This window comes from Gluconacetobacter liquefaciens, assembly GCF_003350405.1.
Taxonomy (GTDB): domain Bacteria; phylum Pseudomonadota; class Alphaproteobacteria; order Acetobacterales; family Acetobacteraceae; genus Gluconacetobacter; species Gluconacetobacter liquefaciens.
On sequence record NZ_QQAW01000003.1, the window covers coordinates 401,433 to 458,844 of the forward strand.

Below are 57,412 nucleotides of genomic sequence, written 5' to 3' on the forward strand. Positions count from 1 at the left end.
TCGGCGAACTGATTTCGCAGCCAGTTCCGCTGGCTCGATGGAGGAAATTCCAGCGAGAAGCTGTACATATTCTGCTGCGTCAGCCGGTAACGGCCGGCGATGATCAGGTCGTATAAGCCGTTGATGGAATGGGAGAGCTTTGCAATGTCATAACGGATGTCACCGTAAATATCATGTTCACCGCTGGAGACGTATCCGCGTGGGTCAATCACGGAAATGCGGTTATTGCGGGAATTATAGAGAATATTGCTGAAGCAGAAATCACCATGCATGATGGTGGAGGGTTCCGCGGCATCCGGTACGGAAATCATGCCTTCCAGTGAGGTCGCGATCTCTGCAAGGGATGGCATGGGCCGACCGTTCAGCGAGAGTGGCTTTGCAATATCAAAGCCACTCTCCCGTGCGTAGCGTTCAAGCCGTTCGACGGTTTTCTTGCCCATGAGTTGCCGCGCATAGTGCGCGCGCGGAATCTCGCCTTCGTGCGAGGCGCAGATCTCCAGGAACTCGGTACAGGAGCTGAGGAGCTTCTGCCATGTGATCCGGCCAATACCGGAGAATACGAAAAGTTCCGACAGGTTGGGAGCGTACTGGTACTCTGTGCTATAGAATGCGCGCGTGCCATCCTGGCCTTGATCGAGAAGGCGGGCGCTGTAGGGACGCGCATCGGCTGGAATGCGGGCAAACCAATTGGCTTCCGCCTGCATCTTGAAGGCGTCGGTCGAGAGTTTCTTGACTGTATTGCGGGTAATCTGCAGGGAGTTGAAGGAACGCGCAGTGGTCACCATCCGTCGCGAATGGAAATACGTCTGCAGGTGGCCGAAATCGTACCAGTGTTCGATATTGTCCATGCGCATGGGGTGGAGCCGGTTATAGGCATTGACGCCACGTAAAAAGTCGTAGCCAGATCGCACCATCGCACGGACCAGTTCGCTGCAACTCGAGAACGCGAAATAACCGCAGGCTACGGGACGGCTCAATTGCGTTTCCGAAGCGGCTTCTATAAGCTCAAGGCTCTCGATCTGCGTGCCTGAATGATTGATGGCCGCCCAGCAATAATCGTCTCCTTCTGCATGGGAGGCTACGACGTCCAGCCCGGAAGGCAGACGATCCAGCAACGTATCCCCGTGCAAAACGCGGATGCCAGCCGAATAGGCGCTGATACTGTTGACGGCGAAGACGATCGAGGCCCCCAGATCCAGGCCATCGGGCACGAAAATGGGCGTTACGCCCTTGTCCTTGAAGCTCTGAAGATCATGTGCCGGAACGTCGAAACTCTCCGGCAAGGTGATATAGATCGGCGATGCCTCGGTCAGATCCTGCTTGAGGCTGGCAATCTGCATGTCGTACAAGCGGCCCACGCCCAGTGGCAGAAAGGCCGGCGGCAAAGGCCCGAACTCTGCAACGAGTTCATGGCTGACGTAAGCGCCTGATGCAATGACGCTGATAAGGTTGGGGTGAATCATTTATCTGTTTCAATCAGGCGGTTAATCTCTTCGAGAGACAAATTGAGAAACTCTGAAGGCCGGATGGCTCGATCATCAATATAGAAGCCCTCCGTTCCGCACCATGCCTTGCCGACGTAGATTTCATCGTAAGGCACTTCATGCTTGCGCAACCATTCCAAGATGATCGGCAATGTATTGGCGTTGATCTTGCCGATCGCCCCATTATAGGTGCGCATGTTCCGCGCCGTCTGAATCAGAATTTCAAAACCTTGAGCCTTGTATTCCCTGAGTTTTTTGATCAGTGGCAGATTCGGTTCCTTGTCTGCGTATGACAGGTCCGGATTGTTTCTGGTCAGGGTATCATCAAGATCGACGACAAGGCGTTTCATAGGGGCTCCGCTAATTGACGATTTTGGGAAAGCAGACACATTGACATCCATCTTCATTGCTCGAAAGCGTGCGATGGACAGACGGCTTGATGAGTGAATTAAAGTAGAATGGTCCTGTTGAACAGAGTGGGGCGAGGGCGGATTTCCGGCTGAAAGTCTAGATGAGAGAGGATGCGATCTTCTCGTGCATCATTAAGGCGGAATATAGGATGAAAAATGGCTGACTGATGCCTGCCTGAGCGCCCCTCTGAAGATGTCATTTGCCCTGTCCATTGCTGATTTCGACAAAGCGGGTGCATCGGGGACGATGGTCATGGAAAATTCACGACGTTATGCGGTTCGGTCTCGGGAGAGATAGAACTGTTACGAAGGTCGATCAAGCCCGTCATGTCTGCTTGGAACATCTCTATCGAAAGTCGCGGCCCTTAGCTCTCCGTCGAATCTTCTACGAGCCATGCGGTGCCAGAAACAGGAAAAGAGCTGCATATCAATTATCAATGGGCAGATTGATCCGGGTTCGAAGATTCACTCGGCAGATGGTCATGCAGGTTGTGTCTTTTCGTTCTGACGAGCGATCTCTTCCAGTGTTGTATCGAGGACTGTGGCGACGGGAATGGATGTAACGCATATCGCATCCATACCGCAGGAAAGCCGGTCGTTCAGGCCGCATCCGGCACAGGGAACACGGCGTGAGAGGATGACTCCTCCACGATTTTGTCCCCATTCCTGCCAGTTCACACGCGGGATGGCGATGCTGACAACGCTGACGCCCCGCGTGGCAGCCAGGTGTTTGGGGCCCGTGTCGTTGGCAACCAGAAGCAGAGTATGCGACAGGAGTGTGTCGAATGCATTCATATCGATGGATGGCATCAGCCTGACGCCGGCTAGGCTTTTGCACTGTGCCTTTATGGAGTCCGTCAGGTCATCCTTGTCGATGAACAACAGAACCGGGATATGCGTGGCAGCATGGAAATCTGCGCAAAATGCCAGAAAGTTGGGCAGAGGCCATCGGTTGATGGGATGGCGCGCGCCAGAATGCACGACAATATAGCCCTTCTTTGCCACCCCATGGTCGCTAAGAATGGAATCGTCGCTGCTCGATTGACGACGGGGGACGACGGTCTGGCCCATGTGCAATGCCCCCTCAAGGGCAGAGACCAGCATGCTGACATGGGCTGCGTGATTGACGACTGCCTTGCGATTAACCTTGTCGCGTGACGTAACCTCGATACCAAAATCAATGAAAGGGAATTGACCAGGTTTGAAGCTCACCCTGTAGCGTGCGGCACACAGCCGCATCAGGGGCTGACTTTCGGCTCCGGGAGAAAGGTCGATCGCCAGATCGAACTCTCGTCCGCGCAGGGTTTGGCGTAAGGCATGTTCAGCCTCGGCGGTCAGGAAACGACGTTCCGTTCTACCGTTGTAGGATAGGGAAAGAGAAAGATATTCGTCGGCGACCCCTGAGGCGATCAGAATGGGTACGATGGCCGTTTGCGACAGAACGGTGATGCGCGCTTCGGGGAAGAGCGCCCTCAGACGTGCCATGGCGGGCAGGGAAGCCGAAACGTCTCCTAGCTGGTCCGTGCGCAGGATCAGAATGGAGCGGATGCTCCCAGAAAAAATTTGCTCCTGGGGCCGGTGTCGCTCAGTCGGCAAGGACAGAACGTGGTCGATCGTCCCCATCTTGTCATCAGACGCGGAAGGTACAAACGCATCGGAATGTCGGACCCCGTCGGGGAGGGATGCGGTAATCTCCTCTTGCGGCCTCACGGTCACCCAGCGGCGGATGTGTCCGGCATGACGCGTGCCTGCATAAATATTCATATGCAGTCTCTGTCGGCCAACCGGCAGTTGGGCGGTATCCACCCACGCGTTGACGCCCCAGATTTTCAGAGCGCCGATCTTGCGGACCAGCACAGGCGTGGCAACAGCGATGTCTGCTGTGGCACCATCGGGATTGATGCTGGCGCGCGTCAGGTCATGCCGCGATGAAATGAGAACACGAAAGGCGATCACGCCCGACAGGACGGGAAGTCCTGTCGGGGTTCTCAGGTTGCCGATCTGCACCAGCGCGATCCGCGTTCTGGAGACGGCAAACAGAAAGACGAAGGCGTAGTAAAGTCCGGAGAGCCGTTTGCCGATGCGGGGAAATTTCCGGCTGATGGCAGGTGCCGGGCGCGTCAGGAACCATTTGACGTTGCGTGGCAAGGGAAGAGTCATCAGATCGGAAAATGGCGAATCTGCCGCGTTGTCGCGCAGGGAAGGGAGGGGGGCATCCGGGTCGGTATCCAGCCCCTGATAGGAGGCTGCGGAACAGGTCCGCGTGTCGAGCGTGCTGCAGGACGGCTCGAGAGACCTGGTCGACTGTTTCACCATGCGTTCCCAGTAGATTTCCGATTTTGAGCCCGGCCGCAGAAAGAACCCATGCCCCGCAGGCTGCCCTTCTGGCCGTTAGCCCCGGCGTTGCGAAGCCGCATTTTCCCGTTCTTCTGGTCGCTCGCACTGAAGAGAGGATGCGGTTTTATATGAAACTGGATAGTTTCTCCGCCGGTTTGTGGCAAATGAATTCGTTTGCCGGAACAGGGGGGGGCTGCGCGCTGGTAGAGGGTGCGCGCTATCTTTGCAACGGGCAGTTTAAAAATTATTATACATATCCACGCCTTCCTGCACGCTGGCGCAGATGGTCATCTTGCCGTCTCGTAGAACCATGCTGTGATCGCATGTATCCTTGATGAAATCCATGCTGTGGGAAACGATCACAAGCGAGCGGTCCTGGCGCTTGTCAAAAAGTTCACGGCGGCACCTCTCCGAAAAGCGGGCGTCGCCGACCATGATGACCTCATCGATCAGATAGCATTCGAACTCGATCGCGATGGACAATGCGAAGGCGAGCCGGGCACGCATGCCGGATGAGTAGGTTTTTACCGGCTCGCGGAGATGGCTGCCGAGCTCGGAAAAATCGTCTACAAAGCGGCGCATTTCCCCATAATCGCGATCATAGATACGCGCGATGAAACGCAGATTATCGAGGCCGCTCAGGCTGCCCTGGAATGCCCCGGAAAACGCCAGGGGCCAGGAGACTGACATGTTCCGCTCGACCTGCCCTGATGTGGGCAGGTCCACACCACCAATGATGCGCAGGAGCGTCGATTTTCCGGCGCCGTTATGCCCCAGGATGCCCCACTTCTCGCCGCGCTGAACCGTGCAGTTCACCCCGTTGAGGACACGCCTTACGCCGGATGACGTATGGAACTCCTTGACGATGTCGACGCACTTTATCATGGCTTCGCGGCTCTAACCTGTGATCTCGAGATGTTTTCTGACGCCCGCCGTCAGGATGATGCCGATCAGGAGCAGCAGAACTGTCATCCATGTATTGTAGAAAAGGTCGTATCTGACGCTGGCTTCGATGCCGAACTGGCCGCCTCGGATCATTTCTATGTTGTTGGCCATGGGAGATAGGAGCAGAATCCATTGGTAACGCAGGGGAAGCCACGCAACCATGATGAACGCGCCGGAAAACGGGAGGGAGAGGTAAGAAATAATAGATACCACTTTCTCGACGAGATCCGAGATCTCGCTCAGCGATGCTGCGAGGAGGGCCGTGGCGAAGCAGAAAATGGACTGATAGAGGAGTCCCAGCACGATGAGGCCATAACTCTGCGGGGGCTTCATGTAGCCGAGGATAATGGCCACCCCGAGCACAAGCATGCCGGCCATGATTGTCCCTATGATTTCCAGGAACGTGCGTGCTGTGATGATGTCGAACGGCGTTACCTGCCGATGGAAAAGCAGGCTGCCGTTGGACTCATAGGCCTTGACCGCGCGCCCAAGGCAATGTCGCCACATCGTTAGGGGAACATATCCTGTCACCACGAGAGCCGTCATGGCCAAGCCATGTTCACGGGCTGGGCGAATGGCGGTCCAGACAATGGCGACGCCCGCGCAGAAAAGGATGGGCTCGCCAATCACCCACAGGAAACCCAGGTTATCCCGCCCATAGCGAGTATGAATTTCCCGCAGGATGAGTGCATGAATAACTTTGTACTGTAGGCGGAAATGGGAGAGGAGCCTATTGCTCGACCGCAATTGCCGCTTCATGTGATCCGATGCTCCCGAGCGCCCGCGACGAGAAGACGACCCATAATATAGACGCCGTAGAAGCAGAGGATCGAAATCGCCATCACCTCGATGGTCGGCGGATAGGCAGGGTAATCAGGCTTGTCGGGTTGCGTGACTTCCTCCAGGAACACCATCTGATGGTCCGCCCGGGCCTTGGCGCTCTGCAATGACGTGACTTCGGACGCCAGGACCTGCTGCAGAATCTGCCTCTGGATGGTCAGGGTGTCATACTCCGTCAGGCGCGGCACCAGGGACTGCGAGTCTCCCGTCAGGCGGGCGGAAGCGGTCTCCAGTTCCTTGCGCAGGATATCGATCTGGTGCTGATACACCGCGATGGAGGGGCTGTCGGGTGCCGTCTGGCGGGTCTGGTCCAGACGCATCTGCGTCGCGGTCAACAGGGATTGCAGCGCGTATTGTGAGGACACCAGCGGCGTGCTCTGCTTTTCCGGATCGATCATCGCACTGGTGTTGCGGAAGGCTGCAAGGCGGGTTTGCAGATCGCGTATCTCCCCCAGCGTTGCAGTGACTTCCTTCTGGGCGGCATCCACCAGATTCGCGCGCTGACGGCGGTTGATATCGTTGATCAGGTCTTCCGCAGCAGCGATGAGCGCTTTTGCGATCCGCTGCGAATCATCTGCGCTAAAGGTCCGGACCGTCAGGACAGACAGGGAGGTATCGGCGTCGATCTGTGCCTTAACGTGACGTTTATAGTACTTATAGAAGCTTTCGAGATCCCGCCGGGAATACCAGTTGGGGAAACGGGCTATGAAATCCGCCTCCTTGCGGGAGAATACCCGCGCAAGATCATTATTGCGAAGCAGGAGCGTCATGGCATCGCGCGAGACCAGATAATCCTGCACCGCGAAGGTATCGTCGCTGGTAACGGACTCGCCCGCGCCACTCTGCAGCATCATTGTAAGCGGCAGGCCGCTGGCGCTGTGTTCGCCTCGCACCATGAAGTGGGCTTCGGAAATATACTGCGGCGTCGCAAGGCATATCAGGTAAAGGAACAGCAGGATGTTGGGCACGATAACCGTGAAGAAAAGTCCCATCCCGATCTTGTTCCGCACAAAGGTCACGCAGGCTTCGTACGCTTTCGCCGAACGAACCCGCCGGGCTGCGGGTGCGGGTGTTGCGACCAATGAAGGATATTCCTGATACTCATCTGACATCGAAAAACTTTCCTGCCCCAACCTTATCGAAAATGTCCATGCCCCGTTTCGCAGCGGGAGTTCCGGCCGGTGCCTCAGTGCGCCATATATCCCGCAGTGATACCGGGTTGGATAATCGTGCTGATAAGGGCGAACAGTTTATAGAATTCATTAGCCTTGGCGTTGGAGAAGTACAGCATGTCCTTGTCTCTCATGACAAAATGCTGACCAAGAAAGTAATTGCCGGGGTTCATCATATCGATCTGGTAAACGATCGGCGTAGAGGATTTGCCCGGGGTTACGGGGAGACCCAAGCGCCGGACGATATCATTGTTTTCATAGCGCAGAAGGAAAATTCCATTGGGATCGGCCCGTTCATCCATCGGCCCCCCCACGCGGGCGATGGCTTCTGCCAGGGAGAGTTCAGGCACCGTGAAAGGGACTTCCGATACCTTGCCCGCCGCACCAAAAACCGTAAAGGTCCGCGGTTTGTAAATGACCTCCACACGATCGCCGGGATGAATGGCGATATTCTGTGAGGGGTCGCTCTCCGGTATGCTCATCGCCACGCGGACTACCCGGTTGCCGCGGGTCAACTGGATGATCGAATCCTCGGGAGGATGAAGGGTGCCCTGCGCCAAGGCGATGACATCCATGATACGCTCTCGCGCGGGGGTCAGCAACACCCGTCCCGAGCGTTTGACATCACCGTACACGATGGCCGAGTTGGTCACACCCTGTACGACATGCACGATCACTTGTGGTGCCTGGGATTTGCGGGCGAGAGCCTCGCGTACCATCGTTGCCACCTGATCCACCGTGCGTCCTGCCACATTCAGCGTTCCCACGTAGGGCACCGTGACAGTTCCCTTGGCACTGACGTTCAGAGGGGGCAGGTTGCTCAGCGTTGCGGTGGCGCTGTTACCGTGCGGATCCTGTCCGCTGGTGCTGCCAGAGAGAATGGAGCCCGTGCTCTGGCTACTGGTGGCCTCGCCAGCCAGGGCAGATGCCATCGACATGCCGCTGGCGTTGGTGCCGCCGCCGCCGAACAGGCTGTTGCCGAGTTCGTAGACAGAAACCTGGATCGTATCGCCCGGGCCGATCATGTCGTTGCCCGTGGCGCGATCGGTTACCTGTTCGAGAGACGAAAGCGGTGTTGGGGCATCACTGGCAAGAAGCGTCAGCAGGTCGGCACTGATCTTCACGATGCCAAAGCCCTGCGTATTCTGCTTGGGGTCTTTTTGTATCTGGAGAATGTGAGATTCCGTGGGACCGCTCCGTGGCAGGGAGCTGCATCCTGCCAGAAGAAAGAGGCTGGTCGCCAGAACGCCCGGTAACCGCGCCGTCGTCATACGGCATGTCGCGGTAAGATTGCCCAAACGGCAGAGTTCAGGAAACGTATTAACCACGCGACATACCACCCCAAGATAAAAATCCATGTCTGGTCAGATTGCCGAAGCTCTATGTCAAAGGTTGGACAGCTTGGCAAGAAAATGCCCCCAGCCCGCTGGGGTCTTGCAGAGTGATCACTCATGCGATGATATTATCATGCACAGTCCTGGGCGGATCAGCGGCTGCAAAAAGCAACATCTTCCCCTTCCTGCGATTTCAATCGCGGAAATCAACGGCGACCGGAACATGATCCGACGTCGTTGGCCAGTCGCGGACATCTTGTAACACCGTCATGCTGGCCAGATGTTCTGTCAGGTCGGGCGTGATCCAGACATGATCGAGGCGGCGCCCGCGATTGGACGCTTTCCAGTCGCGGTTGCGGTAGGACCACCAAGTGTACAGTTTTTGGTCGGATGGCACGAAATGCCGCATCGCATCGACGAAGCCGCAGGCCTGCCACGCCAGTAGCCGCGTTGTTTCTGGTGGTGTATGGCTGACGACGTTCAGCAACTGCTTGTGGCTCCAGACATCCTGTTCCAGCGGTGCGATATTCAGATCGCCAACCAGGATGGTTCGGCGGTTGGGACGGTCGGCGAACCAGGCTGTGGCTTCGTCCACGAATGCCAGTTTATGCGCGAATTTCGGGTTGGCCTCGGGGTCGGGAATGTCGCCGCCGGCGGGAATGTAGAAATTATGCAGGTCGACCGTTTCACCGCCGAGCGAAAACGACGCCGCGATATGGCGACAATCGCCGCGGCCGCACCAGTCCGGCGTGCCGTCAAGCGAAGTCAACGCCACCCGCGACAGGATCGCGACGCCGTTATAGGCTTTCATGCCACGATAGAACGTGTGGGTGTATCCCAGATCGCGGACTGCGTCGGCAGGGAACAGATCGTCTGCGACCTTGGTTTCCTGCAGGCAGATGATGTCCGGACGGAGTTCCTCGCCTAATCGGGCGAGCAGAGGCAGTCGAAGGCGGAGCGAATTGATATTCCACGTCATGATGCGCATATCAGTGGCATTGCCCATGATGCGCCGGCTGGCAAGGGCGATTCCTGCCATCACGAACAAAACGGGACCGAAACGCGACTGGGGAGAGAGGGAATCGCGTGGAGCCTGTGAGGGATGGGGAGTGATCCTCGGCTTTTCAGTGGATTGCCTGAAGTTCATCGAACATCAAGGCTGTGTTGGAATAATGGTTTGAATATCAGTGGGTTATTTTCATGTGCTGTTTTTTTTATGCAATCCAAGCCGGAGGCAGGAAAACCGCCCGCCCCACGATTCTGCCCGTGTCTGCTCCACAGACTTATCCACATAATCGGTGGATGAATGGGGAGGCAGCCTGATGGACGGCGACGCCACTGCCGTCTCCCGCCTCCGGGGCGTCGAGGCGATTCAGCAAGCCCTCCAGACCATGCCGCTTTCTCCCGGTGTCTATCGCATGATCGGCGAGAAGGGAGAGGTACTGTACGTCGGCAAGGCGCGGCTGCTGAAGCGGCGGGTGACGTCCTATACCCACTTGGGCAAGCTGCCCGAGCGGCTGCGGCGGATGGTGTCCGAGACGGTGACGATGGAGATCGTCACCACGCATACCGAGGCCGAGGCACTGCTGCTGGAAGCCAATTATATCAAGCGCATGAAGCCGCGCTTCAATATCCTGCTGCGCGACGACAAGAGCTATCCGTGGATCATGATGAGCGATGGCGATGCGTTTCCGCAGATCGCGAAACATCGTGGCAAGCTGGTCAAAGGGGCATCCTACTGGGGGCCGTTTGCTTCGGCCTGGGCGGTCAACCAGACGCTGAACCTGCTTCAGCGGGTGTTCCTGCTGCGGTCATGCTCGGACGCCGTGTTCAACGCGCGCACCCGGCCATGTCTGCTGTTTCAGATCAAGCGCTGCTCGGCACCTTGTGTCGGGCGCATCGAGCCGGCGGATTATGCCCATCTGGTGGAGCAGGCGCGGGCCTTTCTGTCCGGCCAGCGCAACGGCCTGCGCGATGAGCTGGTGCGGGAGATGGAGGAGGCGGCGGCCAGCCTGGCGTTCGAGCGCGCGGCCACCATTCGCGACCGGATCCGTGGCTTCGCGGCGATGCAGGATTCGTCGGTCATCAATCCCGCGTCGCTGGACGATGCGGATATCGTGGCGATCGCCCAGGTGGCGGGGCAGTCCTGCATTCAGGTCTTTTTCATCCGCGGCGGCCGCAACAACGGCAATCGCGCCTTCTTTCCGATCCATGCCCGTGACGAGGCGCCGGGCGATGTGCTGGGCGCGTTCCTGTCGCAATTCTATGACGACAAGCCGCCGCCGGCGCAGATCCTGCTGAATTGCGAGATCGCGGAGCATGACCTGATGGCCGATGCGCTGGGCATCAAGCGAGGCCGCAAGGTCGAGATCCTCGTGCCGCAGCGGGGTGAGAAGCGTGCGGTCGTCGAGCATGCGGAGACGAACGCGCGCGAGGCGATGGAACGCAAGATGGCCGAAAGCACGGCCCAGGCGAAGCTGCTGGACGGCGTAGCGGATCTGTTCGGGCTCGATACAGCGCCGCGCCGGATCGAGATCTACGACAACAGCCATATCATGGGTACCAATGCCTATGGCGTCATGGTGGTGGCCGGGCCGGAGGGATTCGACCGTCGGAGTTATCGCAAGTTCGCGATTCGCGGGCCGATCACGCCGGGGGACGATTTTGCGATGATGCGCGAGGTGCTGGAACGGCGCTTCAGCCGTGCCCTGCGCGAGCGCGAGGCGGAAGGCGGTGCGGCCGACTGGCCGGATATCGTCCTGATCGACGGCGGAGCGGGCCAGTATTCTGCCGTGCGGACGATCCTGGATGAACTCGGCGTGTCGGACGTCACGCTGGTGGCGATCGCCAAGGGGCCCGATCGGGATGCCGGGCGGGAATGGTTCCATGTGGCCGACCGTCCGGCCTTCCAACTGCCACTACGCGATCCGGTACTGTATTATTTACAGCGGCTGCGTGACGAATCTCACCGTTTCGCCATTTCCACCCATCGCGCCGGCCGGTCCAAGGCGCTGGTCAAGTCGGAACTCGACGAAATTCCGGGTGTCGGCGCGGCGCGTAAGCGCGCGCTGCTCAATCAGTTCGGTTCGGCCCGTGGGGTGAGGCAGGCGGGACTGGCGGAACTGGAGGCGACGCCGGGGATCAACCGTGAGACCGCACGGGTCGTCTATGGCCATTTCCACCCCGGCTGGAGCGGGGCGTAGCGCCCATGACCGACGTTGAGGCAGGTGTGAGCGATTTCTTCATCAGACCGGCGTGAAGTACCGTTCCTGTTCGACGTGTCTTGCTGTACGGTGCATCCGATGCTGACCGACCTGCCCAATATCCTGACCCTGTCGCGGATTGGGGCGATTCCCGTCCTGGTTGCCCTCGTGGCGATGGGGGGGGCGATGATGGATTGCGCGGCCTGCCTGCTATTCATCGCGGCGGCGATCACCGATTATCTTGATGGTCGGCTGGCGCGCGCGCGGCAGCAATATTCCGAACTGGGCCGGATGCTCGATCCGATCGCCGACAAGCTGCTGGTCGGCGCGTCGCTGATGATGTTGGCCGGAACCGACCATCTGCCCTTCGGCGCACTGTATCCGGCCATCATCATTCTGGCGCGGGAGATCCTGATCAGCGGCATGCGTGAATTCCTGGCCGCGACGCGGATCAGCCTGCCGGTGACGCGGCTGGCCAAATGGAAGACAGGCATCCAGATGACGGCGATCGGCTTCCTGCTGGCGGGCGACGGGACGGGCCGACTGTTGCATATGCCATGGCTCCCGGTCGGGCTGATCGGGTCGATCCTGCTCTGGATCGCGGCCGTTCTGACGGTCATGACCGGATGGGATTACCTCATGACCGCCCTGCGACATATCGGCCGCCACGATGGCGCGTCAAAAATCGCGTCCTGATTGTATCGTTGCATTTCATGCCACTTGTGGTTGTGGAAACGAATGGGCAGACTTCCAATCGCGGGCGGTGCAGGCGCGGGCGGAGGGGCAGGATGATACGCAGGGCGGCGGTGCTTTCACTGCTGGTATTGCAGGCGGGTTGTGCCGGGTTCGGCAAGGTGATGGCCGATGATGCAACCTTTCCCGGAGTCAATCCAAACCTGCCTGGGGGGGATGCCGAGAACCTGCGTCGCGCCCGGGGGGAAGGGGTCGCGGAGCGGCCGATCTTGCCCCAGGGCGGCAATATGTGGCCGGGTCCGCCCGCACCGCTGCCAACCCTGGGCGATGCGACGCGGGAACGCCATGGGGCTGACGATGACGGCCTGCCGGCCGATGCGGCCACAGGCCCGGAACTGCCCGAGGGCGGCACGCTGAGCGCGGGCGAACAGGCGGAGATCCGGGGTGGGGTGCAGAACTCCTCGGTTCGGACACCGGGCCCTTCGGCGGGGCAGGAGGATGTTGCACCTGCCAGATCCGGCCAGACGGCCTCGACCATCGTTATTCCCAATGGTGACGGCACCAGCACGATCATTACCCCGGATGGCACCGTGAAGACGGTGCGGGACACGCAGGGCGTTTCCAGATAGGAACAGCCGCGCGGCTGGGTCGGAAGGCGGGCCCGGCGATGACGGGGAGGCGGTGCGCATGGTGGAAATTCTGTATTTCGCCTGGCTTCGGGATCGGCTGGGCCGGTCGCGGGAGACGTTCGTGCTGCCGCGCGACGGGACACCTTCGGTTCGCGACATCATGGATGGGCTGCGCCGGCGTGGTGGTGCTTATGAAGAGGTATTCGCCGAAGGCGGCGGAGCGATCCGCTGTGCCGTCAATCAGGAATTCGCCACACTCGATGCGCCCGTGCGAGCGGACGACGAACTGGCTTTCTTTCCGCCTGTGACGGGGGGATAGACCGTGCTGGTCGATATCCGGGTGCAGGAAGAGACCTTCTCGCTGGACGCCGAGATCGCACGGCTGGCCGGAGCTGGATTCGATGTCGGCGGGATCGGTGCCTTCATCGGGCTGGTGCGAGGGGATGCGGGGCTGGCCGCGCTGGCCCTGGAGCATTATCCGGGCATGACCGAATCCATGATCGCGCGAATCGTGGCGCAGGCCGGCGCCCGATTCGGCCTGCTGGCCTGCACCGTCATCCACCGGATAGGGCGGTTGCCGGTCGGGGCGCCGATCGTGCTGGTGCTGTGCGCGGCGGCCCATCGCGGTGCAGCGCTTGAGGCGACGGGGTTTGTGATCGACTGGCTGAAGACACAGGCACCGTTCTGGAAACGCGAGGATTATCCGGACGGGCAGGCGAGGTGGGTCGCCGCGCGCGAAAGCGACGAAGCGGCGGCGGGCCGATGGGACACGGGTGGCCCGTCGGAGGCGTAACGACTTTCCTCTCGGCTGGCCGCAGGGCACCCCTGAGAGAAGGCGAAGAAAAAAAACTTTTTGCTTGACGCGGAAAGTCCTGACTTCGCGTCGAACGGGCCTCTTGCCGTCTCGGCATCTTCATATATCTAGTGCGTTCTTGGTTGCCCTGACGCGATATGTAGCGTCATAATGCCGCCCCGGACATAAGCCACAAACGCCGTGTCCCGGCGAATTTCACGGAGATGATGGATGAGCCTGGATGACGTATCCGGAACCGTGTCTGATCGTCCGGTCGATGAGCGTGGCCCGTTTCAGGACCACGAATCTGGCCAGACGCCCGACATGTTCGATGATGTCGTCCAGCTACCCGGCCACCATCCCGTGCGGGTCAATCGGTCGCGCGACGCGCTGCTGACGCCGTTCGGCAAGGCGACGCTGGATAACCGTTATCTGCTGGATGGCGAAAGCTATCAGGATCTGTTCGGGCGCGTCGCATCCTATTACGGTGCCGATCCGGGGCATGCCCAGCGGCTGTATGACTATATCTCACGCCACTGGTTCATGCCGGCGACGCCCGTGCTCTCCAATGGCGGGACGACGCGCGGCCTGCCGATCTCCTGTTTCCTGAACGAGGCCAACGACAGCCTGCGCGGCATCGTCGATCTGTGGAACGAGAATGTCTGGCTGGCCAGCAAGGGCGGCGGCATCGGCTCCTATTGGGGCAATCTGCGCTCGATCGGCGAGAATGTCGGCCGTAACGGCAAGACGTCAGGCGTGATCCCTTTCATCCGCGTGATGGACAGCCTGACGCTGGCGATCAGCCAGGGGTCGCTGCGCCGGGGATCGGCCGCCGTGTATCTGCCGGTCTGGCATCCCGAGATCGAGGAATTCATCGAGATCCGCCGCCCGACCGGCGGCGATCCGAACCGCAAGGCGCTGAACCTGCATCATGGCGTGCTGGTGTCGGACGCATTCATGCGTGCCGTGGCCGAGGATGCGGAATGGGCGCTGCTGTCGCCCAAGGATGGCGCGCATATTCGCCACGTCTCCGCGCGGTCGTTGTGGATTCGGATCCTGACGGCACGGATGGAGCAGGGTGAGCCCTACATCATCTATTCCGATCATGTGAACAACGCGCGGCCCGAGCATCACAAGCTGGCGGGGCTGGAGGTCAAGACCTCGAACCTGTGCGCCGAGATCACGCTGCCGACCGGTATCGACCATCACGGCCAGGAACGTACGGCTGTCTGCTGCCTGTCGTCCCTCAACCTGGAAACCTGGGAAGAGTGGAAGGACGATCCGCAGTTCATCGAGGACGTGATGCTGTTCCTCGACAACGTGCTGCAGGATTTCATCGACCGGGCGCCGGACGACATGGCGCGCGCCAAATATGCGGCCTCGCGCGAGCGATCGGTCGGGCTGGGGGTGATGGGCTTCCATTCCTTCCTGCAGGCGAACAACGTGCCGTTCGAAAGCGTGATCGCGAAGGTCTGGAACAAGCGGATTTTCAAGCATATTCGCGAGCAGGCCGACAAGGCGTCGCGCAAGCTGGCCGAACTGCGCGGAGCGTGCCCGGACGCGGCGGAATATGGCGTGATGGAGCGCTTCTCCAACAAGATGGCGATTGCGCCGACGGCTTCGATTTCCATCATCGCCGGCAATTCCAGCCCCGGAATCGAGCCGATTGCCGCCAACGTCTTCCTGCAGAAGACGCTTTCCGGCTCGTTTACGGTGCGCAACCGGCATCTGACCAAGCTGCTGATCGATAAAGGTCAGAACACCGACGAGGTGTGGTCGTCGATCACCCTGACCCAGGGCAGCGTCCAGCATCTGGACTTCCTGACCCAGCAGGAAAAGGATGTCTTCAAGACCGCCTTCGAACTCGACCAGCGCTGGGTGGTGGAGCATGCGGCCGATCGCGCCGGCTATATCTGCCAGGCGCAGTCGATCAATCTGTTCCTGCCCGCGAACGTGCATAAGCGCGACCTGCACCAGATCCATTACCTGGCATGGAAGCGGGGCGTGAAATCGCTGTACTATTGCCGTTCGCTGTCGATCCAGCGGGCGGATACCGTCAGCAACGTGCTGGACAAGAGCGACGTCCTGGTCCCGGAGCCGGCAGCGGCCGCGCCGGGCACACCGACGTCATCCACCAATTACGATGAATGCCTGGCCTGCCAGTAAGCCGGTAAGGCGGCGCGGCCGCCTACTCTTGCAGGCTGTTTGCCGCATTGCTGTCGCGGAGAAGACGACATGACCGACACCCTCAACGCGCCTCAGCCCGAGGGCGAAGCCCATTTCGACCTGCTGACGGCAAATCCGGTCTACAAGCCGTTCCGCTATCCGTGGGCCTACGATGCGTGGCTGACGCAGCAGCGCGTCCATTGGCTGCCGGAAGAAGTGCCGCTGGCCGATGATGTGAAAGATTGGCACCGCACCCTGACCGAAAGCGAGCGGCATCTGGTCACGCAGATTTTCCGCTTCTTCACGCAGTCGGATGTGGAGGTGAACAATTGCTACATGAAGCATTACAGCCGGGTGTTCAAACCGACTGAAGTGCTGATGATGCTGTCGGCCTTCTCGAATATCGAGACGATCCATATCGCCGCCTACAGTCATTTGCTCGATACGATCGGCATGCCCGAGTCCGAGTATTCCGCTTTCCTTAAGTATAAGGAAATGAAGGATAAATATGACTATATGCAGGGCTTTTCGGTCGACAGCAAATACGACATTGCCCGCACGCTCGCAGCCTTCGGCGCGTTTACCGAGGGGCTGCAGCTTTTTGCGTCCTTCGCCATTCTGCTGAATTTCCCACGCTTCAACAAGCTGAAGGGCATGGGTCAGATCGTGTCATGGTCGGTGCGGGACGAGACCCTGCATTGTCTGTCCATGGCGCGGCTGTTCCGTACCTTCATCCATGAAAATCCGGAAATCTGGACCGAGAAGCTGCGTGAGGACATCCGCCAGGTCTGCCGCGACATCGTCGATCATGAAGACGCATTCATCGATCTGTGCTTCGAGATGGGGCCGGTCGAGGGCCTCGATGCCGATCTGGTCAAGACCTATATCCGCTTCGTGGCCGACCGCCGGCTGAGCCTGCTGGGACTGGACGGGATGTACCATGTCCCCGCGAACCCGCTACCGTGGCTGGACGACATGCTCAACGCCGTGGAGCATACGAATTTCTTCGAAAACCGCGCGACGGAATACAGCCGGGCCTCGACCTCGGGCACCTGGGAAGAGGCGTTCGAGGAGAGCATCTTCCAGTCGGACGGCTGATTTATCCGGCGTCCAATGGTGCTCCGTCGCGCAGGATGGCGTCGGCCTCCGGCGTGAAATGTCCATCTGCCCGGTGCAGCGTCATGCCGGGCAGGAGGGCGGCGTCCCCCCGACCGCCGACGCGCCCCTGGACCAGCACGATTCTCGCCGGCCGACCAGCCTTGGGCCAGAACGGGATCAGGCGGATCGACCCAATACCGTGTGCCCGCATGGACGCGATCGCCGCGTCGAGTGAGGCGGCGGGCAGGGCGAGAGTCAGCGTGCCATGATGGCGCACCTGTCGCCCCAGACTGCGGACCCAGACATTCAGCATATCGTTCGCTCCGACGCGCCGCGCGATATCGCGGCGTGGATTGGGCGAGGCGCTGGCATCAGTCCGATGCCAGGGCGGATTGGCGAAGGCGTGGTCGAAACCGCCTCCCTGGAGCGGAAATTCGGCGATGGCAGGCAAATCGGGCAGTGTCGCGCACAGTGCGTGCAACCGGTCGAAGCCATTGTCGTTGAAATTGGTCTGGGCGAGGGCTGCGGTGCGGGTATCACGTTCCACGCCGACGCAAGCGATGTCAGCCACCCGCCAGGCCAGGCACATCAATCCCGCGCCAGCCCCGCATCCACCTTCCAGGATGCGCTGGCCGGGGCGGGCAGGGACGGAGGCCGCCATCAGGACGGGCTCCAATCCCGTGCGATAGCCCTTGCGAAATTGCCGGTAGCGGAGCCGGCCGTCGAGCAGCGTTCCGTGGCTCAGGACCTCGATAGACGCGTCGTCCGCAGCACATGCCAGATGCGGCGTCGGCTCATGTATGATGTCCTTCGGCTTGACCGTCATTCTCACGCCGCTCATATGTTCTACAGACCAATCCAACGGGGTCGGGGAGTTTAACCTTTTGGGCGTTGCAGTCACTCTGCCGGAATCCGAGAAAACGGCAACCGCGAAGCATTCCGGCTCCGGCGCTTCGGCGCAGGAAGGGGCCGAAGCTGCTTTGCAGGAGTTGTCGAGCTATCTCGCCGACGACATGGCCGCGTGCAATCGCGCCATCATCGAGCGGATGGATAGTCCAGTCGCTCTGATCCCCCAGTTGGCCGCCCATCTGGTGGCGGCCGGCGGCAAGCGGCTGCGGCCGCTGCTGACGCTGGCTTCGGCGCGCCTGTGCGACTACCCGGTCGGCCCGGACCATCAGCGCCATGTCGCATTGGCCGCGTGCGTGGAATTTATCCATACCGCGACCTTGCTGCATGACGACGTGGTGGATGAGAGCCAGTTGCGGCGCGGGTTGGCCAGCGCCAACGCCGTGTTCGGCAACAAGGCATCGGTGCTGGTGGGCGATTTCCTGTTCGCCCGTTCGTTTCAGTTGATGACGGATGACGGTTCGCTGAAGGTGATGGCGATCCTGTCCTCGGCGTCGGCGACGATCGCCGAGGGCGAGGTTCTGCAGATGTCGACGCAGAACGATCTGTCCACGTCGGTCGATCAGTACCTCACGGTCATCCACGGCAAGACGGCGGCCCTGTTTGCCGCTGCCTGTCGCGTCGGAGCGGTGGTGGCCAAGCGACCGGAAGCCGAGGAAGAGGCGCTGGAAGCGTTCGGCACCAATCTGGGCATGGCCTTCCAACTGGTTGACGATGCGCTGGACTACGCGGCGGACCAGGCCGTGCTGGGCAAGACCGTGGGCGACGATTTCCGCGAAGGCAAGATCACGCTTCCGGTCCTGGCGGCGTATGCTGCTGGAAGCGAGGAGGATCGCCGGTTCTGGCGGCGGGTCATCGAGGAGAGCGAACAGGCGCCCGAGGATCTTGACCATGCTCTGGCGCTGATCGCCCGGACCGACGCCATCGGTGTGACGCTGGATCGTGCCGCCGTCTATGCCCGCGCGGCATGTGAGGCACTGAATATCTTCCCCGATAGCCGTTTGCGCCGTTTGTTGCAGGATACAGCGTCCTACACCGTCAGCCGGGCCCGCTGAGCGCCCGATCGGGAAAGGCACCCCCGACGGGCCTTTTCCGTTTCTCGGCTGCGCATAGTGTATAGGGTCGCACTTGCTTGTGCTTGTCCGACTGTTTTTTAATCAATCAATCAAAGAAGGCCGCGTCGGTCAGAACGTGGTTGTCGCCGGAGCAAACAGGGTTGGTGCGCTATAGCCCAGCGCAGCCATGGCCGTCGTCATGCGTGCGGGTTCAGCCGGCATGGTGGTAAAGAAGGCCCGATCGCGACGGTGGAGGGCTTCGGGCTGGGGCGGAAGCGTCTGCAAGACCGTTGCCGCCTGGCGCGCCACGGCATCCGCCGGGTCCAGCCAGATCATCCCTGGTGGCGAGGCCGCGCGAAAGGCATCCATCAGGAATGTGTAATGGGTGCAACCGATGCCGACCACGTCGATCCGGTCGCCGCCGGGTTGTTCGAACAGGGCTGCCAGTTCCCTCTGGACGATGTCGGGCGGAGCCGCGTGGCCGCGAAAGGCGCGTTCGGCCAGATCGGCGAGCCCGCGTGCGCCGTGGGCCAGCAGGGTGCAATCCGGGGCGTAGCGCTGTTGCAGGGCGCGCAGATAGGGGCGGCGGACCGTCGCCCGCGTCGCCAGCAGGCCGACGGTACGGGTGCGGCTCAGTTCGGCGGCCCATTTGATCGGTGGGACGCAGCCGACGAACGGGATGTCGTATCGTTCCCGTAGCGCCCCCAGCGCCAATGTGCTGGCGGTGTTGCAGGCGATGACGACGAGATCGGGCGCGAGGCTGGCGATGGCCTCGCCCATCAGGGTGACCACGCGCGCGATCAGTGCGGCATCTTCCTGCTCGCCATACGGATAGATCGCCGTGTCGGCCAGGTAATCGACCGGCGTGCCGGGGAGGCGGCCGCGAAGCGCCCGAACGATCCCGAAACCGCCGATCCCCGAATCGAACGCGAGAATCCGCTGCGTCATGGCAAGGCGATCAGCCCTGGCCCTGGGCGCTCTTGAAGGCCAGCGCCTCCTCCAGGCTGGACACGCCGCCATGCTTGCCCGACCAGCCGCACGGATCTTCGAGGAAGCGCCGGACCTCGGACGCGTCCTTTTCCGAGAAATAGGGCTGGCCGGCGCAGGCTTCCAGTACATCCCACCAGGTGCACAGCGCATGCAGCGAGATGTTCATATCCGCCAGCGTGCGCAGCGAACCGGGAAATACGCCATAGAAGAACACGACGAACGTGTGGTCGACGATTGCCCCAGCGTCGCGCAGGGCGCGGGCGAATCGGATCTTGGAGGAGCCGTCGGTCGTCAGGTCCTCGACCAGCAGGGTGCGCATGCCGTCGGGTACGTCGCCTTCGATCTGCGCATTGCGGCCGAAACCCTTGGGCTTCTTACGGACGTAGGCCATCGGCGCCATCATGCGGTCGGCAATCCAGGCGGCGAAGGGGATGCCTGCGGTTTCGCCGCCCACGACGGCGTCGATGCTTTCGTAGCCGATATGCCGGCCGATCTTCTCCACGCCCAGTTCGACGATCTTGGCGCGGGCGCGAGGGAAAAAGATGATGCGGCGGCAGTCGATATAGACAGGCGACTTCCAGCCCGATGTCAGTGTGTAGGGTTCCTCGGGCCGGAAATTGACCGCTTTGATTTCCAGCAGCAGCTTGGCGGTCGTCAGCGCGGCATCGCGGTCCCAGGCGGAGGAGCCCGACGAGGCGCCTGTACCGTAGCCTGTTGAATCGTTCATCTGGTGTGTCTTTCCGGTCCGATAGCGTAGGGAAACGAGGTGGAAAAGCCTTAGCGGGATCGTCCGGGAAAATCTATCGCACGACGGACATCATTCCATCGGAATCCCATCTGCGCCGCGCTGCGCGAGGGGCTGGATCGCGTCTGGCCGGGGGGCGGTTTCTCTTGCCGGAGACGGAGATACTCGTTAGTATAACTGTAATTGCAAATCGTTCGCAATAAGGATTTAATACCGTGGCGCCAGAAACGGCCGGATTACACGAAACTGCGAACGGGCGGTGGTGACCGCGTACCGGGAGTTGCGGGATGTTGGGACGGGCGATGTTTCGGCTTTCCATGCCTGCACCACCCTGTATCGCATCCATCATCCCGAGGCGTCGCTGAACGAAGCCCGGCGTCTGGTTTCCGAATGGATCGACCACCATGTGGTGCGCGGGGCCGAAGGGCCGACGGCCGGCTGCGACTGTCCCTGACTGTTTGCCCACACTGATATGCGGGCAACGAAAAAGCCCGGCGGCCCATCGGCCGCCGGGCTTTTTCATATTGCGGGCGGGACATCGCGCGGGGAGGAAATTCTCCCGAATCCTGTCGGCCTTGAGCGAGTCTGCCGATCCGGCCGGATGGAGTCACCCGGACGGATCGGCGCCGGACCTTAGCCGCGCTTGGCGAACGGCACGAAGTCGCGTTCCGGCGAGCCAGTATAGAGCTGGCGCGGACGGCTGATGCGCTGACCCGGTTCCTCGATCATTTCCTTCCACTGGCTGATCCAGCCGGTGGTACGGGCGAGGGCAAACAGCACGGTGAACATGCTGGTGGGGATGCCCATGGCCTTCAGGATGATGCCCGAATAGAAATCGACGTTCGGATACAGGCTGCGCTTGACGAAATATTCGTCGCTGATCGCGATCTTTTCAAGTTCCACCGCCAGGTCCAGCAGCGGGTCGTCCTTGATCCCCAGTTCGCCCAGAACTTCGTGGCAGGTCGCCTGCATGATCTTCGCCCGCGGGTCGAAATTCTTGTAGACGCGATGGCCGAAGCCCATCAGACGCACGCCGCTGTTCTTGTCCTTCACCTGGGCGATGAACTCGGGGATGTTGTCCTTGCTGCCGATCTTGGCCAGCATTTTCAGCACGGCTTCGTTCGCGCCGCCATGGGCGGGTCCCCACAGTGCGGCGATGCCGGCGGCAACGCAGGCGAACGGGTTGGCGCCTGTCGAGCCTGCCATGCGGACCGTCGAGGTCGAGGCATTCTGTTCGTGGTCCGCATGCAGGATCAGGATGCGATCCATCGCCCGCGCCAGGATCGGGTTGACCTGGTATGGCTCCGACGGATGCGCGAACATCATCGAGAGGAAATTTTCCGCGTAGGTCTGGTCGTTGCGCGGGTAAACGAACGCTTCGCCTTGCGTATATTTGTAGGCCCAGGCGGCAATGGTCGGCAGCTTGGCGATCAGGCGCACGGCCGACAGGTTGCGGCTGGCCTCGTTCGAGATGTCGATGGCGTCGTGATAGAAGGCCGACAGCGCGCCGACCGTGCCACACAGAATCGCCATCGGATGGGCATCGCGGCGGAACCCATTGAAGAAATTACGGATCTGTTCATGCAGCAACGTGTGCGAATTCAGGGTCGCAACGAAATCGTCATGCTGAGCAGTGGTCGGCAGTTCGCCGTTCAGCAGCAGGTATGCGACCTCAGTGAAGGTGGCCTGCTCGGCCAACTGCGCGATCGGATAACCCCGATGCAGCAGGACGCCCTTCTCACCGTCGATGAACGTGATCTTGCTGGTGCACGACGCCGTCTCGCCATAGCCGGGGTCGAACGTGAAGACACCGAGATCGGCGGTGATCTTGCGGATGTCCAGCACGTCGGGACCCAGCGTTCCGGAATGGACCGGCAGACTGGCTGTTTTGCCCTCTAGCGAGACGGTGGCCACTTTTGCTGGCTCGGTCATCAAACTCTCCTCTTGGTCGTTCGCCGCCGTGCGAGCGGCCATTCTCATCCCCAACCTGCGGACACCTGTCCTCTGCGTGACAGTTTGCGACGTATCGGTCCGCCGCTGTGTCCTCATGCAGGCATGCGCCGAGATAAGGACGAAACGGCTACCGTGGCAACTCTGCCGGCAGGGGGGCGCTTACCCCCTCAATTGCATAGCGCAAGGGTCAGAACGGCCTGTTTGCGTGCCAGTGCATGCCAGGGGCCATGCACCGTGAAACAGGCAAGGGAAGCGACCGGAAAGCCCCGAATCAGGATCGTCTTGTCCGGGTCGTCGATGGCGTGTCCGGCCAGGTCCATCACCAGTTGGTACAAATCCGGATTGTGCCCTATCACAATGATATTGTTAATATTTTCTGGCGTTTCCTGAAGAATTTCCAGGATGCTTTCGCTGCCGCATTCATAGAGCCGGGCCTCCTGGCGCAGTTGCGGCGCGACGGTGGTCGAAAACGGGCCGAGTGCCGCATAGGTCTCGCCCGAACGCATCGCCGGACTGATCACGGCCATCTCCGGAACGAAGCCGATCTCGCGCAGTTGTGTTCCGCGCTGGTGGGCCTGACGGCGCCCGGCGGGGGTCAAGGGACGCCCGAGGTCGCTGGATGGGCTGGGATCGCCATAGGGGCCGGGGAAGGCTTCCGCGTGGCGCATCAGCACCAGCGTCCGCGCGGGGCCCTCTATCCCGGCGGGGTCTGACGCGGTGGCCATCAGACGGTGCCGGGCCCGGTGGATTTGCGCGCGATGGCTTCGTGATGGCGGATGACCTCCTTGATGATGAAGGCCAGGAACTTCTCGGCAAAGTCGGGGTCCAGCCGCGCGGCCTCAGCCAACTCGCGCAACCGCGCGACTTGCCGGGCCTCGCGGGCCGGATCGGCAGGGGGCATGTTGTGGCGCGCTTTCAACTCGCCCACGGCCTGGGTATGGCGGAAACGCTCGGCCAGCATGTAGATCAGCGCGGCATCGATATTGTCGATGCTCTGGCGGAGCCCCAGAAGCATCTCCTGGGCGCCCGGCGCCTGACTTGTCTGGTCGATGGCCACGGTATCGTTCACGTCAACATGCTCCTGTCTGTCGATCGTGCGGTTATACCGTGTTTCAGTCCTCGGCGGGCAGATCGATCCATGCCAGGTGGCCGCCTTTTCCGGCACCTGTGTCGGTAAAGACCGAGCGGCCCCCGGCGCGTCCGTCGCGCACCCACGGGCGGCCGTCGGTCGACCGGCGGTCGTGCCCGCAATAAACGGTGTAGCCGGGCGGAATATGGTCGACCCAGTTCAGCCTGCGTTCCGGGTAGCCGTCCTTGCGCGTACGGCCCGTGGTTTCACCGAACAGGGCGCGCGACAGCAGCGGGGTCACGTCTCCGAGGCCCGGGGGCGGAGGTTCGGAAAGCATCCGAGAGTGGAAGCCGCCATGCACAAAAATCCGCCGGCCCAGCACGATCCACGGCGGCGCCTGCGCGATGTCCTGCACCGCCCGGTGATGGACGTCGTCGTTATCCGGGACCTGGAACTGGCGGACGGTCTCGCTCAGCGCGGCGTCGAACCGCAATTTGTGGCCCGCCAGGGCGCGCGCCAGCTTGCGGTCGTGGTTGCCCAGGATGAACAGTCCGCGACCGTCATCCAGCAGGCGCTGCATCAGGCGGAAGGTGCCGACACTATCCGGTCCGTGGTCCACCAGGTCGCCGAGCTGGATGACGAATCGGTCGGTTGCCACTGCGTGTTCGAAAGCCCGCAGATCGCCGTGCACGTCGCCGACCACCCGAATCGGGCGCCCGGCGATCAGTGCTTCCAGCGCAGGCAGGTCGCGCCAGAATTCAGCTCCCTCGGCCGGTAAAAAATCCGGCGTGGGGAGATGTTGTGGCTTCCAGGCTGTGTCGTCGGTCGACGGGATGTGATTCTGCGGCATGGGGCTTCGGTCACGATGAGGGAGGTGATAGGCCTTTCGTCGGATATGGGGTGACGGTCGTCATCTTGCCATGTGTCAGCCGTCGACGCCCCGGAATGTGGGGGCAGCGCATGGCAGGTAGTCGTTCTTATCTGGATGCCGCCAGCCAGCCGGGGTAACGGCGTTCGATCCTGATGATGAGATTGTCCACACCACGACGCAGCAGCGCCACGTCCTCGGCCAGCAGGATCAGTCCGAGTGGGAGCATCCACAGGCCCAGGATCGGCAGAAAGGACAGCAATCCCCCCACAATCAGCAGGAGACTCGCCAGAACCCGTGCTGGACGGCGCGATGGAACCCGCAGCCAGTCGATCGCCCCGCGCAGCCGCGACGGCACGCGGGTCAGGGCCATGCGTACCAGCCGCTCATGATCGTTTTCCAGGTCGTTCACGGGGGACTTGCTCAAGGATAACACTCTTTTGTTGTGACGGGTCCGCCAGGAAAGAGAACAGATGGCGTGTCGGCCATCCTGGTATCCGATACGGTATCCTGTCTTCATGGCAGGATCGGGGCGACCGGACCCGCGCAGTACAAGACCAAGATAACGAAAAGACACGAGGAAAGGTTCCATGATCGATCATAGCCGAATCCGGAACGCCGCCTTCCGGGCAAAAGTGACCACCGCCGAGGAGGCCGCCAAATATATCCGTCCGGGCAGCATGGTCGGCATGAGCGGCTTTACCGGGTCGGGTTATCCGAAAGCCGTTCCGCAGGCCCTCGCCGCGATCATCGAAGGGGAAAAGGGGAAGGGGAACGATTTCCGCATCCGCCTCTTCACCGGCGCCTCCACCGGCCCGGAACTGGACGGCGCGCTGGCCAAGGTGAACGGCATCTCGTTCCGAATGCCCTACAACTCGGACCCGATCCTGCGCGGTCGCATCAACAGCGGCGAGACCGAATATCTCGACATGCATCTGAGTCATGTGGCCCCGATGACGTGGCAGGGCTTCTTCGGCGAAATGGATACGGCCGTCATCGAGGCCGTCGCGATTCGCGAAGACGGCACCATCGTTCCGTCGTCGTCGGTCGGCAACAACAAGACCTGGGTCGAATCCGCCCGCCAGGTAATCATCGAGGTCAATAGCTGGCAGCATTCGGCGTTGGAGGGCATGCACGACATCTGGTACGGCACCGCCCTGCCGCCGCACCGTGTCGCCATTCCGCTACTGCGCCCCGATGACCGGATCGGCCAGGCCACGCTGAAGGTCGACCCGTCGAAGGTCGTCGCGGTGGTCGAGACCAATGCGCCAGACCGCAACGCGCCTTTCTCGCCGCCCGATGCGTCGGCCAAGGCCATTGCCGGGCATCTGATGGAGTTCTTCCGTCATGAGGTGGCGAAGGGCCGCCTGCCGCAGTCGCTGCTGCCATTGCAGTCGGGCGTGGGCAACGTCGCCAATGCCGTGATGGGTGGCCTGGAAGAAGGCCCGTTCGAAGACCTGACCGCCTTCACCGAGGTGATTCAGGACGGCATGCTGGGCATGCTGGAATCGGGCAAGATGCGTGTCGCCTCGGCGACCGCCTTCTCCCTGAGCCCCGAAGCCGCGGAATCGCTGAACGACCGTATGGCTGAGTTCCGCTCCAAGATCATTCTGCGTCCGCAGGATGTCAGCAACCACCCCGAGCTGATCCGTCGCCTGGGCTGTATCGCGATGAACGGGCTGATCGAATCCGACATCTACGGCAACGTCAATTCGACCCAGGTCATGGGCTCGCGCATCCAGAACGGCATTGGCGGTTCGGGCGATTTCGCGCGCAATGCCTATATCTCGGTCTTCATGACGCCGTCGACCGCCAAGGGGGGCAAGATCTCGGCGATCGTACCGATGGCCTCGCATGTCGATCACATCACCCAGGATTCGCAGGTGCTGGTGACCGAACAGGGCCTGGCCGACCTGCGTGGCCTGTCGCCCAAGCAGCGGGCCGAGACGATCATCCGCAACTGCGCGCATCCGGACTATCGCCCGCTGCTGCAGGATTACTACAACCGGGCGCGGGAAGGCTCCTTCGGCCAGCAATCTCCGCATCTGCTCAAGGAATCGCTGTCCTGGCATCAGCGCTTCATCGAAACCGGCACCATGCTGCCGGGCTGACATCCGTCAGGCAGCGCTCCCAGGGCAACCCCTGGGAGCGCGGCGTTCGCAGGTGGAATGCAAATGACCAGATAGATGTTTGTTTTTAAAAGATATTATTCGTCAGCGATCATGTCGCCGCGAAGGTATGGCATGTAATGAATTATCTCCATTCCATGTCATATTTATCTGTTTCTAAAAGATTTATGGTACAAATCTGCGGGTCGCGGGCTATTCGGAAAACAAGGCGCGACGATGTGATGCCGTCACACCATTCTTTTCTGTATTGTTTTTAAAGCAGATATTCGCTTCATTCGCCTTGGTGGGCAGCTTCGGTCCTGGGTTGGCCGACCATGCTCGCCGCGTGGTCAAGATCGACCGACAGCACACGGCTGACGCCGCGCTCCTGCATCGTCACCCCATAGAGCCGGTCCATATGCGCCATGGTCAGTTGGTGATGCGTCACGACCAGGAAGCGCGTGCCGGCTTCGGCCACCATATCGGCCAGCAGGGCACAGAAGCGCCCGACATTGGCATCGTCCAGCGGTGCGTCGACTTCGTCCAGCACGCAGATCGGCGCGGGATTGCAGCGGAATACCGCGAAGATCAGCGACAGGGCGGTCAGGGCCTGTTCGCCACCCGAGAGCAGTGACAGCGTGGCCAGCTTCTTGCCCGGCGGCTGGGCATAGATTTCCAGCCCCGCCTGCAACGGGTCGTCACTCCCCACCATGCCCAGATGTGCCCGCCCGCCATTGAACATGCGGGCGAACAGCGACTGGAAATGCCTGTCGACCTCGGTGAACACCGCCAGCAGGCGCTCGCGCCCCTCGCGGTTCAGGGCGCCGATCGAGCCTCGTAGCCGGGCAATGGCCGTATCCAGTTCGTCCTTTTCGCGCTGGATGGTGGTGATCCGCGTCTCGGCTTCGTCGGCTTCCAGTTCGGCGCGCAGATTGACCGGTCCCATATCCTCGCGCTCGCGGGTCAGGCGGGCGATCTTTCGGCGCAGGCTGGTTTCTGCCGCTTCCGTCAGGTCGGGCGGAACGATGCCGGGTGGCTCCGGCGTCTCGGTCAGCAGTTGGGCCAGGATGGCTTCGGCCTGTTCGTGCCGGCCCTCGGCGCGCAGCACGGCCTCACGCCCGGCCGCCAGGGCGGCCTCGGCATCGCGCCGCGCGGTCTGGGCGTTCACCAATGCGTCTTCTGCCTCGGCCAACTGGCGGGAGGCCTCCGCGTGGTCGGCCTCGGCCTTGGCCATCGCCTCGCGCGCGCTTTCGCGGGTGCGGGTGACTTCTTCAGGCATGGAGGCAAGGCGTGCATGGTCCGACCGTGCGGCATCCAGGCGGGTTGTGGTGCCATGCAGTTCGGTGGTGGCGGCGGCCTGACGGGCGGTCCAGTCGGCCAGCGCGGCCGCAATGCCGGTCAGGCGGGCCTGGATGGTCTGGTCCTCGCCGGCCAGGGTGACGCGATGCTGGCGAGCCTCGTCCTCGGCCTGCCGGGCGGCGGCCACGGCCTCGCGTGCTTCGCGGACGTGGGCTGCGATCGCCTCCAGATCGGGCAGGGCCTGCTGCTCGGCAGTGATGCGGGCCAGCCGTTCCGCCGCTTCGTCCCGTTCCTGGCGCAGGGCGTCCAGGCGCGGCGCCTGCGCGTCCAGCACGCTGCGGGTCTCGATCAGTGTGGCCTGTCGGGCCGCGTGGGCGGTCTGGGCCTGTTCCAGTGCCCGTTCGGCCTCCTGCTGACGCTGTCGGCCTGCCTCATGGGCCGCAGCGGCCTCACAGGCCCGGATTTCGGCAGCGGCCAGGGCGGAATCGGTCTCGGCGCTGGGAGGCAGAGCCGCGAGGGTGGCTTCGGCCTCCTGCCGGGCGGCCTCGGCCTGCTCAGCCTCACGGGCGATGCGGTGCAGTTCGGGGAGGATCGTCGCCAGTCGCGCTTCGGCCTCGTTATTGCGAGCGGCCGTGGCCTCATCCTCCCGTCTGGCGACTTCCAGTGCGGTTTCGGCGCGTTTGCGGGCGTCGCGGCATGCTGTTTCAGCGGCCTGCGCGGTCTGTTCCTGCTGACGGGCGACTTCATGGCGCCGGGCCAGTTCAGCGGCATCCGGCAGGTCGGCTGCTGCCTGCCGGGCGGCATTCAACGCGGTTTCGGCCTCCGCAAGCGTCTGCGTCGCCTGATCGTGCTGGGGCTGGACCGTCTCCAGCCGGGCGCGCGCGGTGGCGTCCAGCCGGCTGATTTCGGCTTCATCGGTGCGGGCCTGACGCAGGGCAGCTTCGATTGCCGCGCGGGCGGTGCGGGCGTTGCCAACTGACTCGGTCGCCGCCGATCGGGCCTGCTCGGCAGCAGCCAGAGCGGCTTCGACGGTCGGGAGATCGGCCAGACGGGTCTGGCGCGCGGCCTCGGTTTCGCGCAGGAGGTTGCGCTGTCGCAGCAGCAGCGCCGCCCGGCTGGGCTGGCCGGCCGCCACGCGATAGCCATCCCAACGCCATAACGCACCGTCGCGTGCCACCAGGCTCTGGCCCGGCAGTAGGTCGTTCTGAAAGGCCGCGCCGTCGGCCCCGTCCTCCAGTAGGCCGATCGCGGCCAGGGCACGGGCCATGGCAGGCGGGGCCGTCACCAGCGTGGCCAGGGCAACCGTGCCCGCGCCCGGCAGCGGTGGCGCGCTCAGGGGCGACAGGGCATGCCACATGCGCGGCGCGTCCGGTGCGATAGAGGCATCCAGCCCATCGGTCAGGGCAGCGGCAAGGGCGGCTTCCAATCCGTCGGGCACCGTGATGTCATCGACGACCGGCCGGAAATGTGTCTCGCTCTGTCCGGTTTTCAGCGCCTGGGTCAGGCCTTCCGCCTGCGCGTCCAGCCGTGAAAGGTCGGCCTTCAGTTCGCTCAGGCGGTGCGTCGCGGCGTCGCGGTCGGTGGCGGCGCTCGCCAGGGCGGCTTCTGCGCCTTCCAATGTCCGGCCGGCCTCGGCGAGGCGTTGTTCCGCATCCTCGCGCGCCGTTCTGACGGCGGTCAGCCGTTCCGGTGCGATGGCGGCAGACTGGGCATGTGCCAGATCCTCGGCCAAGGCATGCAGCCGCGTGACGGCGCGCTGATGCGCCGTATCCGCCGATTGCATGGCAGCCTGGGTGGTGGTGCGCCGGTTCGTGCCCTCCTGAAGGCGGGCATAAGCGTCGATCCGGCCGGCGGAGGCTGCCTGACGGTCCAGTTCCGCCTGCTCCAGCGCGGCACGGGCGGCATCTAGGGTGGATTGCGCTGCGACGAGACCGGCGCGCAATGCATCCCGGTGTTCGGCGGCGACCCGCTGGCCATGGGCCTCGTCATGCCGGCGCTGCAAGCTCTGCTGTTCGGCCCGCAAGGCCGCGGCGCGCTCCGTGGTCTGGGACAGCGCCCGGCGGGCCGCGTCATGATGGCGGTGGGCTTCGTCCGCCCGGCCGCGCGCCAGGCTGGCCGCCAGCGTGGCATCGGATTGTTCCTGCGCCGCCTGCTCCAACGTGATGCGGGCTTCCGCAAGCCGCGTGGTCGCGGCTGCCAGTTCGGTGGCCTGAGCCTCCAGCACCGAGGCTTCGGGCAGAGTGCCGCGCAAGGTCTCCAGTTCGGCGGCCAGGGTGGCATGCTGCGCTTCGAGACGCGCGTGGCGGCCCTGTGCCTCGGTGAGCGCGGCCGCGACCTGCGTTGCCCGGGCCTGGGCGGCATTGGCTTCGGCGCTGGCCTGTTCCAGCGCCTGCTCGCGCGCCTGCACCATGGCGGTGGCATCGGTCTGGGCCTGTGCAGCCTGCGCCATCTCATCGGGCAGGGCGGAAAGACGCCCGGAGAGGCTGGTCTGCTCGGCTTGGAGGCGGGCGACGTTTTCGGCGGCGTCGGTCTCGCGCGCCTGGGCGGCCTGATGGTCGCTTTCGGCCTGGCCCAGCCGCTCGATCGCGGCTTGCGCGGCCTCGGTCGCGCGCTGTTCCTCGCGGGCCATGCCTTCGGCCAGGATCTTCTGGCGCTCCAGAAGCGTGCGGCTCTCATCCGCGCGCGCGCGCAGCGCGGGGACGTCGCGATTGGCCTCGAATTCCGCGATCACGCTGGTCTCGGCGGCTTCTTCGGCCTGGACCAGCGCCTGCCGTGTCTGCCGGGCCGTCTGGCCGGCCCGTTCCACCGCCAGACGCGCGCGGGCATGCAGCAGGGCCAGAAGAGTGGTCTCGGATTCACGGAGCGCGCCGGAAATCTCGCGATAGCGCTTCGCCTGCTGCGACTGATCACGCAGACTGCCCAGATGGCCTTCCAACTGGATGCGCAGATCCTCGGCGCGGGCGAGATTGCCTTCGGTGGCGCGCAGTTTCAGCTCCGCCTCATGCCGCCTGGCATGCAGGCCGGTGATGCCGGCGGCTTCCTCCAGGATGCTCCGCCGTTCCTCGGGCCGGGCATTGACCAGCGCTGAAACGCGGCCCTGGCTGACCATGGCCGACGAGCGCGCGCCCGAGGCCAGATCGGCGAACAGGGTCTGCACGTCGCGGGCGCGGATCGGCTTGCTGTTGACGCGGTAATCGCTGCCGGAGCCGCGCTCGGCGCGCCGTGTGATCTGCAATTCGTCCTGATCATGCAGCGGAGGGGCCGCAATCCCCTCCGTGCCTTCCAGTGTCAGCGTCACCTCGGCCAGGTTGCGCGCCGGGCGGGCAGCGGTGCCCGCGAAGATCAGGTCGTCCATTTCGCCGCCGCGCAGGGAGCGGGCGGAGCTTTCGCCCATCGCCCAACGCAGGGCCTCGACCACATTGGATTTGCCGCAGCCGTTCGGTCCGACGATCCCGGTCAGGCCGGGCAGGATATCGACCGAGACCGGATCGGCAAAGCTCTTGAAGCCGCCGATGCGCAGGCGGACAAAACGGGCAGCCATGGAAGCAGGGACCTGATCAGCTCAGCGAAGCGACCTTCTTGGCAAAGTCTTCGTAATTCATCTCCTGGCCGACCTGCTCCTTGTCGTTGAAGCGGAAGGTCGGAGTGCCCTCGATCTTGTATTCGGCCTGGGCGCGGTTTTCCTCGTCCATGATGGCTTGGCGCAGCGTGTCGTCAGCCAGCGTCTTCTGGAACACGTTGGCGGGCATGCCGGCCAGCGCGGCCATTTTCTGCAATTCTTCCTGCGGGTTCACGTCGCGCGCGAAGGCCCAGCGGTCCTGGCTGGCCAGCAGGGACAGCACGAAAGGCTCGTAGCGCTCCGGCGGCAGGGTGCGCGCGATCATCGCGGCTGCCAGCGCGATCTGGTCCAGCGGAAAATCGCGGAAGATGTAATAGACCTTGCCGGTGTCGATCAGATTGCTGCGGATCTGGGGGAAGACTTCGGCTGCGAATCGCGCGCAGTGGGTGCAGGTCAGCGAAAACCATTCCTCGACATGCACCTTGGCCGCCGGATTGCCGGCCGCGCGTACGGCCATGCGCGGGTCGGTGGCGGCCCGTGCGGCGCGGATGGACAGGGTCGGTCCAAGCAGGAGGGCAGGGGTCGCGGTCGCGATCAGGGCGCGGCGGGTAACGGGCATGGCTGAACGGTCTCCGGCAGGCTGAAAGGGGCGGACGGTAAAAGGGGGACAGAGCCCGCAAAGCGGGCAGGCGTCAAGATGCCTGCGAACGGGTGGATGGGGGCGTCGGCACCGGGCGGGCCGACCACCACGCGGAGAGCGCCGAGCCCGAGATATTGTGCCAGATCGAGAACAACGCCCCGGGCAGGGCCGCCAGCGGGCCGAAATAAACCCGCCCCAGCGTGGCGGCGAGGCCGGAATTCTGCATCCCGACCTCGATCGCCAGCGTTCGGCAGGCGCTTTCCTCCAGCCCCAGCAATCGTCCGCCCCAATAGCCGCCTAGCAGGCCGATCCCGTTATGCAGCACCACCCCGAGCAGGACCAGCGGCCCTGCCGCCGCTAGTGACGGCCGCACCGAGGCGACGATGGCCCCGATGATCGTCATGATGGCGATCATGGCCACCAGCGGCAGGACAGGCTCCACCCGGCGCACCAGGCGGGGGGCCAGCATGTTGACGGCCAGTCCCGCCGCAACCGGCAGCGCGACCAGCATGACGATGCTGCGCAGCAGGGCCAGCACATCGACCTGCACGTCGGCTGCCACGTAAAGCCGTGTCAGCAGCGGCGTGGCGACGATCCCGACCAGGGTGGAGAGCGTGCTGATACTGACCGACAGGGCCACGTCACCCCGTGCCAGATAGATCATGACATTCGATGCCGTGCCGCTGGACACGCTGCCGACCAGGATCATGCCGACCCGCAGGGCCGGCGGCATGCCCAGCAGCCGCCCGATCAGCCATGCCGCCAGCGGCATGATGGCGTAATGCAGCACGATCCCGGCCACGACCGGTGCGGGGCGGCGGGCGATGCGCCGAAAATCCCCCACCGTCAGCGTCACGCCCATGGTGAACATCACCAGGGCCAGCAGCGGCGTGATCGCCGGCGTCAGGACCATGAAGGCACCCGGTCGCCCGATGGCGGCGACCGAGACCAGAATGGCCCACAACGGGAAGAGGCGGGTCAGGATGGACAATTCAGTCAGGCGGCTGGAGGCGGTGCCGGCGGCGGCCTTACGCGTACCTTGCGGATATGCAGGGCATCCGCATCGAGCACGCGGAAGACCAGCCCGCTGTCATGGGTCAGCACTTCGCCGCGTGCCGGCACATGGCCCGCCAGCCGGAAGACCAGGCCGCCCACCGTCTCGATCTCGGCCTCCCGCTCGGCCTCGGTCAGCAATGTGCCCAGCCGGGCCTCGAATTCCCCGACCGGCAGGCGGGCATCGACGTCGAACGTGCCGTCCGGCCTTTCCTGGATCAGGACTGCCGTCGGTTCGTCATGCTCGTCGGAAATGTCGCCGACGATGGTCTCCACCAGATCCTCGATCGTCACCAGCCCGTCGACGCCGCCATATTCGTCGATGACCAGCGCCAGATGGAGGTGGCGCTGGCGCATCTGCAACAGCAGGTCCAGCACCGGCATCTGCGGGGCCACCATCAGGGGCTGGCGCAGCAGCGTTTCCACGTTGAAGGCTTCGCTGGTGCCGGCATAGGCGATCAGATCCTTCACATGGATCATGCCCACGATGTCGTCGAGTTGCTCGCGATAGACCGGCATGCGCGAATGGTTCTCGCGTCGCATCAGGGCCAGGGCCTCGTCCTGGCTCAGCGATACCGACATGGCGACGATGTCAGCGCGCGGAATCATCACGTCGTCGGCGGTGATGCCGCGCAGCCGCAGGACGTTCGCGATCAGCGCGCGTTCCTGGCGGTCGAGCTCCGAATTGGCATCGGTCCCGTCGCCTTCGGCCTCGTTGGCTTCCTGCACCAGGGCAGCGATGGAATGGCGCAGCCCATGCTCGCCGCGCCGGCGGCTGAACAGGGAAAGCAGGCCCCGGCCGCGTGGACGCGGCGCATGGGCATCGTCAACCCGGCTCGGCGCGCCCTCGGGCGACGCGGGCTCGGGCAGGGGGCGGTTCACTGCGCGTCCTCCATGCGGCCCGACGGCGAGCCAGGGCGGAACTTCCATGGATTGGGGACGGACAGACGGCCCAGGATGCGGGCCTCCTCCATTTCCATCCGCCGTGCCTCGCCTGCCTGGTGATGGTCATGGCCACGCAGATGCAGGATGCCATGAACGACCAGATGCATCAGATGATGCCGGATCGGCCGCCCGGCCGCCTGCGCCTCGCGCCGGACGGTTTCGAGTGCGATCATGATGTCGCCGCCCGGTATGCCGTCAGGGTAATCGAAGGTCAGGACGTTCGTGGGCTTGTTGCGGTCGCGGTGGCGCGCGTTCAGCCGGCGGATCGTGCGGTCGCAATCCAGCGCGATCGTGACCGGCGCCGGCTCGTCGCCCGCCCAGGCTGCGCGCGCGGTGCGGCGCACCAGGGCCGCGATTCCAGGAACGGCGCCATGCCAGCGCGCGTCCGCGACGATCACGTCGCAATCCGGGCTGTCCTGCACCATGGTGGAGTGAGGGCCGGCGGCCATTTCGGCCGCCGGCGGTCTTATAACGTCCCCGTCCGTTTCGGCGGGGTGTTTGCTACTTCGCGGTTCCATTGTTCTCCCGGCGCGCCCTGCTGCGGGACATGTCCCGTTCGGCCGCCGCTCGCTGATCATAGGCGTCCACGATGCGCGCGACCAGCGGGTGTCGCACCACGTCGTGGGACTCGAAACGCATGATACCGATTCCCGGCAATCCTTCCAGCGTGTCCACCGCGTCACGCAGACCAGATGTCACGCCATTGGGCAGGTCGACCTGGCTCAGGTCGCCGGTCACCACCATGCGGGTGCCGCTGCCCATGCGGGTCAGGAACATCTTCATCTGTGCGGCGGTGGTGTTTTGGGCCTCGTCGAGGATGACGAAGCTGTGCGCCAGCGTACGGCCGCGCATGAAGGCCAGCGGTGCGACCTCGATCTCGCCCGTGCCCATGCGTCGCACCACCTGGTCGCCGGGCATCATGTCGTGCAGCGCGTCGTAGAGCGGGCGCAGATAGGGGTCGATCTTCTCCTTGAGGTCGCCGGGCAGGAAGCCGAGCCGCTCGCCCGCCTCGACGGCCGGGCGCGAGAGCACGATCCGGTCGACCTGGCCGGCCTGGAGCATCGCCACGGCCTGGGCGACCGCCAGATAGGTCTTGCCGGTGCCGGCGGGCCCGATGCCGAAGACCATTTCGGTCTGCGCCAGCATCTCCATATAGCTTGCCTGGCCCGCCGAACGGGGGGCGATGGCCCCCCGCTTGGTGCGGATGGCCGGCAGTTCCGCCAGCGGCACGCGCGGCGTATCGGACAGAGATCTGGTTGTGCCTTGGGGTGCGGTGGCTTGGGTCATCCTGGTCCGTCCTTCGGCTGCCTGGCGGGGCATGGTGTGGTGGGCGGCGGCCATGCGGATCGCCGCGTCGATATCGGCGCTGTCCAGTTCGCCTCCGCCCCCTTGCAGGCGCTGATAGAGGCTGGCCAGGGCCGCCTGGGCGATTTCCACGCGGTCGGGGCTACCATTGAGGGCGATACGATTGCCCCGGCAGGACAGGCGGATACCGAATCCACGTTCGAGATGAAGCAGGTGACGGTCATGATCACCGACGAGTTGTGCCAGCAGGGCATTGTCGTCGAATTGCAGCGTGACCGTCCGCATCGCGGCGATGTCGGACGGGGCTTGATGATCGCGCGTCCGGGCGGGGCGCCGGCCGGGCAGAATCGCTGATACCGTCTGTTCTCTCAAGCGAAGGCTCTCTCCTGTATGAGGGTTCCACTCAGTGAGTTGGTGTATCGCTCCCGGATTTCGACCTGTGCGATCTGCCCGATCAGCGCGTCGGGCCCATCCACATGCACGGCTTGCAGATAGGGCGACCGGCCGGACAACTGTCCCGGCTTGCGTCCGTGGCCGGTAAACAGCACCGGAACCACGCGCCCCACCGTCCCGTCATTGAAGGCATCCTGCTGCGTGCGCAGCAGGGCCTGCAAGGCCTGAAGCCGTGCGTCCTTCACGTCCTCGGGCACCTGGAGCGGCGCGCCGGCGGCCGGGGTGCCCGGACGGGGGGAATATTTGAACGAGAACGCCTGCGCGAACCCGACATCGCGGATCAGCTGCATCGTCGCCTCGAAATCCGCATCGCTCTCACCGGGATGACCGACGATGAAATCAGACGACAGGGCGATGTCCGGCCGCGCATCTCGCAGGCGAAGGACGATGTCGCGATATTCAGCGGCGGTATGCCCCCGGTTCATCGCGGCCAGGATCCGGTCCGACCCCGACTGTACCGGCAGGTGCAGGAACGGCATCAGCGCCGGCAGGTCGCGATGGGCGGCGATCAGCGCGTCGTCCATGTCGCGGGGATGCGACGTGGTATAGCGGATGCGCGCTAACCCTGGAATCGCCGCCAGGGCTTCGGCCAGGCCCGCCAGCCCCCAGACCCGGCCATCCGGCCCTTCGCCGTGATAGCCGTTGACGTTCTGACCCAGCAGCGTGATCTCGCGCGCACCCGTTTCGACCAGGCGGCGGGCCTCGCGCAGCACGGACTCGACCGGGCGGCTGGATTCGGCTCCGCGCGTATAGGGCACGACGCAGAACGAGCAGAATTTGTCGCACCCTTCCTGGATGGTCAGGAAGGCCGTCAGGCCGCCCGGCGTCTGCGGGGCCTGGGCATCGGGCAGGAAATCGAATTTCTGCTCGGCGGGGAAATCGGTGTCGATGACGGCACCGGCCGCCCGTGCCGCCCGTGCAACCATCTCCGGCAGCCGGTGATAGGTCTGCGGGCCGAGCACGATATCGACGTAGGGCGCACGGGCGAGGATTTCAGCGCCTTCGGCCTGGGCCACGCACCCGGCAACGGCCAGGATGGTGCGCTGTCCTTCGGCGGCACGGGTCTCCTTGACCAGGCGCAGGCGGCCGAGTTCGGAGAAGACTTTTTCCGCTGCCCGATCACGGATATGGCAGGTGTTCAGGATCACCATGTCGGCGGCGTCGGGCGCTTCGACCGCCTGGTATCCCAGCGGACGCAGTACGTCGGTCATGCGCGCGCTGTCATACACATTCATCTGGCAACCCCACGTGATGACATGGAGGCCCTTTACCTCCCGGTCGGACTCCGTGGGGGGGCAGACAGAATGCTGGGTCACGATTGAAACTTCCTGGGCGCGCCGCCGGACCATCCCGCGCGGTCGCGGGAACACATCATATGCGCGGGGCGCCCGGTCAAGGGCACGAGCCGGAGCACTCGGGGCGTGACAGCGTCATCGTGCGGCAAACCTCCCTCATGCGGGGCGGGACGCGGCTGCGTCGTTACCTGTGCAATCAGGTAAAAATATGGGGCCTTTTGTCAAGGCAAGTTTCCGATTCCCGGACAAAACGCTTTGTGCGCGCTGCCGCGGGTGGCCTGACATTGTTTTTTATCGTCTCGTCAAACGATTGCCTTATAAATGGGTTAGACGTGCCGCTCGGGGCGATGCGGCGTGTGAACGATGGACCAGCCGGACCGTTGGATGGGATGCAGTACAGGAACGGGACAGGGATACATTGGCAGCGGTGCAGCGACGTCGGGTGATTGCACGGCGAAGAGCGGAGAAAGCGGATCGGCCGGAGCTTCAGGGCTGGACCGCATGGAACGGTGCCCCCGCGCGGCGGAGCGGCTTCGCCGTTGCCGGGGGTATGCTCGCGATTGCGTTGTGCTGGCCGATCGATACCGTTCTCGGTGCCGACCCGCAGACCTACACCACCACCATCACGCCAACGGGTGAAGCCGAACTGGATGCCGCGATCAGCGCGTCATCCAGTCTGGTGTCTCTTCAGAAGACCCATGCCGTCAGCCCGTTCGCCCTGGCCGGCCGGATCCGCAACGATTACGGCCGGCTGCGCACCGCGCTGGAAAGCTACGGCTACTATGCCCCGGCGATCAAAATCACCGTGCGGACGCGTGGCGACAAGAATGCGGCGCCCGTTACCCCGATGGACGGAACCGATCCGCAACTGCCGGAATGGCTGCAGGCGATCCCCAAGGGGCAGGCCGTGCAGGTGACGATCACCCCAACCAAGGGCGAGATATTCCGCCTCGGCCACGTGACGATGGTGCGCGCATCCGGCGACGGAACCGGACCGGTTGTCCTGAACCCGCTCGAGACCAAGGCCCTGGGTGTGAAGTCCGGCCAGCCGGCCATCGCTTCCGACGTGCTGGCGGCGGCGGCAAGCCTGCAAATGGAGATGAAGGAAGAGGGGCACGCGCTGGCGCAGGTAGCCCCGCCGAAAGCGTGGCTGCGGCCGGAGACCCACACGCTGGATGTGGAATATACGGTGCGCAGCGGCCCGGTGGTGACCATCGGCGCGATCAGCCTCTCCGGCATGAAACGTACGCATCCGGCCTATATCGCACAGCGGATGACCATGCATCCCAACGACCTGTACCAGCCATCGCGGATCGAAGCCGCCCGGCAGGACCTGGCCGGGCTGGGGGTGTTTTCCGATGTTCAGGTCAATGACGCGCCGCCGCTTTCAGCAGGCAACCAGATGCCGCTGTCGCTGGATTTCAAGGAAGGCAAGGTGCGGACCGTGGCCGTGCAGGGCGGCTATTCCACCGATCTGGGCGGACGCGGCGGCGTAAGCTGGACGCATCGCAACATCTTCGGCAATGCCGAGCGCCTGCGCCTGACGGCACTGGTGACGGGCCTGGGTGGATCGGCCCAGCAGGGGCTGGGCTACGATGTCTATGCCGACCTGATGAAGCCGGATTTCGGCTCCCGAGACCAGAATCTCAGCGTGCGGGTCGAGGGCATCCGCCAGCTTCTCTATTCCTACCGGCAGACGGCGCTGCTGGTGCGGGCGGGCGTGGTGCGCAGACTGGGCCAGCGCTGGACCGTCTCGTTCGAAGGGCAGGCGGAACAGGAACAGATCGAACAGATGGGGTTGGTGAACGATTACACGATCATTTCGCTACCCCTGGGGGCGACCTATGACAGCACCGGCCTGAGCAACCCGATCGACCCGGCCACGCATGGTGTGCGGCTGGCCGCCAGCGTGACGCCATCGGCATCGCTGATCAATGGAACATCGTTCTTCACCATCATGCAGGCGAACGCCTCGACCTACTTCGACCTGACGCATCTCGGCATTTCACGTCCCGGTCGCAGCATCATCGCGGTGCGGGGGATCGTTGGCAGCGTGCAGGGGGCTTCGACCTTCGATATTCCGCCCGACCAGCGGCTGTATGCCGGTGGCAGCGCCACCGTACGCGGGTTCCGTTACCAGGGTGTCGGGCCGCAATTCGCGGGCAGCAAATATGCCATCGGCGGCACCTCGATGGATGCGGGATCGGTGGAATTCCGCCAGCGCTTCTTCCGCAGTTTCGGCGGGGCGCTGTTTGCCGATGCTGGGCAGGTCGGCACGGGCAGCCGGCCGTTTCAGGGCACGCTGCGGGTCGGGGCGGGTGCCGGCGTGCGGTACTATACGCCCATCGGCCCGGTACGCGTGGATATCGCCGTGCCGCTCAACCGGCCGAAGCGCGGCGATACGTGGGAACTCTATCTCGGTCTGGGGGAAACCTTCTGATGGCGCAGGAGACTCCGCCCCCTTCCGGCGGGCGCGCACGACGCTGGCCGCGGATCGTCGCCTGGACTCTTGGCCTGCTGGTCGGCGTGCCGCTGGCGGTGGTTGTGCTGGGCGTGGTAGCCATCCTGATCGTGGCCAATACCGGCTGGGGACGCCATTCCATTGCGCGCCAGACGGCCGAACTGACGGGTGGCGCGGTGACGCTGGAAGGCATTTCGGGCCGTTTCCCCGACGCGCTGCGCATTGCCCGGATCAACCTCAACGATCGCAAGGGAACGTGGCTCTCGATCGAGGGGCTGGAACTGGACTGGCGGCCGACTCATCTGCTGGCCCGACAGGCGCGCGTCGATCGGCTGTCGATCGCGCGGCTGGCCATTCCGCGCCTCCAGGCGGAAAGCGGGACGAAGTCCACCAAGAGTAGCAATGGCAGCAGTTTCGACCTGGGGATCGACCTGCGCGCCGTCCATGTCGGACGGATCGAGGTCGGCGCCGCCATCGCGGGCAGCGATGCCGCATTCTCGCTCGACGGCAATGCGCGTCTGACTCATCTCGCACCGGTGCTGGATGGGCTCAGCGTGGCGACGCTCCCCACGGCCGCGATCGACCTGAACCTGAAGCGTCTGGATCGCGTCGGGGCTCTGGCCCTGCGGACGCAGATCGTGCCGGGGCGCCTCGGACTGCACCTGACGGCGGACGAAGGGCCAGGCGGCTTCGCCAGCGCGTCGGGCCTGGAAACGCTTGATCCATTGCATCTGGCCCTCGACCTTGATGGTCCGAGGAACGCGAACACCCTGGCGTTCACGCTGAAAGCTGGAATTATATCTTCCAATATCAATGGGATAATTGATTTTATAAATGTAAAATCGAAGCTCTCTATCATGGCGCGTGCGCCCCGTACGACCGTGCGTGACGGGATCGGCTGGCAGGCTCTCGCCTTGGACGCGCATCTCTCGGGCGATGTGCATCATCCGGTCGGCGAAGGCCATCTGACGCTCGACCAGCCGATGGCGGCAGGTGTGGCGGCCAACCGGATCGCGGTCGATTTCGAGGGACATGAGGCGACCGGCGGCCGGCCTTCCGACGCCCATCTGCATGCCGCGGTCAACGCGCTGTCGATCCCAGGCAGTCATCCCGCCCTGTTCGCCGCCGCGCCGCTGACGCTGGATCTGTCCCTGCATCCCGATGACGCAGGTTGGCCCCTGGATGTGCGACTGGATCACACGCTGCTGCATCTGGCGGGGCAGATGATGACGGCAACGCCATCGCATGGAACATTCGATCTCAACGTGCCGGCGCTGGCGCCCCTCGCGAGTGCGGGCGGGACCGATCTGGAGGGCCACCTTGGCCTGCATGGCGCGTTTGCGATGCCAGTGCGGCCCGGCGACGCGATGACGCTGGCGCTGGATGGCCCGCTGGCGATTACCGGGGGCCTTCGGCAGGCGGTGTCGCTGATCGGTGCCGATGGCAAACTCTCTCTGCGCGCGTCCATGCTGAGCGCGGTTGGCGACCATCCCGGTCTTTTGCGGATCGACCGGCTGGCGCTGGATGGGCAGGCCGTGCACCTGGCAGTTTCGGGCAGCCGGTCGGCCGCTCCGGCGGCAGACCCGGTCACGGGCGGAAAGACGGGCGCCGCGATCGATGCGACCGCGAAACTGGCGATCGATGATATGCAGCGTGCGTCACCGGCCATGCGCGGGCAGGCGGGACTGACGCTGGCGATCAACGGGCCGATGACCGATTTCTCGGCCACCGCCCATCTCGAAGGGCAACTGGGCACGAAGGACATGCCGGCCGGCCCGCTCATGCTGGACGCAGTCTTTCATCACCTGCCCACGCATCCGCAGGGCACCCTCATGGCCAAGGGGACGTTGGACGCCGCCCCGCTGTCGATCGCTGCGGATCTGGAACAGGACCCGCAGGGGCGGCGGACCATCGACCTGGCGCATCTGGACTGGAAAAGCCTGTCGGGTAGCGGGCATCTGGTACTGAACCCGCATCGGGTCACGCCGCTTGGCACGCTGGATGTGCAGATGGACCGGCTGGCCGATCTGTCGCGCCTTGTGGGCCAGCCGGTATCCGGCTCACTGAAGGCGTCGATCCGCACATCCGATCCTGCTTCCGACGACGGACCGAACGCGAAGCCGCCGGTCGTTACGGTCGCTGTCGACGGCGCGCTGGCCAGTGCGCAGGCGCGTCTGCGCAGCCTGTCTCTGGCCGGTACCGTGACCGACCCGCTGGGAACGACGCTGACCGACATGACATTGCGGCTGGATGGGGTATCGGCGCCCAATGTGGCGGGAGATGTCCGGGTGACGGCGCGCGGACCGCGCGATGCGATGGCGATCGGCACCAATGCGACGTTCCAGGCCCTGGCCGGTGCTCCGGCAGCGCTGGCCACCACCCTGGTCGTGGATACGCCGGCGCAGTCGGTCACCATCCGGTCGCTGGAAGCCAATGCAAGGGGAGAGGCGGTCCGGCTGACGGCGCCGGCGCGGATCGGGTTCGGCAAGGCGATCGGCGTCGATCACCTGCGCCTGACGCTGGCGCCCCCTGGCGTGGCGCCGGCCAGGATCGACGTGGCGGGTACCGTGAAGCCGGCACTGGGCCTGACGGCGACGGTTGATAATCTGACGCCCGCCATCGCCCGGCCTTTCATGCCGTCGCTTCGGGCGGACGGGACGATCAGTGCCCGGGCCAATTTGCGCGGTACAACGGCCAAGCCCGAGGGTACGGTCAGCGTAACGGCGCGGGGACTGGCCTATCATAGCGATTTCAGCGGCGCGCTGCCGCCGCTGAACCTGGATGCGACTGCGCAATTGTCGGGCACTCAGGCACGGGTCGATGCCTCGGCGCATGCCGGATCTCTGCTCGACCTTGCGGTGAAGGGAACGGTGCCCACCGGCTCGGCTGGCACCATGGGCGTGCAGGCCGATGGCCATGTCGATCTTTCAGCGGCCAATGCCTATCTCGGCGCGCAGGGGCGGCAGGTCGAGGGGATCGCGCGCCTGTCCATCGCACTTCGCGGTGCGCTGTCGGCGCCGAAGGCCTCCGGAACCGTGACCCTGACCGGCGGTCAGGTGCATGATTATGCTCAGGGGATCCAGCTTTCGAACATGAAGGGAACGATCATCGCGCAGGATGACCGGCTGACGATCGATAATCTGTCGGCCACGGCGGGGCCGGGCAGTATCGGTGTCAGCGGAACGCTGGGGGCCTTCCAGCCGGGCCTGCCCATCGATCTGCGGATCACGGCGAAGAACGCCCGCCCTCTGGCCAGCGATCTGGTCACGGCGCAGATCAACGCGGACATGACCGTCAAGGGCGCGCTGGCCTCCCGCATCGACGTGGCGGGGCAGGTCGTCATCCCGCATGCCGAGATCAATATCCCCAGTTCATTGCCGCCATCGATCGCGACCCTGGATGTGATTCGCCCCGGCGACAAGCCGCCGCCATCGGATGCCGAGAAGGTCGACAGGTTCATGGTCGGGCTTGATGTCACCGCATCCTCGCCGGGCCAGATGTTCGTGCGGGGGCATGGGCTGGATGCCGAAATGAGCGGCCGGCTCCATGTCGGCGGAACGGCCGATGCCCCCGACATCGCCGGCGGGTTTACGATGCGGCGCGGCAGTTTCAATCTGGGCGGGGTGTCGCTGGAATTCACGAAGGGCCGGGTGGCCTTCAACGGTTCGGGCGTAACCCAGGCGATCGACCCCACGCTGGATTTCGAGGCCGAACGTGCGACCGCCGCCGGCACGGCGAAGCTGATCGTCGGCGGCTATGCCAGCGCGCCCAAGATCAGTTTTTCCTCCACGCCACCGCTGTCGCAGGACCAGATCATGGCGATCCTGCTGTTCGGCACCGATGCGCAATCGCTTTCGACCACCCAGATGGCCGAGATGGCGGCGGCCGTCGCGACCCTGACGGGCGGATCGGCATTCGATCCGCTGGGCAAAGTGCGGAGCACGCTGGGGCTGGACCGGCTGCAACTGACCGGCGGATCGGGCGTCGGCAAGGGAAACGGCACCAGCGTGGAGGCGGGCAAATACGTGATGCGCGGCGTTTATGTCGGTGCGAAACAGGCCACCAGCGGATCGGGCACGCAGGCGCAGGTGCAGGTCGACCTGACACGCCGCCTGAAGTTGAATACGACCGTAGGCACCGGCGGCAACGTCACCGGCTTCACCACTCCGGAGAACGATCCCGGCAGCAGTATCGGCCTGTCCTATCAGTTCAATTATTGAGGGTGTGGGCCCGTCGGGACATCGGCATTGCGGGTTGCCCGTCGTGCCGGCCGAAGGCCCACGACTGGGCATCGCCGACCGAAAGCCCTATTCCGTGGCTCGTCGGCAAGAGTACTATGGCCGAAAGACAGGATTCGTCTGCCCCGGCAATTCTCACGATTGCTATGAATTGAGGACTTGATGAAAATCGCGGTTGCGGGTCTCGGCTATGTCGGTTTGTCGAACGCCATTCTCCTCGCGCAACACCATGACGTAACGGCGGTCGATATCAGTTCCGCGCGCGTCGAGAAGGTGAACGCGCGCATTTCGCCGCTCATCGACAAGGAAATCGAGGATTTCCTCACCAATGAACGGCTTTCGCTGAAGGCGACGTCCGATCCCGTCGCGGCGTATCGCGATGCCGATTTCGTCATCGTCGCCACCCCCACAAATTACGATATAGAGACCAGCCACTTCGACACGTCCTCCGTGGAGGCTGTGGTCTCGGACGTCATCGCGCTGAACAGATCCGCGACGATCGTTATCAAATCGACGATCCCGGTGGGCTTCATCGAAGGTCTTCGTGCGCGAATGGAGACCGATCAGGTGATCTTTTCGCCCGAATTCCTGCGGGAAGGCCGTGCGCTATACGATAATCTGCATCCCTCGCGAATCATCGTGGGCGAGCGCAGCGAACGCGCCCGCGTTTTCGCGGATCTGCTGATCGAAGGAGCCGTGGAAAAGGATATCCCCGTTCTCCTCACTGACCCCTCCGAGGCTGAGGCCATCAAGCTCTTCGCGAATACCTATCTCGCATTACGCGTGGCCTTCTTTAACGAGCTCGACAGCTATGCTCTCGCCCGTGCCCTGGACCCCCGCCAGATCATCGATGGTGTCTGCCTCGATCCGCGGATCGGGCAACATTACAATAATCCGTCCCTGGGCTATGGCGGCTACTGCCTCCCCAAGGATACGAAGCAGCTTCTCGCCAATTACGACCAGGTCCCGCAGAACCTGATCTCGGCAGTGGTCGATGCAAACCGTACCCGCAAGGACTTCCTCGCGGAGCGGGTCATCGCGATGAAGCCCACGATTGTCGGTATCTATCGGCTGGTGATGAAGGCCGGCTCGGACAATTTCCGGCAGAGTTCGATCCAGGGGATCATGAAACGCATCAAGGCCAAGGGGATCGAAGTCATCGTCTACGAGCCCAGTATGCAGGATGACCGCTTCTTTGGCTCGCGCGTTGTGCACGACCTCGCAGAGTTCAAGGCGCTTAGCGACGTGATCGTGGCGAATCGCCGCACCAGGGACCTCGCCGATGTTGAGGGCAAGGTTTTCACACGTGATGTCTTCGGTGCGGACTGAAACGTACGGGAAGGATTATCAAGGATAAGGGACCGCTTCTTCCGCCCGTGGGACGGCCCGGATTCGACGTCAGGCAACCTTGCTGTTTTAAGAACCGAGTTGTTGTGCCTGTTGTAACAGACTATGCGAGGTCGCCTATGACGACAGGGGGATGGAGATGATCGATCCGTTTTCATGGCTTGCCGGATGGATCCAGGAAAACTGGCTGATCCCGATCCTCTACCATTTCGGGTGGATGGAGTGGGAGGACACATCCTTCCTCTGGGCAATGTTTGCGATCTACGGCGTATTGCAGGTCGTGCTGAACCTTGCGATCTGCATGCCGCTGGAACGGTTCTGGCCCCTGCGGCAATGGGAGAACCGCGACAATGTGACCATGGACATCGTCTATACCCTGATCGCGCGCATCGGCCTGTTTCCGCTGGTGACGTTCTTCGGCTTCTACGAAATCCAGACCTGGTTGAACGGGGTCCTGACCGACCATGGCTATATTCCGCCGACGCTGGAAAGCGTATTTCCACGCCTGATGGACTGGCCGATCGTCACGTTCTTCCTGTATGCGGTGATCCTGGATTTCGCCGAATATGTTCGCCACCGGTTGTCGCATGTCTTCGGCTGGTGGTACGGGTTGCACGCCCTGCATCATGCACAGACGCAGATGACCTTCTGGTCGGATGACCGGAATCATCTGCTCGATGATGTCACGTCCTATGTCTGGGCGATTGCCGTCGGGCTGCTGATCGGCGTGCCGCCGCTGCAATTCCCGTTGCTGATCCTGTTCCTGTGCCTGGTCGAGAGCCTGTCGCATGCCAATACGCGGGTCGGGTTCGGCTGGCTGGGTGAGCGGATCCTGGTCTCTCCGCATTTCCACCGTGTGCATCACGGCCTGCGCTCTGCCGGCCGACGCTCATGCAATTATGGTGCGGTCTTTCCCTGGTGGGACATGATGCTGAGAACGGCGAATTTCTCGCACAATGTGGTGGAAACCGGCGACCCGAAGGCCGAACCGGCACTGGTCAGCGGTGGCTGGCTGGCACAGCAGAAAGCGGGGCTGCTTCTGTCATGGCGTCTGGCAACCCGTCGCTGGCGGCGAGCCGAAACACGCTCGCCGGCGACCACGGGGCCAGGCGGAGCATGAACATATAGTCTTTAAGGTCCGGCCCCGACGGGTGATATCATCGGGGCCGGGAAGGATCAGGCAGCCTTCATCGCCGCCGTCAGGGATTCCAGGACCGCAGTCGGTTCCTTGCCTTCCAACACGGCGACTTCGGCCACGAAGCGTTCCTGCGCCGCTTCGAAAAGCTTGCGTTCGCTGAAGCTGCCATCCAGGCTGTCGACATTGCGGCGCAGGTCGCGCAGCACTTCGGCGATCTGGACCAGATCACCGGAATTGATCTTTTCCTGATAGGCGACGGCGCGACGGGCCCACATACCGCGGCTGACATGCGGCTTGCCTTTGATGATCGCCATGGCCTTGTCCACGATCTCGCGCGAGACGATCTTGCGGAGGCCGGCCTTGCGCGCCTTGGTCAGCGGGATACGCAGCGTCATCTGGTTGCCGGGGAACGAAATCTGGATCATTTCCAGCTTGGTGCCCGCGATCTCGTCGATGCCGATGCGATCTACCCGTCCGACACCGTGGGCGGCGTAGACGATGGCATCGCCCTCGCGGAAGGGATCTTCGTCCTTGACCTTGGTCTTCGCCTGTGCGGCAGTTGTAGCAGCGGCAGTGCGAGCCATTGCGTCGGTCACACCGCCCTTGGGGGTCGTTCTGAACATGCTCATTTGACTAGTTATATCACATTTTTCCCATTCTGTCTCGATCCTCGGATCGTGCCGGCCCTGCGAAACGCTCAGAGCCTGGCCGGAAATGCGGGCTGCGGAGCGGCCGTGATGGCCGCGAACACCGACGCGCAGCAAACGCGCGTCGGATCGCCACCAGCGGCGGTTCCGGTCATGCTCTCAGGATAGCACGCCACGCACCGGCAGGATCGGGCCTTCGACGGGGATGTTGACCGGCTGCAGCAGGTCGATCTCGATCGTCCGGGCCATTGTCCGCATCGGCATGGCGTGGGGCGAATTGTCGAACGGGTCCTGCAGGTCGCTGCCGATCTTGTCCAGTGCGACGAATAGCAGCCCGACCAGCGATGAGCCCAGGGGCGTGATCCACCCCAGGGTCTGCACCATCGACAGCGGCAGGATGATGCAGAACATGTTGGCCACCAGCCGGGGAATCAGCGAAAACTGAATAGCCAGCGGTGTATTGCGGATGCGCTCCAGCCCACCCTGGGCATTGGCCAGATCGGACAGGATGCGGTCGATCTGGCCGTGCACGGCACCGTCAATCTTCTGCCGCGCCACTTCCTCGTTCACTGCCAGTCCGATCTCATAAAGGATGGCATTCGGCTGATTGTTCCGGCCGACGATGGCTTTCCGCATCTCGGGGGGCAGCAGCCGCGCGATATCGGCCGAATCGTCCAGCCGACCAAGGGCGCTACGCAATGCGTAAGGATAAGCCGCCATGGCGCTGGCCAGATCCGGCCGGCCACCCAGCAGCGACCCGGCCTGCCGGCCGAACGAGCGACAATTGTTTGTAATCGCGCCCCACAGCGTCCGTGCTTCCCACCACCGTCCGTAGGCGGCATTGTTACGCACGCCGAGAAACAGCACGACGGCCGAGCCGAGAAGGGACACCGGCAGGGTCGGCTGTTCCATCCAATCCTGATGGAAGACCTGGAACATGACGACGACGAAGACGTCCCAGGCCCCAAGGAACGCCAATGTCAGCAGGCTTTCGCGCATCAGGATGAATAATCCGATCCGCCGGTCGACGGTCATCGATGTTTTCCCCTCTGGACATGCTGCATCCGTGCCGCCGAATGCGGCCAACCAATCCCATACTGACCGTGCGCCCGCGAAAGACAACAGTCTGAACGGAATGATGGATTTTGTGACAGTCGGGACATTCTCTGTCGCAAACCCGTCGGGCGGCATTGACCCTTTTAGAGATGCCACCCTTTATGATGCGATAATTCCAACGCACGATTCTGGAGAGGCACGATCATGGACGTAAGGGCGGCGGTCGCGTTCGAGGCTGGCAAGCCACTCGAAATCGAGACGGTACAGCTTGAGGGCCCCAAGGCAGGCGAGGTGCTGGTCGAAATCAAGGCCACCGGCCTGTGCCATACCGACAAATACACCCTGTCGGGTGCCGATCCGGAAGGGCTGTTTCCGGCCATCCTGGGGCATGAGGGTGCCGGCGTGGTGGTCGAGGTCGGACCGGATGTCAGGCACCTGAAGCCCGGCGACCATGTGATCCCGCTCTACACGCCCGAATGCCGGGAATGTAAATCCTGCCTCTCGCGCAAGACCAATCTCTGTACCGCCATCCGCGCGACCCAGGGCAAGGGGCTGATGCCGGACGGCACCAGCCGCTTTTCCTACAAGGGGCGGCCGATCCATCATTACATGGGCTGTTCCACCTTCGCGAATTACACGGTGCTGCCCGAAATCGCTCTGGCGAAGATCCGCCCCGACGCCCCGTTCGACAAGGTCTGCTATATCGGCTGCGGCGTTACCACAGGCATCGGCGCGGTGCTGTTCACCGCCAAGGTCGAGACCGGATCGACCGTGGTGGTGTTCGGCCTGGGCGGAATTGGGCTGAACGTCATCCAGGGTGCCAGGATGGTCGGCGCCGATATGATCGTCGGCGTTGACATCAATCCGGGCCGCGAGGAAATGGCGCGCAAGTTCGGCATGACCCATTTCGTCAACCCGAATGATCTCGGCCCCGATGGCGACGTGGTGGGGCATCTGGTCGAACTGACCGGCGGCGGTGCCGATTATTCCTTCGAATGCGTGGGCAACCCGACCCTGATGCGCCAGGCCCTGGAGTGTTCGCATCGTGGCTGGGGTGTTTCCACCATCATCGGCGTGGCCAGCGCGGGGCAGGAGATCAGCACCCGTCCGTTCCAGCTTGTGACCGGCCGTCGCTGGATCGGTTCGGCCTTCGGTGGGGCGCGCGGGCGCACCGACGTGCCGAAGATCGTGGACTGGTACATGGACGGCAAGATCGACATCGACAGCCTGATCACCCACACCCTGCCGCTGGAGAAGATCAACGAGGGCTTCGACCTGATGACGCGCGGCGAGAGCATCCGCACCGTCGTCGAGTTCTGAGCGTGGCGATCACCACCCGCGCCACCCATGCCTGCTGCGGCGGCACGCTCGGCTTCTACAGCCATCCGTCCGAAAGCCTGGGACTGGATGCGCGTTTCGCGGTCTTCATGCCCGATGGCGCATCGTCGGCGGCCCCGGTGCCGGTTATCCACCTGCTGGCCGGGCTGACCTGCACCGAGGAAACCTTCCTGATCAAGGCCAACGCGATACGCTTCGCGGCGGAATACCGGGTCGCGCTGGTGGCGACGGATACGTCGCCCCGAGGGGCCGGCATCGCCGGAGAGGACGACAGCTACGATTTCGGCAGCGGTGCGGGGTTCTACCTGGACGCGACGCAGGCGCCCTGGGCCGCCCATTACCGGATGGGCACCTACGTGGCCGAGGAACTGCCGGCTCTGACCGAGGCCAACTTCCCGCTGGACGGCACGCGGCGTGGCATCATGGGGCATTCGATGGGGGGCCACGGCGCGCTGGTACATGCGCTGCGTGCGCCCGATCGCTGGAAATCGGTTTCGGCCTTCGCCCCGATCGTCCATCCGGCAGCGGTCCCATGGGGAGAAAAGGCCTTTAGCGGATATCTGGGGCCGGACCGCGCGACCTGGGCCGCCCATGATGCGACGCTCCTGCTGCAAGCGGGCCGCACCCATCCGACGACCATCCTGGTGGACCAGGGTGAGGCGGACCAGTTCCTCGATGCGCAATTGCAGCCCTGGCATCTGGAGCAGGCCGCCAAGGCCGCCGGTCAGGAACTGATCCTGCGCCGTCACCCCGGTTACGATCATTCCTACTGGTTCATCCAGTCCTTCATTCAGGACCATCTGACCCATCACGCGGCGATTCTGTGCCGATAAAGCGAAAGAATGACATGACAATGGCCCATCGTGTGGCAAGCCATGCGCGCCTTGCGTTCGGCGGTCTCGTTCTGGCGGCCAGCATGGCTGCCTGCGCGCCGACGCCGGTTCCACCGACGCCCGTGCCGGTGGCGGCCAGCGTGATCAGCCCGCCCGCGCACGGTGATTTCGGCCATTATACGCTGGCGCTTACCTGGCAGCCCGGCTTCTGCGCCAGCGGGCCAGGCTGCCAGCCCGACCAGCCGAAAGCGCCGCTGATCGGCCTGCATGGCCTGTGGGCATCACGCCCTCAGCCGCTCATAACCGAGGGCGTACCCCCGCAGCGCTGGTGGGCCGCCGGATGCGACATCTACCCCGAGCATGAGGCCGCCACTCCCCTGGCGGTCAGCAGCGAGACGAAGCAGGCGCTGGACCAGACCGTAGCGCATCTTCCGCACAGTCTGGTCGACCACGAATATCACAAGCATGTCCAATGTTTCGGCATCCCCGCCGAAACGTTTTTCCATACCGCGCTGGAAATGCGCACCGTGGTCGCACAGTCCGATTTCGGCACTACCCTGCAGGCATGGCAGGGGCAGGTCGTGACCAAGGACGCGGTGATGCAGGCGTTTCATGGTGCGTTCCACACTGAAACGGACCGCGCCCTTCAGTTGCGCTGCGAGCATGATCATGCCGGCCGTGAGGTGTTGACCCAGCTCTGGTTCACCCTGAAACGCGAGCGGGTGGCCGACTTCCCACGGGCCAGCGCGTTCTTCCGTGCGCCCGAAGCGCAGGACAATTGCCCCGCGCAGTTCCTCGTTCCGGGCTGGTGAGATCGAGAGGTTCACCGAAAACTGCCGCTGCCGGGCCAAGGGCGGCCCGGTAGCGGCACTGTGTAACCAGCCTCTTATTCGCCGATCAGGTGCAGGATAATCTGCCGGCGATGGGGCTGGCGGCGGTGCTCGAACAGATAGAGCCCCTGCCACAGGCCCAACACCGGTTGCCCGTCGGCAACCGGAATTGAAAGCTGGGTCTGGGTCAGCATGCTCCGCAGGTGGGCGGGCATGTCATCCGGGCCTTCATCGTCATGGATGTAACGGCCCGGCGCTTCGGGGACGAGCGCCTCGAAGAAACGTCTGATATCCTCACGCACCGTCGGGTCTGCGTTTTCCTGCACCGTCAGCGATGCCGACGTATGCTGGCACCAGATCGTCAGCAGGCCGGTCTCGATCCCGGTCTCCGCCACCCATTGCCGCGCCGCATCGGTAAACATCACCAGCCCCTTGCCATGGGTCGGGATGTCGAGGCGATGCAGGGCCTGGCGCATGGTATCGTGTTCCTATTTCAGAAAGCCCACGAGACGCTCGGCCTCGCTGACGATCGGTTCGGCGATCTCCGTTGCCCGCGCCGCGCCGTCGCGCAGCACCGCGCGCAGATGGTCCGGTGCTTCCAGCAGGCGTCGGGTCTCGTCGGCAATCGGCACAACATTCTGGACCAGCACTTCGGTCAGCGCCGTCTTGAATGGACCGAAGCCCTCGCCGCCATGGCGCGCCAGCACTTCGGCCGCCGTGATGCCGGCGAGGGCCGCGTAGATATCGACCAGATTGCGGGCCTCGGGTCGGTCCTGCAAGCCGGCCGGCTCGGAGGGCAGGGGCTCGGGATCGGTCTTGGCGCGGCGGATCTTCAGCGCGATCGCGTCGGCATCGTCGGTCATCTCGATCCGGCTTTGGGCCGACGGATCGGATTTGGACATCTTCTTCGTCCCGTCGCGCAGGCTCATGATCCGTGCGGCGGCAGGCGGGATCAGCGGTTCGATCGCCGGGAAGAAATCCACGCCGTAATCATGGTTGAATTTCTGCGCGATGTCGTTGGCGAGTTCCAGATGCTGGCGCTGGTCGTCACCGACCGGCACCCGTGTCGCCTTGTAGGCCAGGATGTCGGCGGCCATCAGGTTGGGATAGACATACAGGCCGGCCGAGTGGTTCTCGCGGTCCTTGCCTGCCTTGTCCTTGAACTGGGTCATGCGATTGAGCCAGCCGAGGCGCGACACGCAATTGAAGATCCAGCCCAACCGTGCATGGGCGCTGACGGCGGATTGATTGAACAGGATATGGGCCTTCGGGTCGATGCCGGCGGCCAGCAGTACGGCGGTCTGGGCCAGCGTCTGCTGACGCAGCGCCTCCGGATCCTGCCACACCGTGATGGCATGCAGATCCACGAGGCAGAAGACACACTCGTGATCGGCCTGCAACCCGACCCAGTTGCGGATCGCGCCCAGATAATTGCCCAACTGCGGAATACCGGTCGGCTGAATGCCGGAGAATATGCGTTGCATGAGGGTTCTTTTCAGGCGTCGGACCCGATCCGGTCAAGCCGGTCATCGATCACGACATCCGGGTTTCAGGGCAATGGATGGGCGTGGTCCAGCGCCCGCCGTTCGTCCGCCACACGGGAGGGCCCGAGGGATTGCGCACGCTGCGCCGCGACCTCGCTGGAGGCGAAGACGGGCGGGTCTGCCTGGCCGCCGCTGGCGGAGAGATAGGTCAGGATCGCCGCGATCTCGGTATCGGAAAGACGACGGAAGGACGGCATGGAGAAATTGTAGCGTCCGCCATTGGCGACCAGCGGCCCGTTCAAGCCGTTCAGCAGCACATCGACCAGATAATGCCGCCCCTCCGGCGTACGGGCGATCCGGTCGATCCGCCCGGTCAAAGGCGGAATTTCCCCCAGCATGCCTTCACCGCCATGATGGCAGATTCCGCAATTGGTCCGATAGCGCGCCTGGCCGAGATTATGGCGCGACGAACACCCCGCCAATGCCAGCAGGCCCAGAAGACCCGCGACGAATGGGGCGAGGGGACGTCCGCGCCGTATCATGCGCACCGACGCGGCTCCTGCGCTTACTGTTTCGAGACGCCCAGAAGCTGGATCTTGAAGATCAGCGGGCTGTCGGCAGGGATGATGCCCATCGAGCGATGGCCGTAGCCCAATTCGGGCGGCACATAGAGCATCCAGGTATCACCCACATGCATCATCGGCAGGGCTTCCATCCAGCCTTTGATGACGCCGTCCAGCGGCATCTGCATATAGGCCCCCTTGCCGTGCTGGTCGGAACTGTCGAAGATTCCGCCCTCGGGCAGGCGACCTTCGTAGATCACCATCATTCCGTCGCCGACCGAGGGGCTCTGTCCGTCCTTGGGACCGCTCTCCAACACCTTGTAGGCCAGGCCGTCGGGCAGGCTCTTCACGCCAGGCTGAGCCCGCATCTTGGCCATGAACTGCTCGGGCGTCATGTCCGGCTTGGATTCCTCGGGGCGTGCGCCGCACGCCGCCAGCGACAGGGCCGTCGCGGAAGCCAGAAGGAGGGAAGTGACGCGGGACAGACGTTTCATGACACCTCGGTTTGGCGGAAATGAAAAGGCAGGAAAGGGACGTCGCGCTTACAGCGCGCCGCCCCGGCGTCCGATCTGCGCCCCCAGGCGCAGGCGGAGCGCATTCAGCTTGATGAAGCCCTGGGCATCGGCCTGATTGTAGGCGCCCTCGTCATCCTCGAAGGTCACGACGCGGGTGTCGTACAGGCTGTTGGGGCTTTCGCGACCGACGCAGATCACGTTCCCCTTGTAGAGCTTCAGCCGCACGCGACCGGTCACCGAATGCTGGCTCTCGTCGATCAGGGCCTGAAGCATCCGGCGCTCGGGCGAGAACCAGAAGCCGTTATAGATGATTTCGGCATAGCGGGGCATCAGGCTGTCCTTCAGGTGCCCGGCCTCGCGGTCCAGCGTGATGGATTCCATGCTGCGATGCGCCGCCAGCAGAATGGTGCCGCCCGGCGTTTCGTAGATGCCGCGCGACTTCATGCCGACGAAGCGGTTTTCCACCAGGTCCAGCCGGCCGATGCCGTTGGCCTTGCCCAGTTCGTTCAGCCGCGTCAGCAGCGTGGCCGGGGACAGGGTCACCCCATTCAGCGCCACCGGATCGCCGGAGACGAAATCGATCGCGATCTCGGTCGCCACATCCGGTGCGGCCTCGGGCGAGATGGTGCGCTGGAACACGATTTCGTCTGGCCCCACGGCCGGGTCTTCCAGCAGCTTGCCCTCGGAGGACGAATGCAGAAGGTTGGCATCGACCGAGAACGGGGCTTCGCCGCGCTTGTCCTTGGCGATGGGAATCTGATGTTCCTCGGCGAAAGCCAGCAGACGGGTGCGCGAGGTCAGGTCCCACTCCCGCCACGGCGCGATCACCGTCACGTCGGGCTTCAGCGCGTAATAGGCCAGTTCGAAGCGCACCTGGTCGTTGCCCTTGCCGGTCGCGCCATGGGCGACGGCGTCGGCCCCGACCGCCTCGGCGATCTCGATCTGGCGCTGGGCGATCAGCGGGCGGGCGATCGAGGTGCCCAGCAGATACTGGCCCTCGTACAGCGTGTTGGCGCGGAACATCGGAAAGACGAAGTCCTTCACGAAAGTCTCGCGCAGATCCTCGACGAAGATCTCCTTCACGCCGAACATTTCGGCCTTCTTGCGCGCCGGCTCCAGTTCCTCGCCCTGGCCCAGATCGGCCGTGAACGTCACGACCTCGCAACCATAGGTGGTCTGCAACCAGCGCAGAATCACGGACGTATCGAGACCACCCGAATAGGCGAGCACGACCTTCTTGACGTCCTTTGCGGCCATGGAACGGGATCTCCTGTCGTCGAATCTGAAAAGGTGAAAAGAGTGCGGGCGGCAGAGCGCCTGATCCCCGCGTCCTAGCATTGGATGAAGGATGGTGCCAGCGGGGGAGCCGCCTGAAATGCAGGCGCTCCCCCGCTGCGATGTCAGGCCGGCAGGCTGCGGCGTTCGCGCTGGCTTTCGGTGCGCAATTGTCCGCACGCGGCCAGGATGTCGCGGCCGCGCGGCATGCGGATGGGCGAGGCGAAGCCGGCATCCATCACGATCTGGGCGAATTTGGCCAGTTGCTCGCGCGTCGAGGGCCGGTAGTCGCTGCCGGGCCAGGGGTTGAACGGGATCAGGTTGACCTTGGCGGGAATGCCGGCGATCAGCCGAACCAGTTCGCGGGCGTCGGCCTCGCTGTCATTCACGCCGCGTAGCATGATGTATTCAAACGTGATGCGCCGGGCATTGCTGGCGGCGGGGTAGCGCCGGCAGGCGGCGATCAGTTCCTCGATGGGATATTTGCGATTCAGCGGCACGATCTCGTCGCGCAGATCGTTGCGCACGGCGTGCAGCGAGATCGCGAGATTGATCCCCAGTTCCGATCCGCATTGATCCATCATCGGCACCACGCCGGAGGTGGAGAGGGTGATGCGGCGGCGCGACAGGCCGATGCCCTCGCCATCCATGACGATCTTCATCGCCTTGGCGACGTTTTCGTAATTATACAGCGGCTCGCCCATGCCCATCAGCACGATGGTCGAGAGCAGACGCGGGGTCTCGCCTCGGGGGCTGGGCCATTCGCCATAGCTGTCACGCGCCGCCATGAACTGGCCGACGATTTCGGCCGCGCCCAGATTGCGCACCAGCTTCTGCGTGCCCGTGTGGCAGAAAGTGCAGGAGAGCGTGCAGCCGACCTGCGACGAGATGCAGACGGCACCACGATCCTCGCGCCGGTCGGGGATATAGACGGTCTCGGCTTCTTGCCCATCGCGGAAACGGAAGAGGAACTTGCGGGTCTCGTCGTTCGAGGTCTGGACTGTCGTGGCTTCGGGCCGGCCGATGACGAATCGTTCGGCCAGCTTGGCCTGTAACGGCTTGGCGATCGAACTCATCCGCGCGAAATCCGTCACGCCCTGATGATAGAGCCAGTGCCAGATCTGCTTGGTGCGGAAGGGTTTCTCGCCGATCGCGACCAGCGCATCGGTCAGTTCCTCACGCGACAGGCCGACCAGATCGCGCCGTCCGTCCGGCAACATGCCGGTCGGCGGGGCGAACAGGGCCGATTTCGCCAGGATACGCTGGCGCTCGACCTCGGTGAGCGAGGCGGCGAGGCCGGTCTCTGCGGGGGGCTGGGGCGCGTGAGCGGAAACGGCGGTCATGAACGGCTACTCATCGGACAGGCGCCGCGCGTATTCGCGGCACGAATGGGCTGAATCCGCGCTGCCTAACACATCCGAATGGAAAAAGGGGAATTACTCTGCGTCGCGCCGCGCCGCGATCAGAAATTCGCGGTTGCCCTCGGGGCCGGTAATCGGGCTGGGCTCGACCCCAAGCACGGTCCAGCCGGGCAGGGCGGACCACCATTCCTGGATCATGGCGCAGACCGCCTCATGCACGGCCGGGTCGCGCACTACACCCTTGGCGCCCACGGCTTCACGGCCGGCCTCGAACTGCGGCTTGATCAGCGCCACGGCCCAGGCACCCGGCCGGCACAGGGCCAGACCGGCCGGCAGGACCGTACGCAGGCCGATGAAGCTGGCATCGCAGACCAGCACATCGATTGGGTCCGGGATGGTTTCCGCATCCAGCGTGCGGGCATTGCATTTTTCCAGCACCACCACGCGCGGGTCACTGCGCAGCTTCCATGCCAGTTGCCCATGCCCGACATCGACGGCAAAGACCTTCGCGGCCCCGTGCGTGAGCAGCACATCGGTAAAACCGCCGGTCGAGGCCCCGACATCGAGCGCCACGGCGCCCGCCGGGTCCAGGCCGAAATGCTCCAGTGCATGGGCCAGCTTCACGCCGCCGCGCGAGACCCAGGGATGATCCTGCCCCTTCAGCAGCAGCGGAGCATCCTCGGGTAATTGCTCACCGGCCTTGGCCACGCGCCTGTCGCCCGTATAGACCACCCCGGCCAGGATCAGCGCCTGGGCGCGGGCACGGCTTTCTACCATGCCCCGATCGACCAGCATCTGATCCGCACGCTGCTTGGCCATGTTCGCTGCCGCCGGATCAGGCCGTCTGCTGCGACGATGCAACACCCAGAGCGTGCAGGGCGGTTGCTGCGATGGCGGTGGCGTCGAGGCCTGCCTCGCGATACTGGGCGTCCTGCGTGTTGTGGTCGATGAAGCGGTCGGGGAGCGTCATCGGGCGGAA

49 protein-coding genes (1 of these 49 running past the window's edge) are annotated in these 57,412 nt (G+C 63.6%); 17 read left to right on the forward strand and 32 right to left on the reverse strand.

Annotated features, from left to right (window positions below; genetic code table 11):
- From C7453_RS08060 to C7453_RS08095, 8 genes are all read right to left on the reverse strand, one after another.
- Positions 1-1,463 carry the 5' portion of a capsular biosynthesis protein gene (locus C7453_RS08060; RefSeq protein ID WP_114727002.1) on the reverse strand. 166 nt of this gene lie to the left of the window's left edge, so 1,463 of the gene's 1,629 nt are visible here — the first part of the coding sequence; the start codon lies at positions 1,461-1,463; the stop codon falls past the left edge of the window.
- The gene (locus tag C7453_RS08065; protein ID WP_114727003.1) at positions 1,460-1,834 is read right to left on the reverse strand and encodes an HAD family hydrolase; all 375 of its coding nucleotides are present in this window, start codon (positions 1,832-1,834) and stop codon (positions 1,460-1,462) included. The genes C7453_RS08060 and C7453_RS08065 overlap by 4 nt, the downstream gene beginning before the upstream one ends.
- Positions 1,835-2,374: 540 nt before the next feature.
- Entirely contained in the window at positions 2,375-4,210 is a 1,836-nt protein-coding gene (locus C7453_RS08070; protein ID WP_114727004.1) for a glycosyltransferase family 9 protein, read from the reverse strand.
- A gap of 258 nt (positions 4,211-4,468) precedes the next feature.
- Positions 4,469-5,116, reverse strand: a complete 648-nt coding sequence (locus tag C7453_RS08075; RefSeq protein ID WP_114727005.1) for an ABC transporter ATP-binding protein — start codon at positions 5,114-5,116, stop codon at positions 4,469-4,471.
- A gap of 12 nt (positions 5,117-5,128) precedes the next feature.
- Positions 5,129-5,935 (reverse strand): ABC transporter permease, encoded by an 807-nt coding sequence (locus tag C7453_RS08080; protein WP_114727006.1) that lies wholly within the window; start codon positions 5,933-5,935, stop codon positions 5,129-5,131.
- Positions 5,932-7,128, reverse strand: a complete 1,197-nt coding sequence (locus tag C7453_RS08085; RefSeq protein WP_245948918.1) for a capsule biosynthesis protein — start codon at positions 7,126-7,128, stop codon at positions 5,932-5,934. The genes C7453_RS08080 and C7453_RS08085 overlap by 4 nt, the downstream gene beginning before the upstream one ends.
- A 74-nt stretch (positions 7,129-7,202) precedes the next feature.
- Positions 7,203-8,546 (reverse strand): polysaccharide biosynthesis/export family protein, encoded by a 1,344-nt coding sequence (locus C7453_RS08090; protein ID WP_245948919.1) that lies wholly within the window; start codon positions 8,544-8,546, stop codon positions 7,203-7,205.
- Between the two features lie 169 nt (positions 8,547-8,715).
- Entirely contained in the window at positions 8,716-9,510 is a 795-nt protein-coding gene (locus C7453_RS08095) for an exodeoxyribonuclease III (RefSeq protein WP_174787925.1), read from the reverse strand.
- A 334-nt stretch (positions 9,511-9,844) separates the two neighbouring features.
- On the opposite strand from C7453_RS08095, the gene uvrC reads away from it, so the two are divergent.
- The 7 genes from uvrC (at position 9,845) to C7453_RS08130 (ending at position 17,104) form a co-directional block, all read left to right on the forward strand.
- Positions 9,845-11,725 carry an excinuclease ABC subunit UvrC gene (gene uvrC, locus C7453_RS08100; protein ID WP_114727007.1) on the forward strand — a complete coding sequence of 627 codons (1,881 nt, stop codon included), beginning with the start codon at positions 9,845-9,847 and terminating at the stop codon, positions 11,723-11,725.
- A gap of 99 nt (positions 11,726-11,824) precedes the next feature.
- Positions 11,825-12,421, forward strand: coding sequence for a CDP-diacylglycerol--glycerol-3-phosphate 3-phosphatidyltransferase (gene pgsA / locus C7453_RS08105; protein WP_114727088.1), 597 nt, complete (start codon positions 11,825-11,827; stop codon positions 12,419-12,421).
- Between the two features lie 92 nt (positions 12,422-12,513).
- Positions 12,514-13,047, forward strand: a complete 534-nt coding sequence (locus C7453_RS08110) for a hypothetical protein (protein ID WP_245948920.1) — start codon at positions 12,514-12,516, stop codon at positions 13,045-13,047.
- 58 nt (positions 13,048-13,105) lie between these two features.
- Positions 13,106-13,366, forward strand: a complete 261-nt coding sequence (moaD, locus tag C7453_RS08115) for a molybdopterin converting factor subunit 1 (protein ID WP_114727008.1) — start codon at positions 13,106-13,108, stop codon at positions 13,364-13,366.
- Positions 13,367-13,369: 3 nt separating this feature from the next.
- Complete coding sequence (locus C7453_RS08120) at positions 13,370-13,840, forward strand: molybdenum cofactor biosynthesis protein MoaE (RefSeq protein WP_114727009.1); 471 nt, start codon at positions 13,370-13,372, stop codon at positions 13,838-13,840.
- 231 nt (positions 13,841-14,071) lie between these two features.
- On the forward strand, positions 14,072-16,006 hold the full coding sequence (locus tag C7453_RS08125) for a ribonucleoside-diphosphate reductase subunit alpha (RefSeq protein WP_114727010.1): 1,935 nt from the start codon (positions 14,072-14,074) through the stop codon (positions 16,004-16,006).
- Between the two features lie 69 nt (positions 16,007-16,075).
- A complete protein-coding gene (locus tag C7453_RS08130; RefSeq protein ID WP_114727011.1) occupies positions 16,076-17,104 on the forward strand; it encodes a ribonucleotide-diphosphate reductase subunit beta in 1,029 nt (342 codons plus the stop codon).
- 1 nt (position 17,105) lies between these two features.
- Here C7453_RS08130 and C7453_RS08135 read toward each other — a convergent pair whose 3' ends face one another.
- The gene (locus C7453_RS08135; RefSeq protein WP_220791192.1) at positions 17,106-17,930 is read right to left on the reverse strand and encodes a tRNA1(Val) (adenine(37)-N6)-methyltransferase; all 825 of its coding nucleotides are present in this window, start codon (positions 17,928-17,930) and stop codon (positions 17,106-17,108) included.
- A 58-nt stretch (positions 17,931-17,988) separates the two neighbouring features.
- Here C7453_RS08135 and C7453_RS08140 point away from each other — a divergent pair, with 58 nt between their 5' ends.
- On the forward strand, positions 17,989-19,065 hold the full coding sequence (locus C7453_RS08140; protein ID WP_245948921.1) for a polyprenyl synthetase family protein: 1,077 nt from the start codon (positions 17,989-17,991) through the stop codon (positions 19,063-19,065).
- A 129-nt stretch (positions 19,066-19,194) separates the two neighbouring features.
- On the opposite strand, the gene C7453_RS08145 is transcribed toward C7453_RS08140, so the two are convergent.
- Together C7453_RS08145 and C7453_RS08150 are read right to left on the reverse strand one after the other, a co-directional pair.
- A complete protein-coding gene (locus C7453_RS08145) occupies positions 19,195-20,013 on the reverse strand; it encodes a glutamate racemase (RefSeq protein WP_114727013.1) in 819 nt (272 codons plus the stop codon).
- Between the two features lie 10 nt (positions 20,014-20,023).
- The gene (locus tag C7453_RS08150) at positions 20,024-20,782 is read right to left on the reverse strand and encodes an orotate phosphoribosyltransferase (RefSeq protein ID WP_114727014.1); all 759 of its coding nucleotides are present in this window, start codon (positions 20,780-20,782) and stop codon (positions 20,024-20,026) included.
- A 253-nt stretch (positions 20,783-21,035) separates the two neighbouring features.
- Between C7453_RS08150 and C7453_RS08155 the strand changes: the two genes are divergently transcribed.
- Positions 21,036-21,254, forward strand: coding sequence for a hypothetical protein (locus tag C7453_RS08155; protein WP_114727015.1), 219 nt, complete (start codon positions 21,036-21,038; stop codon positions 21,252-21,254).
- Positions 21,255-21,433: 179 nt separating this feature from the next.
- On the opposite strand, the gene gltA is transcribed toward C7453_RS08155, so the two are convergent.
- The 5 genes from gltA to C7453_RS08180 form a co-directional block, all read right to left on the reverse strand.
- Positions 21,434-22,732, reverse strand: coding sequence for a citrate synthase (gltA, locus tag C7453_RS08160; protein ID WP_114727016.1), 1,299 nt, complete (start codon positions 22,730-22,732; stop codon positions 21,434-21,436).
- A gap of 188 nt (positions 22,733-22,920) precedes the next feature.
- Positions 22,921-23,478, reverse strand: coding sequence for a SixA phosphatase family protein (locus tag C7453_RS08165; RefSeq protein WP_114727017.1), 558 nt, complete (start codon positions 23,476-23,478; stop codon positions 22,921-22,923).
- On the reverse strand, positions 23,478-23,822 hold the full coding sequence (locus C7453_RS08170) for a chorismate mutase (RefSeq protein ID WP_371858458.1): 345 nt from the start codon (positions 23,820-23,822) through the stop codon (positions 23,478-23,480). Before C7453_RS08170 ends, C7453_RS08165 begins: the two co-directional genes overlap by 1 nt.
- A 43-nt stretch (positions 23,823-23,865) precedes the next feature.
- Entirely contained in the window at positions 23,866-24,672 is an 807-nt protein-coding gene (locus tag C7453_RS08175; protein WP_114727018.1) for a metallophosphoesterase, read from the reverse strand.
- 127 nt (positions 24,673-24,799) lie between these two features.
- A complete protein-coding gene (locus C7453_RS08180) occupies positions 24,800-25,126 on the reverse strand; it encodes a hypothetical protein (protein WP_371858461.1) in 327 nt (108 codons plus the stop codon).
- A 154-nt stretch (positions 25,127-25,280) separates the two neighbouring features.
- On the opposite strand from C7453_RS08180, the gene C7453_RS08185 reads away from it, so the two are divergent.
- A complete protein-coding gene (locus C7453_RS08185; protein WP_114727019.1) occupies positions 25,281-26,801 on the forward strand; it encodes an acetyl-CoA hydrolase/transferase family protein in 1,521 nt (506 codons plus the stop codon).
- Between the two features lie 289 nt (positions 26,802-27,090).
- Here the strand turns inward: C7453_RS08185 and C7453_RS08190 are convergent, their stop codons facing one another.
- The 7 genes from C7453_RS08190 to miaB all read right to left on the reverse strand — a co-directional run bounded on the left by C7453_RS08190 (position 27,091) and on the right by miaB (position 37,401).
- Positions 27,091-31,638 (reverse strand): AAA family ATPase, encoded by a 4,548-nt coding sequence (locus tag C7453_RS08190; RefSeq protein WP_114727020.1) that lies wholly within the window; start codon positions 31,636-31,638, stop codon positions 27,091-27,093.
- A gap of 16 nt (positions 31,639-31,654) precedes the next feature.
- Positions 31,655-32,275 (reverse strand): thioredoxin domain-containing protein, encoded by a 621-nt coding sequence (locus C7453_RS08195; protein ID WP_114727021.1) that lies wholly within the window; start codon positions 32,273-32,275, stop codon positions 31,655-31,657.
- 73 nt (positions 32,276-32,348) lie between these two features.
- Positions 32,349-33,287 (reverse strand): ketopantoate/pantoate/pantothenate transporter PanS, encoded by a 939-nt coding sequence (gene panS, locus C7453_RS08200; RefSeq protein ID WP_114727022.1) that lies wholly within the window; start codon positions 33,285-33,287, stop codon positions 32,349-32,351.
- A gap of 5 nt (positions 33,288-33,292) precedes the next feature.
- Entirely contained in the window at positions 33,293-34,231 is a 939-nt protein-coding gene (locus C7453_RS08205; RefSeq protein ID WP_371858459.1) for a hemolysin family protein, read from the reverse strand.
- Positions 34,228-34,743, reverse strand: a complete 516-nt coding sequence (gene ybeY / locus C7453_RS08210; protein WP_245948923.1) for an rRNA maturation RNase YbeY — start codon at positions 34,741-34,743, stop codon at positions 34,228-34,230. Before ybeY ends, C7453_RS08205 begins: the two co-directional genes overlap by 4 nt.
- Positions 34,744-34,795: 52 nt before the next feature.
- Entirely contained in the window at positions 34,796-35,884 is a 1,089-nt protein-coding gene (locus C7453_RS08215) for a PhoH family protein (protein ID WP_114727093.1), read from the reverse strand.
- An 83-nt stretch (positions 35,885-35,967) separates the two neighbouring features.
- Positions 35,968-37,401: a tRNA (N6-isopentenyl adenosine(37)-C2)-methylthiotransferase MiaB gene (gene miaB / locus C7453_RS08220; RefSeq protein WP_174787921.1), complete on the reverse strand. Its 1,434-nt coding sequence runs from the start codon at positions 37,399-37,401 to the stop codon at positions 35,968-35,970.
- Positions 37,402-37,897: 496 nt separating this feature from the next.
- Between miaB and C7453_RS08225 the strand changes: the two genes are divergently transcribed.
- The 4 genes from C7453_RS08225 (at position 37,898) to C7453_RS08240 (ending at position 46,513) form a co-directional block, all read left to right on the forward strand.
- Complete coding sequence (locus tag C7453_RS08225) at positions 37,898-39,787, forward strand: autotransporter assembly complex protein TamA (protein ID WP_114727025.1); 1,890 nt, start codon at positions 37,898-37,900, stop codon at positions 39,785-39,787.
- Complete coding sequence (locus C7453_RS08230; RefSeq protein ID WP_114727026.1) at positions 39,787-44,028, forward strand: translocation/assembly module TamB domain-containing protein; 4,242 nt, start codon at positions 39,787-39,789, stop codon at positions 44,026-44,028. The genes C7453_RS08225 and C7453_RS08230 overlap by 1 nt, the downstream gene beginning before the upstream one ends.
- A gap of 180 nt (positions 44,029-44,208) precedes the next feature.
- The gene (locus tag C7453_RS08235; protein ID WP_114727027.1) at positions 44,209-45,375 is read left to right on the forward strand and encodes a nucleotide sugar dehydrogenase; all 1,167 of its coding nucleotides are present in this window, start codon (positions 44,209-44,211) and stop codon (positions 45,373-45,375) included.
- Positions 45,376-45,532: 157 nt separating this feature from the next.
- Positions 45,533-46,513, forward strand: a complete 981-nt coding sequence (locus C7453_RS08240; protein ID WP_114727095.1) for a sterol desaturase family protein — start codon at positions 45,533-45,535, stop codon at positions 46,511-46,513.
- Positions 46,514-46,569: 56 nt separating this feature from the next.
- Here the strand turns inward: C7453_RS08240 and C7453_RS08245 are convergent, their stop codons facing one another.
- Both C7453_RS08245 and C7453_RS08250 read right to left on the reverse strand, forming a co-directional pair.
- A complete protein-coding gene (locus tag C7453_RS08245) occupies positions 46,570-47,160 on the reverse strand; it encodes a CarD family transcriptional regulator (protein WP_114727028.1) in 591 nt (196 codons plus the stop codon).
- Between the two features lie 177 nt (positions 47,161-47,337).
- On the reverse strand, positions 47,338-48,213 hold the full coding sequence (locus tag C7453_RS08250; RefSeq protein ID WP_114727029.1) for a bestrophin family protein: 876 nt from the start codon (positions 48,211-48,213) through the stop codon (positions 47,338-47,340).
- A gap of 225 nt (positions 48,214-48,438) precedes the next feature.
- On the opposite strand from C7453_RS08250, the gene C7453_RS08255 reads away from it, so the two are divergent.
- From C7453_RS08255 to C7453_RS08265, 3 genes are read left to right on the forward strand one after another with little or no spacing between them, the layout of a single operon-like run.
- Positions 48,439-49,554, forward strand: a complete 1,116-nt coding sequence (locus tag C7453_RS08255; RefSeq protein WP_114727030.1) for an S-(hydroxymethyl)glutathione dehydrogenase/class III alcohol dehydrogenase — start codon at positions 48,439-48,441, stop codon at positions 49,552-49,554.
- Between the two features lie 2 nt (positions 49,555-49,556).
- On the forward strand, positions 49,557-50,405 hold the full coding sequence (gene fghA / locus C7453_RS08260) for an S-formylglutathione hydrolase (RefSeq protein WP_114727031.1): 849 nt from the start codon (positions 49,557-49,559) through the stop codon (positions 50,403-50,405).
- 14 nt (positions 50,406-50,419) lie between these two features.
- On the forward strand, positions 50,420-51,217 hold the full coding sequence (locus C7453_RS08265; protein ID WP_114727032.1) for a ribonuclease T2 family protein: 798 nt from the start codon (positions 50,420-50,422) through the stop codon (positions 51,215-51,217).
- A gap of 74 nt (positions 51,218-51,291) precedes the next feature.
- Here the strand turns inward: C7453_RS08265 and C7453_RS08270 are convergent, their stop codons facing one another.
- The 7 genes from C7453_RS08270 to C7453_RS08300 form a co-directional block, all read right to left on the reverse strand.
- Positions 51,292-51,711, reverse strand: coding sequence for a secondary thiamine-phosphate synthase enzyme YjbQ (locus tag C7453_RS08270; protein ID WP_114727033.1), 420 nt, complete (start codon positions 51,709-51,711; stop codon positions 51,292-51,294).
- A 12-nt stretch (positions 51,712-51,723) separates the two neighbouring features.
- Entirely contained in the window at positions 51,724-52,719 is a 996-nt protein-coding gene (gene trpS, locus C7453_RS08275) for a tryptophan--tRNA ligase (RefSeq protein ID WP_114727034.1), read from the reverse strand.
- 65 nt (positions 52,720-52,784) lie between these two features.
- Positions 52,785-53,261, reverse strand: coding sequence for a c-type cytochrome (locus C7453_RS08280; protein WP_114727035.1), 477 nt, complete (start codon positions 53,259-53,261; stop codon positions 52,785-52,787).
- 23 nt (positions 53,262-53,284) lie between these two features.
- On the reverse strand, positions 53,285-53,776 hold the full coding sequence (locus tag C7453_RS08285; RefSeq protein WP_114727036.1) for an FKBP-type peptidyl-prolyl cis-trans isomerase: 492 nt from the start codon (positions 53,774-53,776) through the stop codon (positions 53,285-53,287).
- Positions 53,777-53,824: 48 nt separating this feature from the next.
- Positions 53,825-55,054 carry an argininosuccinate synthase gene (locus C7453_RS08290; protein ID WP_114727037.1) on the reverse strand — a complete coding sequence of 410 codons (1,230 nt, stop codon included), beginning with the start codon at positions 55,052-55,054 and terminating at the stop codon, positions 53,825-53,827.
- A 143-nt stretch (positions 55,055-55,197) separates the two neighbouring features.
- Complete coding sequence (gene rlmN, locus C7453_RS08295) at positions 55,198-56,415, reverse strand: 23S rRNA (adenine(2503)-C(2))-methyltransferase RlmN (protein ID WP_114727038.1); 1,218 nt, start codon at positions 56,413-56,415, stop codon at positions 55,198-55,200.
- 93 nt (positions 56,416-56,508) lie between these two features.
- Positions 56,509-57,252: a TlyA family RNA methyltransferase gene (locus C7453_RS08300; RefSeq protein WP_114727039.1), complete on the reverse strand. Its 744-nt coding sequence runs from the start codon at positions 57,250-57,252 to the stop codon at positions 56,509-56,511.
- Positions 57,253-57,412 lie beyond the last annotated feature (160 nt).

Bases quoted from the DNA above. Each gene is read 5' to 3' on its own strand.
- C7453_RS08065 (WP_114727003.1), bottom strand. From the start codon at position 1,834: ATGAAACGCCTTGTCGTCGATCTTGATGATACCCTGACCAGAAACAAT.
- C7453_RS08070 (WP_114727004.1), bottom strand. From the start codon at position 4,210: ATGGTGAAACAGTCGACCAGGTCTCTCGAGCCGTCCTGCAGCACGCTC.
- C7453_RS08075 (WP_114727005.1), bottom strand. From the start codon at position 5,116: ATGATAAAGTGCGTCGACATCGTCAAGGAGTTCCATACGTCATCCGGC.
- C7453_RS08080 (WP_114727006.1), bottom strand. From the start codon at position 5,935: ATGAAGCGGCAATTGCGGTCGAGCAATAGGCTCCTCTCCCATTTCCGC.
- C7453_RS08085 (WP_245948918.1), bottom strand. From the start codon at position 7,128: ATGTCAGATGAGTATCAGGAATATCCTTCATTGGTCGCAACACCCGCA.
- C7453_RS08090 (WP_245948919.1), bottom strand. From the start codon at position 8,546: ATGGATTTTTATCTTGGGGTGGTATGTCGCGTGGTTAATACGTTTCCT.
- C7453_RS08095 (WP_174787925.1), bottom strand. From the start codon at position 9,510: ATGCGCATCATGACGTGGAATATCAATTCGCTCCGCCTTCGACTGCCT.
- uvrC (WP_114727007.1), top strand. From the start codon at position 9,845: ATGGACGGCGACGCCACTGCCGTCTCCCGCCTCCGGGGCGTCGAGGCG.
- pgsA (WP_114727088.1), top strand. From the start codon at position 11,825: ATGCTGACCGACCTGCCCAATATCCTGACCCTGTCGCGGATTGGGGCG.
- C7453_RS08110 (WP_245948920.1), top strand. From the start codon at position 12,514: ATGATACGCAGGGCGGCGGTGCTTTCACTGCTGGTATTGCAGGCGGGT.
- moaD (WP_114727008.1), top strand. From the start codon at position 13,106: ATGGTGGAAATTCTGTATTTCGCCTGGCTTCGGGATCGGCTGGGCCGG.
- C7453_RS08125 (WP_114727010.1), top strand. From the start codon at position 14,072: ATGAGCCTGGATGACGTATCCGGAACCGTGTCTGATCGTCCGGTCGAT.
- C7453_RS08130 (WP_114727011.1), top strand. From the start codon at position 16,076: ATGACCGACACCCTCAACGCGCCTCAGCCCGAGGGCGAAGCCCATTTC.
- C7453_RS08135 (WP_220791192.1), bottom strand. From the start codon at position 17,930: ATGACGGTCAAGCCGAAGGACATCATACATGAGCCGACGCCGCATCTG.
- C7453_RS08145 (WP_114727013.1), bottom strand. From the start codon at position 20,013: ATGACGCAGCGGATTCTCGCGTTCGATTCGGGGATCGGCGGTTTCGGG.
- C7453_RS08150 (WP_114727014.1), bottom strand. From the start codon at position 20,782: ATGAACGATTCAACAGGCTACGGTACAGGCGCCTCGTCGGGCTCCTCC.
- gltA (WP_114727016.1), bottom strand. From the start codon at position 22,732: ATGACCGAGCCAGCAAAAGTGGCCACCGTCTCGCTAGAGGGCAAAACA.
- C7453_RS08165 (WP_114727017.1), bottom strand. From the start codon at position 23,478: ATGGCCACCGCGTCAGACCCCGCCGGGATAGAGGGCCCCGCGCGGACG.
- C7453_RS08175 (WP_114727018.1), bottom strand. From the start codon at position 24,672: ATGCCGCAGAATCACATCCCGTCGACCGACGACACAGCCTGGAAGCCA.
- C7453_RS08185 (WP_114727019.1), top strand. From the start codon at position 25,281: ATGATCGATCATAGCCGAATCCGGAACGCCGCCTTCCGGGCAAAAGTG.
- C7453_RS08190 (WP_114727020.1), bottom strand. From the start codon at position 31,638: ATGGCTGCCCGTTTTGTCCGCCTGCGCATCGGCGGCTTCAAGAGCTTT.
- C7453_RS08195 (WP_114727021.1), bottom strand. From the start codon at position 32,275: ATGCCCGTTACCCGCCGCGCCCTGATCGCGACCGCGACCCCTGCCCTC.
- ybeY (WP_245948923.1), bottom strand. From the start codon at position 34,743: ATGGCCGCCGGCCCTCACTCCACCATGGTGCAGGACAGCCCGGATTGC.
- C7453_RS08215 (WP_114727093.1), bottom strand. From the start codon at position 35,884: ATGCGGACGGTCACGCTGCAATTCGACGACAATGCCCTGCTGGCACAA.
- miaB (WP_174787921.1), bottom strand. From the start codon at position 37,401: ATGGTCCGGCGGCGCGCCCAGGAAGTTTCAATCGTGACCCAGCATTCT.
- C7453_RS08225 (WP_114727025.1), top strand. From the start codon at position 37,898: ATGCTCGCGATTGCGTTGTGCTGGCCGATCGATACCGTTCTCGGTGCC.
- C7453_RS08230 (WP_114727026.1), top strand. From the start codon at position 39,787: ATGGCGCAGGAGACTCCGCCCCCTTCCGGCGGGCGCGCACGACGCTGG.
- C7453_RS08235 (WP_114727027.1), top strand. From the start codon at position 44,209: ATGAAAATCGCGGTTGCGGGTCTCGGCTATGTCGGTTTGTCGAACGCC.
- C7453_RS08240 (WP_114727095.1), top strand. From the start codon at position 45,533: ATGATCGATCCGTTTTCATGGCTTGCCGGATGGATCCAGGAAAACTGG.
- C7453_RS08245 (WP_114727028.1), bottom strand. From the start codon at position 47,160: ATGAGCATGTTCAGAACGACCCCCAAGGGCGGTGTGACCGACGCAATG.
- C7453_RS08250 (WP_114727029.1), bottom strand. From the start codon at position 48,213: ATGACCGTCGACCGGCGGATCGGATTATTCATCCTGATGCGCGAAAGC.
- C7453_RS08255 (WP_114727030.1), top strand. From the start codon at position 48,439: ATGGACGTAAGGGCGGCGGTCGCGTTCGAGGCTGGCAAGCCACTCGAA.
- C7453_RS08265 (WP_114727032.1), top strand. From the start codon at position 50,420: ATGACAATGGCCCATCGTGTGGCAAGCCATGCGCGCCTTGCGTTCGGC.
- C7453_RS08270 (WP_114727033.1), bottom strand. From the start codon at position 51,711: ATGCGCCAGGCCCTGCATCGCCTCGACATCCCGACCCATGGCAAGGGG.
- trpS (WP_114727034.1), bottom strand. From the start codon at position 52,719: ATGCAACGCATATTCTCCGGCATTCAGCCGACCGGTATTCCGCAGTTG.
- C7453_RS08280 (WP_114727035.1), bottom strand. From the start codon at position 53,261: ATGATACGGCGCGGACGTCCCCTCGCCCCATTCGTCGCGGGTCTTCTG.
- C7453_RS08285 (WP_114727036.1), bottom strand. From the start codon at position 53,776: ATGAAACGTCTGTCCCGCGTCACTTCCCTCCTTCTGGCTTCCGCGACG.
- C7453_RS08290 (WP_114727037.1), bottom strand. From the start codon at position 55,054: ATGGCCGCAAAGGACGTCAAGAAGGTCGTGCTCGCCTATTCGGGTGGT.
- rlmN (WP_114727038.1), bottom strand. From the start codon at position 56,415: ATGACCGCCGTTTCCGCTCACGCGCCCCAGCCCCCCGCAGAGACCGGC.
- C7453_RS08300 (WP_114727039.1), bottom strand. From the start codon at position 57,252: ATGGCCAAGCAGCGTGCGGATCAGATGCTGGTCGATCGGGGCATGGTA.